Genomic DNA, 57671 nt, shown 5'->3' with positions numbered 1-57671 from the left:
ATCTTTACCATCGTGGGTACGAAGTGATTTGTCTTCAAAGAAATATTTGAAGTGCCAAAGTGAACCTGCTTCTTCTTTATCAGACTCAACTTCTAAGTCAGAAAGGGCAGTTTGTAATTTTGGATCCCAGTTGACGAGGCGTTTACCGCGGTAGATTAAGCCGTCTTCGTGTAATTTTACGAACACTTCTTTTACTGCGTTCGATAAACCGTCATCCATGGTAAAGCGTTCACGAGACCAGTCTACAGAAGAACCCAAGCGGCGGATTTGGCGTGTAATTGTGCCGCCCGATTGTTCTTTCCATTCCCAAACTTTTTCGATGAACTTCTCACGGCCCAAGTCATGACGGCTCACACCTTGAGCACCCAGCTGACGCTCTACAACCATTTGCGTTGCAATACCTGCGTGGTCCGTACCCGGCTGCCATAAGGTGTTTTTACCTGACATGCGGTTGTAGCGAGTCAAAGCATCCATGATGGCATTGTTGAAACCATGACCCATGTGCAAGCTACCGGTGACGTTTGGCGGCGGAATCATGATACAGAAAGACTCGCCTTTTTCAGACGGCTTGAAGTAACCGCGCTCTTCCCAAGTTTGGTACCATTTTTTCTCGATCTCGGTTGGATCGTACGTAGTAGCGATATTTTGCGCTGAATCAGTCATAGTTCGAACAATTCAAAAGTGGATAAAAAATTGCGTTCATTGTAGCAAAAAAAATGCGGTTTTAGGGATGTTGCAAGAATGTAAACTTTCGCCAATTGGCAGTACGAATCCTTAGCATTATGATAGGCTTAAGAAAAGAACGCGTAGAACGTCAAACACTATAAGAAGGAGGCCTGCAATGAGTTATACAATTTTCCTTAAAATTCAGCCAGAAACTCACCAGCGTTTTATGGGGATCTATCAAAAAATTAACGATAATAATCCTGATAGTGTAGCAAAGCCTTTAGGGGACACTTTGGCGGATATCGCCTGCGACATTATTGATCAAGTGTTTGGAAATATGGCAAAAATGTCCAGTTCTAATGATCATGAGTCTGAAAAAATTATTCAGCAAGTGACTGAAATGACCCGCAAATATATGCCGTGGTCTGTATCATTTTTTGGCAATGACCGTTTAAAGCCTATGGTGAACTACTTGTATGAAATGACAGTAGACCAAAATAGCGATACTTTTGTGACCTATCCTGTAGACAATGCCTTGATTGCAGAGCTGATGGGCTGTGTGGAACAAATGAAGCAGGGCAACAATCAGTATGTGCCGACTGCACTGAAAGCCTTTACAGAGGTGGTTGATCAAGGCGTGACACATTTGGTGCGCAAGCCTAAAAAAATGCTGAAGTTTAATGTGGTGGTCGATAAAACTTTAAATGGCGTGATTAACTTGACAACTCAATTGGGTTATAAGCGTTTTGATAAATTAGGTTCAATGTATGATGCTGCTCAAATCAGTCTGTATTTTGATCACTTTGTCGGTTTTATACAAAAGGGCCAGTCTCATGGCTGAGCCTGAAAAATCATGAATATGCGCAGCGAAGGAACAGGAAATGGCGAAATTAAATAGCTTGGATGGTAAAGTGGTTTGGATCACGGGCGCTTCATCTGGCTTAGGGAAGGCGCTGGCGCAGGAGTGCGCGCTGCAGGGGGCGCAGGTGATTTTAACCGCTCGGCGTTTTGAAGAGCTGGAAAATGTACGTGTGGGGCTGTTAAATCCAGATCAGCATTTGTCTATTGCGGCAGATATTACGGATGAAGCGCAGATTCGCCATGCGCATGAACAGGTTTTAAAATGCAAAGGACGTATTGATTGGCTGATCAATAATGCAGGTTTAAGTCAGCGCGCTTTAATTTCTGAAACCTCGATGCAAACTGAGCGCGCTATTTTAGAAGTTGATTATTTTTCACAGGTCTTTTTGACCAAAACGGTGCTGCCGACCTTGTTGGCGCAAAAATCAGGGCGCGTGGTTTTTGTCTCCAGTGTTGCTGGTCTTTTAGGTACGCAGTATCGGGCGTCATATTCTGCGGCTAAAGCCGCGATTCATATGTGGGCCAACAGTTTGCGTGCCGAGGTTGCCGATGACGGTGTTGATGTTTCCGTGATTTTCCCGGGTTTTGTCAAAACAAATGTGTCTATTAATGCCTTGAATGGTGAAGGCAAGGCGCAAGGTTTTGATAATGATGCGACGGCCAATGGTTTGGAAGCAGATGAGTTTGCTAAAATTTCGGTCAAAGCGCTGCTGAAAGGTGAAGAGTATATTGTGGTGGGCGGACGCAAAGAGCTGCTTGGCACTTGGGTTTCACGTCTGTCGCCAAGCACACTGTACAAAATGATTCGTAAGGCGAAGGTGAAGTGATCTACTTCACTAAGCCATGTATATGATAAAAGACGCTTATAAAATTGGCGTCTTTTTTATATTCAAATATTCAGCATATAAGAAGAAAATAACTCAATGAAAATAACACTTAAATTGATCCTTTTGCAGACGACCTTAATCACGGGTGCCTATGCACAAATTTGCGAAAATAAGCCACTTGTTCAAATGGTATTAAAACAAGCCAACATAAAAGCGTCTGAGAGCGATTTAATAGATTGTAAGCCTGATCCAGAGAATCCATCTGAAATGATTATGGCTTATGCTGTTTGGAGAGCAGATTATGAAGATGCAGGTATAGGAAGTTTTCGGCTGAAAATTTTAAAATTTACGCAAAATGGTTCAGTAGTGAAATTTATATTTGATGATGAAGATGAACTAAACTCGGATGCTGTAGCTTTAAAATCTATTCATTTAGATACTGCAAATTATCGAATAACTAAAGAGAATCGCGTGTTAGGAGTACGTTTTAGATATGCTGTCCAATCAAGTGTAAATCCTTCCACATTCAGTTTGTTGAACTTATACGATTTGAAAAATAAGCAAAAATTTTTAGATAGATTTATTGTAAGCCAATCCCAAGTCGAAATGGGTACGGGCTGTAATGCGGAAGTTAAATACCGTAAATCAACCTTAACTATGAAAAGTACACAGTCTAATCAAAGATTTGATATTTTTGTAAAAAGTGAAATTGAAAGCTATCAATCATATGGGATGATTGAAAATTGTGTAGATTCAAAACACCAGATTTCAGAGCAAAGATTTAATTTGAAATTTGATGGCTCGCAATACCAAATACCCAAAGCATACCGCAGTGAGTATCTGTATTGAAGATATTATTGGTAGAGTCAGTGGTTTTGAATCGCCGTGCCATACGCAAACACTTCAACCATGCCGCCGTCCATACCCATTTCGGTCGTGCTGAGGCGCAAACCCAATATTTCAGATGCGCCAATCTTTTCAGCTTCCAGCTTAAGGCGCACCACAGCCTCGCGTCTGGCGCGTTCAACCACCGTTTCATAGCTGCTGAGGTTGCCGCCAAAAAAGTTCTGAATATTCGCAATGACATATTTAAAATAATCGTGCGAAATCACCACATTGCTGGATACCAATTGCCCTGAATGTTCTGTGGTTTTAAAGCGGCTGCTGTCTAAACGGATGTAGGCGAGACGTTTTTCCTGTATTTCCAGCTCGGTGAGGTGCTTGCGTTCTGCATGGCGGCCAAAGCCCCAGCCCACGGCAAACAAAATCACAAAAATGGTGACTTTTAATAAAAAAGCATCCATGGCGTTTAACCTTGTGCAGGAAATGGGTCAGGCAGTTTTGGCTGGTTCGCTTCGACATGTACCGCAGTGCCGTAAACAAACAATTCAGATGCACCTTGGGCAATGTTAGACGTAGAAAAACGGATGCCCACAATAGCATTGGCGCCTAAGTTTTGCGCTTTTGCAATCATACGCTCCATGGCTTCTTGGCGGGATTCTTCCAGCAGCTCTGTGTAAGCAGTGAGTTCGCCGCCGACAATATTTTTCAGTCCAGCAAGCAAGTCACGGCCTGCATGTTTGCTGCGTACAGTGCTGCCATAAACAACATCCAGCTGCTGCGTAATGGTATGGCCCGGAACAGATTCAAGATTACTTAAAAGCATGATGCAAATATTTGACAATGAGATTGATATTGAAGATAGGTAAACTGCGTTGAAATTGCAATAAAAAAGCCCACCGAGGTGAGCTTTTTTAAAGTACCGGTTAAACCAGTACCTGCTGTTTCGTTTATTGCGCTGCTTTGCGTTCTGCAGAAGACTGCTGAATTTGTACAGCATCAGAGGTATTGGCTTTTAAGCCGCCGCCTAATGATTTGTACAGTTCCACTTGGTTGTTCAAGTTCGCTTGTTCAAGCAGAAGCAAGCCTTGTTCAGCGCCATAAGAAGTACGCTGTGCATCCAATACTGTTAAATAGCTGTCGATACCTGCGCGGAAGCGGGCATTAGAAAGCTTGTAAGTGGTATTGGTTGCATCGACTAAACGTTTCTGAGCTGCTAAGCGGTCACCAATATTTTGACGCACAGCTAAGGCATCATTCACTTCACTGAACGCAGTTTGAATTGATTTTTCATAATCAGATAAAGCAATTTCACGGTCAGTTTCTGAAATTTTGATGTTTGCTTTGCGTGTGCCCCAGTCCCAAAGCGGGATGTCTAGGCTTGGGCCTAATGACCATACAAATGCGCCAGATTTAAACAGGTCGCTTAAATCTGTCGATGCATAGCCCGCAGAGCCAGTTAGGCTGATGGTGGGGAACAAACGCGCTTTTGCTGCGCCAATGTTTGCGCCGGCTGCAGAAAGTTTGTATTCAGCTGCGCGTACATCTGGGCGGTTGTTCAGCAAGTCACTTGGAATGCCTGTGCCCATTGCATTGCTTGATGTAATGCGGGTAACACGCTGAGCAGGCAGCAGATTTGCTGGAACTTGCTGGCCTACCAGCAGATTCAGCATATTCTGTGCTTGAGCAACTTGTGTCTTATAGTTCGCTACATCATTGCGGGCTGTTTCAACTGAAATCTGCGCTTGGCGTACAGGAACTTCGCTGTCAATACCGACATCAAAACGCTTTTTGTTCAAGTTATAAGACTCAAGCTGCGTTTTAAGGGTTTGGTCAGCCAGTTTCAGATTGGCATTTGCAAATGAGTAGCTGAGCCATGCTTGAGCAACTTGGCCAACCAAAGCAATTTGCGTTGCATCACGTGCGCTTGCCGTTGCCAGATAGTTATCCAAAGCGTTGTCTTTCAGGCTGCGTACACGGCCCCAAAAATCCAGCTCATACGCAGTCACGCCTAAACCGACATTATAAGAAGTCATGGGCTTTTGAGAACTGAGCGTGTCCTGACGCAATACACCGCCGCTTGCGCCAATCGTTGGAAGCTGATTGTTCGAAGTGATTTGGTATTGCTGCTGCGCACGCTGAATATTCAGAGCGGCAGTGCGCAGGTCGCGGTTATTCGCCAAAGCTAAATCCAGCACTTGAACTAAACGCTGATCAGCAAAGAACTCTTTATAGCCTTGTTCTGCAGCAGATGAACCAGAAGCATAACTGCTGTAACCTTCTGGAATGTTCGCCTGAGCGGCAGGTTCTGGACCGCGCATGCTTTGGCAGGCAGCCAAAGCAAGCGCAAGTGAAGAAACCGCAATGCTACGACCTGCAATAGACCATATATTTTGCATCACGATGCGTGCTCCTGATTATTTTGTTGTTTTGGTTTGTATTTAAAGATGCTTCGAATCCATACGTAGAACACAGGGATAAAGAAGATGCCTAATAAGGTTGAACTGATTACGCCGCCCAGTACACCATAACCTACAGAGTGCTGGCTGCCTGCACCCGCGCCAGATGCTAACGCAAGCGGAAGTACACCAAAACCGAAGGCTAGAGTGGTCATAATGATTGGACGTAAACGCATTTTTGCAGCATGCATTGTTGCGTCAAACAGTTCTTCACCGCTTTCCTGAAGCTCTTTCGCAAATTCTACAATCAAAATCGCATTTTTGGCAGCCAAACCAATGACTGCAATGATTGCGACTTGGAAGTAAATGTTGTTAGAAAGGTTCGGATCTTTAAACAGAACCATACCAATGAAGGTTAATGCGACTGCACCAACAACACCTAGAGGTACAACCAAAAGGACAGAGAATGGAATTGACCAGCTTTCGTATAAAGCAGCCAGACACAGGAATACAATCAGTAAAGAAAGTGTGTAGATAATTGGCGCTTGAGCACCTGACTCACGTTCTTCCAGAGATAGGCCTGTCCATTCATAGTCATAGCCGCTAAGTCCCATAGATGGAAGTTTAGCAACGATTTCTTCCATGGCAGCCATGGCATCACCAGAGCTGACGCCTGGAGCAGGAGTACCTTGAATGTTCATCGATGAAATGCCGTTATAACGTTCAAGACGCGGAGAACCATAGGTCCATTGGCCAGTTGCGAATGCAGAGAACGGAACCATTGTGCCTTGGTTGTTGCGGACATACCATTTGTCTAAGTCTTCCGGCATCATGCGGGAATCCGCTTCGCCTTGCACATAAACCTTTTTCACACGGCCGCGGTCGACGAAGTCATTGATATACGAACCGCCCCAAGCCATACCCATCGTGGTATTGATCTCGGCGATGCTTACGCCCATGGCGCCAGCTTGCGCTTGGTCAACAATGATCTTGTACTGCGGTGTATCTTCCTGACCATTTGGACGCACGCCGACTAAGCGCTTGTCTTGAGCCGCCATGCCTAAAATGGCATTACGCGCATTCAGCAATTGATCGTGTCCGCTGCCGCTTGCATCTTTCAATTGCAAGTTAAAGCCAGCTGTTACACCTAATTCAGGCATTGCAGGAAGCTGTAAAGGCATGATATAGGACGCATCTTTTACAATCATGTTCAATGCCATGCCGCGCTGAATAATCGAACCGACTTTTGCTTCAGGCGTTGTGCGCTCTTCCCAGTCTTTCAGTTTAATGAACGCTAAGCCAGCATTTTGACCTACACCTGTAAATGAGAAGCCAGATACGCTGAATACAGATTCAACATAGTCTTTTTCTTTATTAAGGAAGTAGTCAGTCATGGTGCTGATGGTTTTATCAGTACGTTCCAATGTCGCATTTGGCGGCAATTGAACCAGTGTCATAACAACACCTTGGTCCTCATCTGGAAGGAACGATGACGGCAGCTTAGTGAACAGGAAGCCAAGAATTGCAATCACCACAAGATACAGCACGCCAGAAAACACTTTGGCATGCGTCATGCGGTTAACGCCGTTCTGGTATTTTCCAGCAACTTTGTCAAATGCTTGGTTAAACCAGCGGAAGAAACGGGCAAAGATATTATTGCTTGTTGCTTTGTTTGGATCATGCTGTTTCAGCATGGTCGCACATAAAGCTGGAGTAAAGGTTAATGCCACAATCAGTGACAAAATCATGGCGGTTACAAGCGTAATGGAGAACTGGCGGTAAATCACGCCTGTTGTGCCGCTCATAAATGCCATCGGTACGAATACCGCAGTTAATACAGAAGTAATACCAATCAATGCGCCAGAAATCTGCTTCATTGATTTTTCGGTAGCGCTCACAGGGTCGAGGTGTTCTTCGACCATGACACGTTCAACGTTTTCTACTACAACGATGGCGTCATCGACCAGAAGGCCAATAGCCAGTACCATGGCGAACATGGTTAATGTGTTGATTGAGAAACCGAAAACGTTAATAACTGCAAAGGTGCCTAATACAACAACAGGTACGGCCATTGTTGGAATCAATGTTGCGCGCCAGTTCTGCAAGAACAGGAACATGACAAGGAATACCAGAATAACAGCTTCAATCAGTGTATGTACTACAGATTCAATTGACAGTTTAATAAATGGCGTTGTATCAAACGCAAGCTTGTCCTGCATGCCTGCAGGGTAGTTTTTACGTAAATCAACAAGGCGCGCTTCTACAGCTTCTGCTGTATCAAGCGCGTTAGCGCCTGTTGCAAGTTTAATTGCAACACCGCCGGCAGGCTTGCCATTAAATTTAGAGTCGAACTGATAGTTATCTGCACCTAATTCAATACGGGCCACATCGCCTAAGCGTACTTGAGCGCCGCTCGCCGTATTTTTCAGGAAGATGTTTTGAAACTCTTCAGGTGTTGTCAGTAAGCTTTGCGCATTCACTGTTGCATTCAGCACTTGGCCTTCAATAGAGGGCGCACCGCCGAGCTGACCTACTGCAACCTGAGCGTTTTGTGTTCTTAATGCTGCAGCAATATCACTTGGAGTGACTTGCAGGCTTGCCATTTTAGATGGATCCATCCAAATACGCATTGCATATGAACCGCCAAACACCTGTACTTCACCCACACCGGCAACGCGGCTTAGAGGCTCAGAAATATTTGAGTTTACATAGTCTTTAATGTCATTTGCAGACAAACTGCCATCAGGAGAATAAAACGCTAAAACTTGCAGGAAGCTGGCGCCTGACTTGGTTACTTTTACCCCTTGACGCTGTACATCTTCAGGTAAAAGCGCAGTGGCAGACTGCAGTTTGTTTTGCACTTGAACTTGGGCGATATCTGGATCGATCCCTTGTTCAAAGTTTAATGAAATAGACGCTTGGCCGTTACCTGCGCTGTTTGACGAGATATAGCGCAAGCCGTCTAGACCATTCATTTGCTGTTCGATGATCTGCGTTACTGTATTTTCAACTGTAGCGGCAGATGCACCTGGATATGTTGCAGAAATCGTGACCGTTGGCGGAGCAATGGTCGGATACTGCGCGATAGGCATTTTGCTGAGCGTGAGAACACCCGCCAGCATAATGACTAATGCAATCACCCATGCAAAGATGGGGCGATGAATAAAGAATTGAGCCATTCAGTCTACCCCTTATGAATTTGAAGTAGATTTTTGTTCTGGTTTAGCTTCTGCTTCAGAAGCAGGTTTAGCTTGGCTTGCCGCGCTTGGTGCACCTTGAGGCACAGCTTTTGGCTGGTAAGGTTTAGCAGTAACTTGCTGTTCAGGTTTTACTTTTGCAATACCGTCAACAATGACTTTTTCACCCGGTTTCAAACCGTCTGTTACGATCCAGTCTTTACCTTGAACGCCTGCAGTAGTTACAGGACGAGGTTCAACAGCGCCTTTTTCATTGACCAGCATTGCCATTGCTTGGCCTGTCGGGGTGCGTGTAATTGCAGCTTGCGGGATCAAATAAGCGTTTGGAATTACGCCTTGTACGATTTTTGCATTTGCAAACATGCCCGGAAGCAGCAGGTGATTCGGGTTCGGGAATACTGCGCGCAAAGTAACTGTGCCTGTATCTGGGTTTACACTTGCATCAGAAAAAGCTAAACGGCCTTCTTGTGAGTATTCGCTGCCATCTTCAAGCTTTAACTTCACTTTCGTGTTGTTGCTGCTGTCGAGAGCGCCTTTGCTCAGCTGCTGACGCAAACGAAGCAATTCAGCGCTTGACTGGTTAATGTCAACATAGATTGGATCTAAGCGCTGAATAGTTACCAGCGGATCTGCCTGATTGGCGGTTACCAATGCGCCTGAAGTGACTGTAGAGCGGTTCGTTTGACCTGAAATTGGCGCACGGACAGTTGAATAACCTAGGTTGATTTCAGCATTTTTTAACGTAGCGCGGTTGGCGTTTAATGTTGCTTCAGCAAGTTTCACTTGTGCAGCAATGTCGTCATATTCTTGCTTAGAAATGGCGTTTGTGCCTACCAATTGGCGGTAGCGGCCTTCTTTAACGCGTAAAACGTTTAAGTTTGCTTCAGCGCTGGCAATAGACGCACGTGCGTTATCGACATTTGCACGGTTAGTGCTAGAGTCGATTTCATACAGTGCTTGGCCTTCGCGGACATAGCTGCCTTCAGCAAAAAGACGTTTCAGAACGACACCGCTGGCTTGCGGTCGCACTTCGGAAATTTCAAATGCTGTAGTACGGCCTGAAAGTTCTACAGACTGTTCCACGCTTTGCGGCTGAGCAACAATAATTCCAACTTCAGTTGGAGGCATTTGCTGAGCAGCGCCAGCTTGCTGTGCCTCCTTTGGATCTTTGCTGCAGCCTACAAGTGCAATACTTGTTGCTAATGCGCAAGCAGTCAGGGCCGGAGCCCAAAGCTTTGCAGACATCATTCTTCCACCTCAATTAGATTTTTATCAAAATTCATTATTTAGTTTACGCAGCTGCTGTTTATTCAATACCGCATATAAAAACGTGATCCAAATAAGGCTTATTCCCCAGCCGGAAAGTACATCGGAAGGATAATGAGCGCCTGCATATACTCTTGAAAAACCCATCAGCAGAACCCATGTACAAATAAACAGATAAATCAATTTACGCTGTGTATACTGCTGATAGATGTATAACCCTAAGCACCCCAATGCTGCGGCATAGAGGCTATGCCCACTTGGAAATGAATCTCCGTAGGTGTTCACCAGAAAATACATTTCAGGTGGGCGCGGCCGGGAGATAAGGTATTTCAAAAGCCATGTCAGGCTTATACTTCCTAAAATTCCTATACTGATAAAAGCAATAAGTGAATATTTTTTATACCATGCTGACTGTAAACACCATAGCGTGGTTATAAATAATACAAAAGGCATGCCTCCCGCGATGGAAAATCCTATGGCTGCAGTGTTGAATGCGGCATTGCGGTGCGCGTGCATCCAGTCCAAAACGGAAAGGTCAAACCTATTCAATGTTGGAAATATCAGCAATAAAATACTGAAAATTAACATGAAACAGCCGAGGAAAAGCAATCGCTTGGGCATGCTTGAATCCTTGTATCTTAACTGGAGCAAGTCCAATTAATTGATGGTTTAAAGTGTACTCATCAGTACACTTTATTTCAAGTGTGTGTAAATTATGCTAATTTCTTTTTGGTGTTTATGTAACATCCAATAAAGTAAATTAACAAATTAGTGGCTGTGTTTCTGTGCGTTATTTGCATCATTAACTTCTAGAGGTTCTTTCGGCGGCCAGAAAAAATCGCTTGGGCGGGTCAGCAAGTGGGTTAAAACCAGTTTTGCTAAAGGTTTCCACTGTTCAAAGCGTACACGCCGCGCTCGAAGAGCCACAATAATGGTCAGTGTAAAGCTGACAAATAAGTTAGTCAGGCCAATCAGCAGCACACCTAAAAAAGAAACAATAATCAGGCCAATATCTGGACTGTCATTGATATTAAGCAAACCTTGAATAAAGTTTGCAGAAGCAAAGGCAATATGGCGGATATCTAAAGGCAGACCTAAAATATAGCCGATGGTTCCCATGCTGCCGAGCATGATGCCAAAGATAAAGTTGCCCGCCAGTGCGCCAAGATTACGCTCTATATAAGCGGCAAACTTATTTAAACGCTCCTGACCCATCAGTGATCTAAGCTTTTTGTGCGCCTGCATGCGCGGGCCGACTTTCCGGTAGATGGCCATATTGTCAAAATAGCCTGCCAGCAAGCCGGATAAAAATAGGCAAATGCCGGCAATTGCTGCATGAGGAATAGCTAATGAGGTGAAAGGGTTCAGGTCATGCAAAGTTTTGGCTGCTTTAACATGATTCATCAGCGGTTCATGCAGCGTCATTTCCCAGCCGATTGTGATGAGAGCAGCAACAGGTATCGCAATTGAAATATTGCCTAAAATAGCAATAAATTGGGTGCGGATAATATTAATAATCAATGCGGCTAATTCTGCAATTTGTGCTGTTTTGGAGCCTTTGCGGTGCTGTACAGTTGAGGCTAAGGCGGCTGCAGTCATCGCAGGCTGTTTGGTGGCAACTGTAAAATGCAGCACATGAATCAGCATGAAACCCAATGAATAATTCATGCTGTAACTGAAGGCTTGCATGAGCGGCGCAAGGCTTGCGCGCATCATTAAGGTTTTCAGTGTCGCCATAATCGCAATAATAATGCCCGCGCCAGCTGCGGACTTATACATGGAAACAAAGCCTTTTTTATCTGTGCTTACATAATGCTCTCCAGTCTTGCTTGCATTTTCAGTAACCTGCAGCGCCATGAGTTCACTGTTGGTCGCAAGCAAAGAGCGCACGCTGCGTTCGCTGTATAGGGCATCGGTAATATCAACCAGCAAGGAGCCAAGCGAGCTGTAGCGGACATCGTCTTCTTCAACAATTAAGTTGAGTAAAATTTCGATGCGGTCTAAAGACTGTTCAAGCAGTGACAGTAAATAGGTCAAACTCACACTGACGCCAACACGCTTAGTTGCGCGGCGGATTTTCAGCACCACTTCACGGCACTGATCCAGCATGACTAAGGCTTGAGATGCATCAGGCGGAATGACGGCGCTCATTTGCTCTGCATTTTGGTGCAGAGTTTTATATTGCTGAATGAAATCATTGATTTCACGGTTCTGAACGAGGAAGGGTGACTCGTATTCAGTCAGTTCAGGCTGCGCATTAATAAATTCAGGATATAAACCAATGCCGCTGACACGGTAAGACAAAACAGTAATGGCTTTGATCAGCTCACTGCGGATTTGTTTTTTTTCGTCTTGGCTGCTGTGGCCTTGATTGAGCAGGCGGAACAGCTTTTGCCAATCTTGCTCGTCTATGCTGTCCAGCCAATATTTATCGCTGCGCTGATGAAAAACGCGGCGGACTAAATCTTGCAGCTGGCTTGTATCATCAATGAGCGGTAAGAAATGTGCGCCTAAACGTTGTGAAAGCTGCGCCCAAAAACCATCTAAAGATAAAATACCAGTGTCAGCATACAAACTGGTCTGCTTATAGCGGCTGATGATTTTTAAAGTAAAGCTTTGCAGCGTGCTGGCTGCATCTGGTGTCAGCAGCAGGGCTTGTAAAAGAGCTTGAAATTTTTGATGGATTTCATGGCTGTTTTTGCTGTCTAGCGGGCGTATGCGGTTGATCAGCTCTATGAGCAATTGCTCATCCAAAGCAGCTTGAGGCTGCTCAAGCTGCTGCTGCATGGTTAAAAATAAATCATTTAATTTTATATGCATAGGCAAGGGTATAGTTTTTAAGTGCTTATTGAATGCGGTGCAGCGCCAGCTTTGCCAAGTTGCGCAGCGCTTCACGGTACTGAGTATTTGGTAAAGCTTCAAGCGCCAGCAGCGCAGCATCTGTTTCTTCTGTTGCACGCTGTGAGCAATACTCTAAAGCGCCAGATGTTTGCACGATTTGAATTACACGTTCTAAATCCGCTGTGCCGCCTGTAGCGATACTTTTACGGATGATGCTGTGTTCTTCGCCTTGTGTATTTGCCAAAGCAGAGATTAACGGTAAAGTCGGTTTGCCTTCCATTAAATCATCACCAATATTTTTACCTAATGTTTCAGCATCAGAGGTGTAGTCTAAAATATCATCAATAATTTGGAAGGCATTGCCAAAGTGGCCAGCAAACTTGCGCAGCGGCTCACGGTACTGTTCTGTGCCAGTGATAATTGCTGCGCCTTCAGTTGCCAGTTCAAATAAGCGGGATGTTTTGCCGTGAATAATATCTAAATAAGTTTGTTCATTAGTATCTGGCTGATGCTGCGCCTGAAGCTGTAAAACTTCGCCTTCGGCAATTTCACACGTACCTGTTGAAAAATCTTTTAATAAAACCATATTGTCCAGATCGACAAGCAGGTCAAAAGCGCGCGAGATAAGAAAGTCGCCTACCAGTACTGCCGTTTGGTTATTCCATGTTGCGTTAGCCGTAGGGCGGCCGCGGCGTAAGCCAGACTCATCGACCACATCATCATGTACCAAAGTTGCGGTATGCAGCATTTCAATAATTGCAGCCAGCTTGCGGTGCTTTTCTAAATTTTCTGCGCCGCAGGCTTTAGCCGCCAATAAGCACATGATCGGGCGCATGCGTTTTCCGCCAGCTTCTACGACATGTTTGCTGACGGCCATCACTAAAGCAACTTTAGAAGTAATCCCTTCATTAATGAATGTGTCCATCGCGGCAAAGTCTGAAGCAACAGGTGCGAGAATGTCTTGCTTAAAGTCGATGGTCATGTGAAGAAAAACCTCAATTTATCTGGAGTTGGCTGTGGCTAGTGTAACAATTTGCGCTGAGAAATGCAGATAGAAAGCCAAGTGATTGATTTAAAGTTGAGTGAAAAAATCAGACAACTCTCTATTTCTAATCTTTCAGTGCGAATCTGTAATGCTGTTATATTGGCAAACCTTATATTTGCCTTTGTTTATGCTGTCTATAGTAGCGAATAGATTTTAAAAATCTATGTCATTTTTTATCCTGCACATTACCTTAGATAAAAAATGATCAGCTGATAAGCCGCTGTTTATTAAATAATCGTTAAATATGGCTATTAATTTGTGCAAATGACTTGTTGTTTGGCGGATTATCACTTAAAATCCTTGCCCTTGTACAACCCCAGTGGCGGTCGTCTTAAGATCGGTATATTCCTTTACCGGCACGTCGACACGGGCATGTTTGGAGTACGTTATGTACGCAGTTATCCAAAGCGGTGGTAAACAGCACCGTGTTGTTGAGGGTGAAACCCTTAAAGTAGAATTATTGAAAGCTGAAACTGGCTCAACAATTACGTTTGATGACGTGTTGATGCTTGTTAACGGTGACAGCGTTCAAATTGGTGCACCAGTTGTAGCTGGCGCTAAAGTAACTGCTGAAGTAGTTAGCCATGGTCGTCACGACAAAATCCGCATTATCAAAATGCGTCGTCGTAAACACTATCGTAAACAGCAAGGTCACCGTCAATGGTTCACTGAGTTGAAAATTACAGCTATTTCAGGCTAATTACGAGGAGTAAAGAGACATGGCATCTAAAAAAGCCGGTGGTTCGACTAAGAACGGTCGTGATTCGAACCCTAAAATGCTTGGTGTTAAAGTTTACGGTGGTCAAACTGTAACTGCTGGTAACATCATCGTTCGTCAACGTGGTACTGAATTCCACGCTGGTGTTAACGTAGGTATGGGTCGTGACCATACACTATTTGCTACTGCTGACGGCGTAGTAAAATTCGAAGTGAAAGGTCAATTTGGCCGTCGCTACGTATCTGTTGACGCGTAATAGCTGAGATAGAAAAAACCCGCATTTTATGCGGGTTTTTTTATGCCAATTAAATATTATTTAAAATAATTTGCTTAAAACAATAAATTAAATTTCATTAAAAGAATAAAGTATTCATTAGAAATATTTAATAATAATTGAGTCTCAAATATGCAATTTAATGTTATTTACATCACATTATTAAGAGAGTCTAATGAAACTCTAGATGATAAAAAGGACAAGGGCATGAACATGATATTAAAAAGTCTATTCACTCAAGCCTGTTCTAAAAGTAAAAAGCTTTCTGATAAGGAATCTGAAAGACGCGTAACGGTAAATTGCTCTGCAATGTCAAAAAATACTGAATATTTGTCTGGTTTTTCTGCTCGCAAAGTGACACGAGGCTTACACCATATGCCAGAACTATTGCTGCTAAGCAGTATGCTGGCCTTTAGTGGAGGCGCTTGGGCAACACTTGGTGAGGATGCTCACCATTCCAATGGTGCTGAGAATGGACAAGGACATGAAGAACACGGCAATGGTAATGGTAATGGTCATGAAGAGCATTCAGGACCGAAAGGGCCAAAAGGTGAACAAGGACCAGTAGGACCAGCAGGGCCACAAGGGCCAGAATGACCGCAAGGTGAACCAGGATCGGCAGGACCAGCAGGGCCACAAGGGCCAGCAGGACCGCAAGGTGAACCAGGATCGGCAGGACCAGCAGGACTACAAGGTCCAGCAGGACTGCAAGGTGTTGCAGGTGAGAAAGGTGAACAAGGTGTTACTGGATTAAGCGCATATGAAGTTGCAGCGAACAATGGCTTTGAAGGAAGCCAAGCAGAATGGCTGCTTAGTCTGAGAGGACCATCAGGACGTGATGGAGTTGATAGCTTAAATGAGTCAAAACGTTATACCGATAACCGGGTTGCTGAGTTAAACCGCAGGGTGGACCATCTAGAAGATGGATTGCATGCAGCGGTTGCATCGAGTATCGCCATCGCATCCTTGCCGCAACCGACGGAAGCAGGCTTGAGCATGCTGAGTGCAGGTGTAGGAACATGGGAAAGTGAACAGGGTTTTGCAGTTGGCTTTAGCGGCGTTTCGGACAATAATAAATATGTCTATAAACTAGCAGCGACTGCAAATACTGAAGGAGATTTCGGTGCAGGCCTTTCTATAGGCTGGCAGTGGAAATAGCCGAATTAATTTAATACTGCAAAAAAGCTTCTGTTTTTACAGGGGCTTTTTTATGGTATTTATCTCCATCATGATGAATAAAAACAGCCATTTTGCATAAATAAGACTACAAAACGTCTTATTTTCTATCATTTTAGCTATTCAAATTGGTTTAAGATAATTTCATACATTAAATTGCTCTAACTAGAAAAAGGTGAATTATGAATATGCTTCGTAAAACCGTATGTGCAATCGCATTGGGTTCAGCGCTGACTGTGCCGATGATGAGTACAACTGTGTTGGCTGCTCCAGTTGCAGCATCGGAGCAGCAGGCGACTGCAGGTTTAGTGAAGCAGCTCAGCGGCATCCGCAGTTTAAGCGCGAATTTTGAACAGACATCTAAGGTTACGGGCGGCAGTAAGCCTGTGAAAAAACAAGGCTTGTCTGCACAGCATATGAACCAGACCTTTAAAGGTGTCATGAACGTTGAGCGTCCAGGCAAATTCTACTGGGAAACAACCAGTCCAGCGAAACAGACTATTGTGACTTCAGGTAAAACAGTATGGATTTATGATCCAGACTTGCAGCAGGCTGTACGCCAAAGTTTAGATGAGCAAGTGGCAAATACGCCTGCATTGCTGCTCTCTGGCAATACCAGCCAAATCATGAGCTCATACCGTGTAACACAGCCAGATAAAACAAAAACCTATTACACACTCTATCCAAAACAAAAAGATGGCGTGTTTCAAAGCTTAACCATTAGTTTTGGCGCAAATAAAGCGCCGACCTTGATGATTCTTGCTGATTCTTTGGGTCAAACGACTTATGTGCGTTTTAATAATGTCAAAGTGAATGCCTCTATCCCAGCATCTACGTTTAATTTTGCGCCGCCTAAAGGGACAGACATCATTGATCAATAAGCGGATGACACATTTTAAAAAGCAGGCTTAGGCCTGCTTTTTGTATTTTTGCGCTGCAGTTTTGAGCAATAGAGATTAAAAGGCTATTTTAGATACACTTTGTAAATTGAGCTGAGCTGTGCACTTAGTAAAATGTGAAAAATCATTGAACTAAATAATGAAGTTGCTATGGAAGATCTGATGAAACCAGCACAATTTAAATTTGGACTGCTGGCGGCAGCAGTGCTGGGAGCAGCAGTTTTAACTGGCTGTCAGCCGCGTGAAGTGCCGGCAGAGCCGCAAGCGGAGGCATCTGCCCCAGCCGCAGCGTCCATTCAGTTGCTGCAAGTGCAGGCTGTGCCTATGGAAGGCTTTAATAAAAATGTATGTGAAAAAGAGGGCTGTACTCAATTTGACCTGCAAACGGTAAAAAGTAATGCAGCATGGATTGATGAATATTTTGCAGACCGTATCCGTAAGGCTGAACCAGTCGCTTTTTCTGAAATTCAGCCGCAGGCCGCTGAAGAAACGGATCCGGCAAAGCTGAATCAGCAAAGCATCAGTGTCCGTTATATGGGGCAGCAGTATGATATTGCGACTTTTGCGATGGCCAGCTATAGCTATAGTTCAGGAGCTGCGCATGGTTTGTACCATATTGAATATGTCAATTTTGATTTAAAAAATCAGAAGCGTTTGGCGCTGCATGATATTTTAAATCAGGGCGCAGAGCAAAAAGTTCTAGAAGCGTTGTATGAGGCAAATACCAATTGGCTGTATAACCGTCAGATTGAAAAATCGCAGCTGAAATTAAGCGATAATTACTATTATGGCGCCAATGGTATTGTATTTGTTTATCCGCTCTATGAATTGGCAAGTTATGCAGAAGGCATGACGGAGCTGAAACTGCCGTATGAGTCAGCAGCGGCTTTGATTCAGTCAAAATATTTGCCAAGTCTGCCTAAAAATTCAAAATAAGGCTGTGCAGCAGGATTTGAAGCGAATCCTGCTGATATTGCTTTAATAAGGCGCAGGCATGATCAGCTTGACTGTATTTTTTATTGTGAAGAGCTTACACTATAGCCAGTTTTTTTCTTTCCAAAAGATTGGCTATGATCGACCCGAAATTACTCAGAAATAATATTGAGGCTGTAAATTTAGCCTTGGCGAAACGTGGTGTACAGCTTAACGTTGAAGAATGGGCATCATTAGAAGCCCGCCGTAAAGAAATTCAGTCTAAAACAGAATCCTTGCAGGCAGAACGTAATGCGGGTGCAAAGCAAGTTGGCCAGCTTAAAAAAGCCGGTGAAGATGCTTCTGAAATCATGGCGCGCATGTCTGCGATTGGCGATGAAATTAAAGCGGCAGAAGTCGCTTTGGCTGAATTGCAGGCAGAGCTTGAAGAAAAATCATTATCTATTCCAAACTTGCCTGATGATTCTGTGCCAGAAGGCAAAGACGAATCTGACAATGTTGAAGTTTTAAAATGGGGCACGCCTCGTACTTTTGATTTTGACATCAAAGACCATACTGACCTAGGCGAAATGATGGGCGGTTTGGAGTTTGAAACAGCAACAAAATTAACTGGCTCTCGTTTCAGCGTATTAAAAGGCCCATTGGCTCGCTTACAGCGTGCAATTACGCAGTTCATGCTGAATACGCATACTGACCAAAATGGCTATACAGAAGCGTATGTACCTTACCTTGTAAATGCGGACTCACTGCGCGGTACAGGCCAGCTGCCTAAATTTGAAGAAGACTTGTTCAAGCTTCAAGGCGAAAAAGAATTCTATTTAATTCCAACTGCAGAAGTGCCGGTAACGAACTTTGTACGTGACGAAATTATTGATGCCGACCGTCTGCCACTGAAATATGCTGCGCATACGCCATGTTTCCGCAGTGAAGCAGGTTCTTATGGCCGCGATACGCGCGGTTTGATCCGTCAGCACCAGTTTGACAAAGTTGAGATGGTTCAAATTGTAAAACCTGAAACGTCAATGCAGGCGCTGGAAGATTTGACTGGCCATGCGGAAGGTATTTTGCAAGCATTAGGTCTGCCATACCGCAAGATTATTCTGTGCGGCGGCGACATGGGCTTTGGCGCAGCCAAAACTTATGACTTAGAAGTATGGGTCCCGAGCCAAAATACATATCGTGAAATTTCTTCATGCTCAAACATGGGGGATTTCCAAGCGCGCCGTATGAAAGCGCGTTACCGTGCAGACCAAAAGAAAACTGAATTCGTGCATACACTGAACGGTTCAGGTTTAGCTGTAGGCCGTACATTGCTTGCTGTAATGGAAAACTATCAGCGTGCTGACGGTTCGATTGAAATTCCAGCAGTGCTGCGTCCATATATGGGCGGTGCTGAATACATCGACTAATCAGATGTGCAGGAGGGCTAGCGTATGCTAGCCCTCTGACCATCAGCACTATAGTTTTGAGGTTTGTGTGGATATTTTTCCAATTTCACTGAAGCTGCAAAAGCAGCTTTGTTTGATTGTGGGCGGCGGCCATATTGCATACCGTAAGGCTGTGCTTCTGGCAAAAGCAGGTGCAGTCATTGATGTTATTTCACCTGAAATTGATGCAGGCCTGCTGGGTCTTGTGCAGCAGAGCGGCGGTCAATTTGTTCAGGCGCAATATAGTCAGCATATCGCGCTGCGTAAATACCGTTTAGTCATTGCAGCGACAGATGAAGCTGCTGTAAATCAAACTGTATTTGCAGATTGTGAAGCTGAAAATGTGCTGGTCAATAGTGTCGATGATCCTCCGCATTGCCGTTTTATGGTGCCTGCAATTATTGACCGTTCACCGCTGGTGGTATCTATTGCGACCAATGGCGCATCTCCAGTCCTTGCACGTCAGATCCGTACACAGTTAGAAGCAGCCATTCCGCAAGGGATGGGCGCATTGGCTGAATTTTCGGGCAAATGGCGCAGTGCAGTGAAAGAAAAAATTGAAAATCCAGACAAGCGCCGCATCTTTTGGGAAGACTTGTATGCAAGTCCGCTGAAAGAGCAGGTCTTTAATGGCAATTTGGCTGAAGCTGACCGTTTGATTGAACAGGCATTGCAGCAATGGCCTGAGCCGAAAGGCGAGGTCTATCTGGTGGGGGCTGGTCCGGGTGATCCTGAACTGCTCACATTGAAAGCGCTGCGTTTAATGCAGCAGGCGGATGTGGTGATTTATGACCGTTTAGTATCACCTGCAATTATGGATTTATGCCGCCGTGATGCGGAAAAAATTTATGTCGGCAAGGCGCGCTCAAACCATGCCGTACCGCAAGAAAGCATCAATGCTTTATTGGTGAAGTATGCGCAAGAAGGTAAGCGAGTTTGCCGTTTAAAAGGCGGAGATCCGTTTATCTTTGGCCGCGGCGGAGAAGAAATTCAGGAACTCTTTGCGGCAGGCGTTGCCTTCCAAGTCGTTCCAGGAATTACAGCTGCATCTGGCTGTTCAGCTTATGCCGGTATTCCTTTAACGCATCGTGATTATGCGCAAAGTGTACGATTCCTGACGGGTCATCTCAAAGAAGGCTCGCCTGAGCTGCCTTGGCGTGAACTGGTTTATCAAAATCAAACACTGGTGCTGTATATGGGCTTGGTCGGTCTAGAAAAAATTTGTGAGAAACTCATCGCGCATGGGCAGCGTCCAGACATGCCTGTCGCATTAGTTTCTAAAGGGACGACGCCTGAACAAAAAGTCGTGGTCGGGACATTGGCAGATATTGCATCTAAAGTCAGTGAATACCAAATTCAGGCGCCTACATTGACGATTATTGGTGATGTGGTGAGTCTGCGTGAACAGCTTCAATGGCTGGATTGATGGATGGCCTATTATTTTGCTGGCTATTATTTGTTGCAGCTTAAACAGCATGCATTATTGAACAGGGCTAATCAATTTATTCGTACTTGCAGTTCTTGCATTAATGATCATTTGATTAGCAATTGGTCTTATTCATGCGTTAAAAATGCTCATTTTAAAATAGAAGATGTACAAAGCCAGTTTAATTTGTCTAATTTGCAATTGAGTAACTTGCGGAAGTGGGCTGATCAACATAGTTTGCAAGATCAGGTTGGTTGGATCAGCCTCTTTTACGATATTGAAACTGCTTTAGAATATAAGCATAAATTCTTTGAGCATTGTCAAAATGTTCACTTATTATCAATGTATATTGATGAAGAATATAGACAGGATATTCTTGAAATTTATAAACCTGCTTTTCCTAATATAGGAGAGGTCGGCCTTTATGCATGTTTGAAGAAGGTAATTGTTGAACCTGAAGATACAAATGAATTACTTTTAGGCTATGACTATATTGGTATAGAACCTTGTGGAGATTTTCACAGTTTTCATTGTCACCATCTTGCAGATAGGCTTTGTGAGAAATTCAATTTAGAACTTAATTACAATAATTTATTTGATGATTCTTCAAGACAGTCTGAAATTGAAGATTTTCTAAATGATGAATCGTCAGGACTTGAAGCAGTCCCATGGGGGATTGCAAAAGTGAAGTTGGTCAAATCTTGGTAAATATGTATTTATCAAACAATTTAATATAGAGAAAATACGTGATACATGTTGTTTTATACGAGCCAGAAATTCCTGCAAATACAGGGAATATCATTCGTTTATGTGCCAATACCGGAGCGCAGTTACACTTGGTCAAACCATTAGGTTTTGAGCTGGATGATAAAAAATTGCGCCGTGCCGGTTTGGACTATCATGAATGGGCGCATATGAAGGTCTGGGAAAACTTTGCAGAATGCCTGACGCATTTGGAAAGCCAAGGCGTGATGAATGATGCCATTTATCCTTTAACAACAAAAGGTACAGAAACGCCGCATACTTCTGATTTAAACCGTTCTGTAGCGCTGCTGATGGGGCCTGAAACCCGCGGTTTACCAGAAGATGTGCGTCTAATGTTCCCGCAAAAGCATTGGATCCGCTTGCCGATGGCGCCGAATTCACGCAGTTTGAATTTGTCGAATGCAACTGCTGTGATTTTATATGAAGCATGGCGTCAGCAGGGCTTTCAAATACTGACTTAAGTGTTTTATAGCATTTCATTAAAGGCCATCTTTTAAGATGGCTTTTTTATGTGATGCGCAAAGATAAATAAAAAAATTGTAATGTTATTTTGTACAGGGTTTAGCCGCGCTGTGCTTTTGTATATAAAGTACACATGATGTTTGAGAGATATTGAGCTTGTTAAAAATATTGAAGATTAGTTTTGGGGTTTTCTTTGGCGCATTCATCGTCAGCTCAGTGGTGATGGCTGCTGAACTTGATCAAACTCAGCCTTTAACTGCCGATGAAATTCACAACGGCATACAAAACATGAAAGCAGATTTAAGCAGCCGGATTGAGGCGTGGGGAGCAACGCTGAAGCCAGAGGATTTTGAGCGCAGCTGGACTGGACGCAGTTTAAATAAGCAAAAAAGACAAGAAGTTTGCGGGATTTTCCAAACCGTGGTGGATGATACCTATCAATTAGCCGTGGAGAATAAAAGCAGATTGAGTGAGGCTGATCAGAAACAGATAGATGATCGAAATTTATTTATCCAGAGCTTGGGCTATAAAAATAATATTGTAGATACCCAGATGGGTTTCAATTGCCGTTTAAGATAATATGGAAAAGCCTCTGTTTTTTATCAAACAGAGGCTTTTAGCTTGGAGCTAAGCAAGCGGATCTTTAATCAATTAAATTGAAATCGCTTAGATCTGTTTGCAGTGATTTTGGATTTGTTGCGTACATCGACTGACCATTGGTAAACAGCCAGCCTAGTGTACCTTGCTGATTTAAACGCTGTGCCAATACATCATTAAAAGTTAAATTGCGGAAAACTTTCTCACTAAAGACTTTGAATTCTCCGACATTGGTGTTTTCACTGTCTTTCATAAACAGTAAGCCATTTTTATTGGTTGAACTCATATCTAAAGACATGCTGACCAAGCGGTAGCCTTCTTTGGCTTGCTCATCGAGCATGGTTTGAAGGGCAGTGGTGCTTGATGGGTTTGCTTTATAACGGTAGCTGTATGTTCCATTATGTGCACTGCTGTTTACACAAGTGGCAATCTTAGGCTGGTTGACTTTGCCATCTAAAATTTCAGGATGGTTGCCTGTGAAATAGCTTTTAAACTCGATGATACGGCAGCCCTGAGTTCCAAGACTGTTGAGCATAGTTTCTAGTGCAGTCGGATCGACAGCTCCGGCAACATAGCCGCTGTCATAGGTATAAGAAGCCGTATCATTCTCTTTTTTAATAAAATAATCAATGTACTTCATCTCTGTCGTTGGACGGATGGTATGGAGGTGCTGATAGCCAGTTTTACCTTTCTCATTGAGCTGAGCGCGCCAGCTGAAGTAATTGTCAGCAACAACTGTATTTGTGCGGTTTTCGGCGATATGGCTGAATTTAGCGCTGTCATTCGCCAATTTCATATAAGTGTTAACAATGCCGCTGTCTTTCGTTGGCGTATCATAGCCTATGAATTTATAGCCATTTTGACCCATTAAATTCAGTTGAGTTAAAAAGTCTGCACTGTTGAGAGAGTTACGGAATGCTGCTGTTTTAAAGTCCGCAGTTGTAATTTTTGCTTTTGGCGCCAGATTGCTAAAAAACACCGTGCTGCTTTTGGTATAGCAGCGCCTGTCTTTGAGCGGATCTTTAATCAGGCCGCGTTCCATGATGATGTAGTTAGGATTGGAGATCGTACTGTTAATAATACAGAAGCTATTGTTATTTAAAAAAGTCAGTACACGGTTACTCGGCGTGTTGCCTCGCTCAGGCTGAAATTTAATTGCATGATATTGGAAGTTGCTGAGCGTCGCTGCAGGCTGTATATCGCTGATGACCAGATCATGCAGTAATTGATAGCGTTTAGAAATCAGCTCACCGCTGCAGCTTTTTTCTGTAGTATTGTGAGCAGCATATGCGGCTTCTTCGTTGACTGCTTGGACTGAATTGGCTGTATTTTTGGTGATGGTAATCTGAGGTAAATTACAATTGGTACTTCCAAGACTATTATTGCCCTGAATCCAATCGCCAACAAATTGATCGGCAACTGTCGTTGGAGTCGGAGTTGGAGTTGGAGTTGGAGTTGGAGTTGGAGTTGGAGTTGGAGTTGGAGTTGGAGTTGGAGTCGGAGTTGGAGTTGGAGTCGGAGTCGGAGTCGGGGTCGGGGTCGGGGTTGGGGTCGGGGTCGGAGTAGGTGTTGGTGTCGGAGTAGGTGTTGGTGTTGAATCCGTACCTTTATCATCAGAGCTGGAGCCGCCGCATCCGCTTAGACCAATCAGCATGAGCAGGGCAAGACTGCTTTTTGTCATGGTATTCATTCTTTTTTCCTCTTCTTATTTTTTAGCGCACTACGGATCGTTGTTAACAGCGCGCAAGAGTGAGGAAGTCTTATGCGCTGGCAGTGGGGAGCAGCAGCGCATAAGACCTCAGGTGATAATTATGTATTTCTAAATATTTCAAAGACTTATCATTGAACTAAATGTGATTCAATCCAGCCATTGCCATATTCAGTGCTCACTTCAATCAATCCGTTTTTATTCATATTTCCAGCAAAGACCACATCTGTATTTTTAGACAGTTTGCTGACCACAGGGCTAGACTTATTTGGACTTTGGTAAAGTGCTAGATTATTGATTTTTGGGTAAAGGCGCTGTCCTGCTGTATATGAAGCATTAGCGTTTGAGCTGTTGGCGCCGCTGCCGAAACCGCTGACTTCTTTGGCTGTACCGCTCAGTTCTTTTGTTGTCTCGGTGATCTGGTTTAGAGTTCCGCGCAATTCGCGCATTGTGTCTGCAAAGCCCGCATGTGCGGCAGGTGTTAACGCGGTCATTGCTGAAAGTATTAGAAGCGAAAGTTTGTTCATGATAGCCACTCCTTTTAGGGCTTAAATGATTTATTTGGTGTTGTGTGTCTGCCGTAACATGCGCTGCAAATTTAAGGTTTTTTTGACCTTTTAATAAAATGCGAAAATTTAGCATTTTTAAGATAGATCATTTATACTCCAGTTGTAAAGAGGGAGATTGATTAAAATGAATCATCAGCAAATGCTTAAACTGGAACAGGCAGGTCAAGTTTGGCTGCAGCAGCTGCCTCAAGATTGGCAAATATGGCTGGAACAAAACCTGCAGCGCGGCTGCAGCGAAGAGCAGCTGATGGCTGTGCTTAAACAGCATGGCCTAGCGCCCAGTCAGGTTTTTGAACCGGGTGATATTGATATCGATCAATCACTTCGTGAATTTGTGCTGGAGCGCAGCCTCGCGGGAGATGGTGGCGCTGAAATTATTGCTGACGGCATGGCAAAAGGTTGGCCAGCAGCGCAAATAGAAGAAACGTATTTAGACCTGACCGTTGATCCTGTATTTCGTAAACTGCTGCAAACACAGCAGAAATTAAATAAATGCAGCTGGATGATGCGGACACAGGATCGGCTGCGTCAGCTGCAGCCGAATTATGCAGCTCAGATAGAACGTAAGTCTGTCCCAGGTTTTTCTGAATTTGTACAGCAGCATTATAGTTTGCAAGTACCTGTTATTTTGCTTCATGGTATTGAGCATTGGCCGGCCCGTCATCAATGGAGTCCTGAATATTTTGCTGCGCACTTTCCAGAGCAAATGATTGAAGTGCAGATGCATAGGCAAAGTGATCCAAATTTTGAGCGCAATTCTCCGCAGCTGAAAAGGCTGACACTGATGCGGGATTTTATTTCTAAGCTAATGGCGGTGCAGTACAGCAATGATATGTATTTGACTGCAAATAATGCAGCGCAAAATAAACTGCTGATGCAGGCGCTGCAAAAAGATATTGCAGACTTTGGTACAGGTTATTGTGATCTAACTCAATCTGAGCGCCAGTTTTTATGGATGGGGCCAGCTGGGACTTTTACACCGCTTCATTATGATTTAACCAATAATATGCTGGTCCAGCTGTATGGACGCAAAAAAGTTACTTTAATTCCAGCCTTGCAAATGCCTGATATGTATAATCATTGCTGGGTGTTTAGTGAACTGAATTGTTTAGATAATGCAGATTTAAAACAATATCCGCAGCTGCAGCATGTCACGCCTTTAGAGTGCGTACTGGAACCTGGCGAAGCGCTATTTATTCCGATTGGCTGGTGGCATAGTGTGGAAAGTCTGGATGTTTCGATTAGTTTATCCTTTACAAATTTCAATCAGATGAATCAATTTTATAATGAATATCCATCGGACTTAATCAAATAAAAATTGTGAAGCAGGTCAAATAATGCGAAAATTTCACTTATAAAGTGCTCTTTACTCTGGCTGGCTATATGCATGAACAAACTTCCGCTGAATGATGCTCAATTCAATTTGCAGCAAGTATTGCTGTTAATGAATTATTTGACTGAATGGCTTATCCGTTCAGGGGTGGGCTACACGGAATTTACGGCGGCATTAAAGCCTATTTTTTATGAACAAGCATTGCAGGAATTGCAGCGCATAGAGCAAAAACCAACCATTTCTGCAATTAGCCTGCTTTCGGGGCTGCACCGAAAGGATGTGACGGCTTATAAGCAAACTGTTGAAGAGGGTAAAGCGCTGACAGAGGCTGCAATTTCTGAGCCGATCAGTGTGCCTTCGCGTGTGATTGGTTTATGGCTGGCAGAAGGCTGGAAAGAATCTTTAGCTTTTTACAGTGAAACTGAAAACAGTTTTGAGCATTTAGTAAAGCGGGTTTCAACTGAGCGTCATCCGCGGTCAGTGCTGAATGAGCTGATTCGTCTAGGCGTAGTAACAGAAGATGAAGAAAATGTTGTGCTGCAAAAAGGCCCATTTATTCCAGACCCTTCTTTACTGGAAGCCCGAAAAATTCTAACCAATAATTTAACTGCCCATTTGGCAGCAGGGTTACATAATTTGTTTCAAAATAATGGAGCAACTTATCTGGAACAGGCGATTTGTGCGGATGAGTTAACTGAAAAATCAATTAATATATTGCATGATGAAAGCCTTAAATTATGGCAAGAATATTCTTTACGCTTATTAAAACTGGCATCAGAAAGATGCGCTTTAGATGAAGGGAAGCCAGAAGCAACCCAAACCTTCAGATTTGGAGTTTATCAGCATGACGGTGAATAATCCGCTTAAGCTGTTTAGTGTCTGTATGCTGTGTACAGTGATGTCTGCATGCGGTGACTTATTTGGCGCAGGGGGCGCCAGTTTGGAAGGGACTGGAAATGGCAGGCCATCACCGCCTGGTTTAGGTAATGCCGGCGATGGTGATGAAACGGACAAAGAGTTTGATGAAGCTTTTCCGCTGCTGCTGTCTTTGAATGAACCCGCATACGATCATTGCAGCTTAGTGATTCGCGAGCTGCAGTTTATTGATCCTGTGGAAAACACTCCCGTACTGAAAAAGACTGTGCTGCATGTAAATTTTAATAAAGATCATGCTGTTCCGCTAACTGTGCAGCTGACTTTAGAAAATGCTAATGCAGTGCCTGTACAGATTGAATATCCGCAATGCGATGTGCCTGTGAGGCTGCAAGATATTAAAAATGCTGTTCAGATTTTCCCAGCTGATGATTGCCGCGAAATAAAGACTGAAGTGCTGCAGCCAGATGAAATCCGCACTTACCGTTTGAATTATAATTTAGATCGGGTTGTGGATGGGCAATGGGATGTGCATAGCAAGATGAAGCTGATTGTGCCAGATTCATTAGAAGATGCGTGTCAGCCTTTGCCGCTGCATATGGGTTTGAATTATAAAGAGGATACTCAGGAGCCGAAGATGACGGGCTGGCGAGATTTATCCATGAAACATAAATAAATAGAGTAATAAAAAAGGCGCATGAAGCGCCTTTTTTATTTGAGCTGCCGTACAGAGATTATCTGTCATCAAACTCGTTATGCTGCGGAGCAGGGTGTTTGAAGCCTTTAGTTTTATAACCGAGGTACAAGATACCGAACATTGCCCACCATAAGCCGTATTTTAGCGCTGTCTCTTCAATTTCAAGCCACATTGCGAAAATACTGATGAAACCGCACAGCGGAATAACGACATAGTTAAAAATGTCTTTGGCATTTTTAGTACGGCCGTCACGCAGCGCATAGCGTGAAATCACAGACAGGTTTACGAAAGTGAAGGCAGTTAAAGCGCCAAAACTGATCATCGAAATAACAATGTCCAAATCCATAAAGCCAGCTGTTAACGCAACTGCGCCCACGATCAGTATGTTATACGATGGCGTGAAGTTCTTTGGACTGATATGGCCAAAGATTTTCTTGTTAATTACACCGTCGCGGCCCATCACATACATTAAGCGTGAAACGCCTGCATGCGCTGAAATACCCGAAGCCATAACCGTTACAATCGCAAAATAAAGCACGATTGTTTTGAAGGCTGCGCCGCCAACAGCTTGCAAGATATCAGGCTGAGTCGCTGCCACATCTTCAAAGTATGTTTTTGGGTCATTCGGGAAGTAAATTTGCATGAAGTATGTGCTGATAATAAAGATTACGCCTGCAAATAAAGCGGTAAAGAAGATCGCTTTAGGCAGGGTTTTTTCCGTATTCTTCGTTTCTTCTGCAAGTGAACTCAGTGAGTCGAAGCCTGTAAAAGAGAAACACAGCAGTGTTGCGCCAGTAATAAGCGCGCCGACACTTGTCAGTTCATTCCAGAACGGCTCTAGACTCCATAGCTGGTATTTTGCATCGACTAATGTGCCGTCAGCATTTACACCGCCAGAAAGCAGGCTGTAAACCATCCATGTGAAGTAAGCGATGACGCCCAATTGAACAAATACAATCAGACCATTGAAGTTGGCAACAAAACGAGCGCCGCGCAAGTTCACAGCAGTCATAAATGCTGTTAGGCCAATCACCCATACCCAGTGGTTCACCTCAGGGAATAAGGCTTCAAGATAAATAACGGCGAGAATAATATTGACCATAGGAGACAATAAATAATCCAGCCATGACGACCAGCCCACCATGAAACCGACGTTCGGGTGAATTGATTTTTGTGCATAGGTATATGCAGAACCTGAAGAAGGGTAACGGCGAATCATGTGGCCATAACTAAGAGACGTAAATAAAATTGCAATCAATGCAATGATATATGACGTAGGCACATGGAAATGACTTTCTTCTGATACTAAACCGAAAGTATCAAATAATGTCATGGGTTGAATATAAGCTAAACCAATAATGATAATGTGCCAGAAACCTAGCGTTTTTTGTAATTTAGCTGCTGATTGAGTCCCAGAAAAATTCGTCAACGGCGTATCCTCATAATAATCGTTGATCAAGGATCATTCATGTTCATATAGGATCGTTTGAGACGAACGATCCCCCCTACGTTTTGAAACAAAAGTGCGCCAATCTACTCTAATATGCCGCTTTTTGCCAGTGATTTTTGTGTTTTAAGCTGCAGGAAATATGCCAGCTTCTTTCATTTTATTTGAGTTTAGAGGTATTTCCTGCCGCATAGATAAAAGCCTGATGTTTAAAAAACATCAGGCTGAATTTGCGCTATATTCGCTGATTTTTCAACAATTACCAAGCTTTTTCTAAGATAGTTTTTAAATCCTGCAGTGTTGCTTCTTTTGGGTTGTAAATGATTGAGCCGTCATTCAGCGCTTTCTCTGCAACTTCGTCCAGCTGCGCCTCAGTCACTTTGCCTGTTTCACGCAGTGTACGCGGCAGTTTGGTCAGTGTATGAATACGGTCACGCATTGCTAAAATGCTTGAAATGGTTTTATCTGCCCGTAAATGCGCAGGGGTTTGCGCATAAATGTCAGCGCCTGCCAGCGGCAGCAGCAAGTCTGCTATTTTATCTGCATTCACTTCTTTGTTGTATTCAAGCACATATGGCAAGAACAGGTTCATGCACAGTCCATGGGGCAGGTGTGCAACTGCACCTAATGCGTGGCCAAGCGAATGAATTAGGCCAACCATAGAGTTTGAAAATGCAATGCCGGCCATAGTAGAGGCTTGAGCCAACTCTAAACGGCCTTGGGCATCGGCAGGATTGTCTAAAACATTGAATAAATGTTCGCTGATTTTTTTAACGGCAGCAGTTGCATAGGCATCTGAAATTGGGTTGGCAGCAAGGCAAGTATAGGCTTCAACGGCATGTGTCATCGCATCCATGGCGGTCATAGCCGTTAAGTGCGGCGGCAGCGTTTGCGTCATGCGCGGGTCTAAAATGGCAGCATGCGGCATCAGGTAGTAAGATGCGAACGGCATTTTGACATTTTTCTGGTTGTCAGAAACAACCGCAACCATGGTGACTTCTGAGCCTGTGCCTGAAGTCGTTGGAATCACAAAAAATGGCTTCAGCGGTTTAGGCAGATTATGTGCGCCTGAATATTTCAGCAGGTCATCGCCGCCCTCAGAGACTAAAATATTGGTGGCTTTAGATGTATCAATGACTGAGCCGCCGCCAACCGCAATAATGGCGTCACAGTTGTTTTCACGGTAGAGCTGAGCAGCTTTGCGCACAGTTTCTAAGCTCGAATCTGGCGGCACATCATCAAAAATATGACCAATCACCGTTTCAGTCGATTCAAAAGCGGCTTCAATTGGCGCAAGCAAGTGATTGCTGCGTACACCTTTGTCAGTAATGATCAGCGGGCGTTTTGCGCCAAGAGCGGCAAGTTCAAACGGAATGTGTTCTAAAGCAGCATGGCCTGCAATCACTTTAACTGGGCAGAAAAATTCATAATAAGGCTTAGCCATGGTTTAGGCACTCCGTGTGAAATATGATTGAGCTACTTTCAAATAAATATTTGCAGCTCCAGTAAGTTTTTCTTTTAGGCTTAAATTGCTCGGGTATTCTTTGACTGCAAGCTCTGCAACCAGTTTCGGCAGAATAAGGGATTCCATTTTATTTAAGCAGCGCACAAGGCGGATAGCATAAGAAATATCGCCATTTGCAATCATGCGGTCATTGGCAAAAGCCTGAGCAGTGCTTTCCTGAAAAGAAAATACCAAAAAGGCATGATGCAAATGCTTAAAGGTAATGGTTAAGTCAGGCTTTTTGCTGTAATTGTTCAGCAATTCGAGTTTATGGTCCGCAGTCACACGTGCGACAAAGGCAGGCCCATTTGGAAAAACATTCATTGAAAGGCTGAAGCCAGCAGGAAATTTTGATACTTCCTGTTTTACTTCATCATCAACCTGACTCGCCATCACAAGGCCTCTGCCAATCACATCCATCATGAGTTTGACATAAGCAAGCTGGAGGGCGGGTTTTACGGATTTAACTGCAATCACGTGATCATCCCTATATTCAGATTTTATTTTTAGAGTAAATACTCTAATTTATTTTAATGGTTAAAGCAAAGTTTTTATCTGTGTTCTACAGTCACTTGATTAAAGTAACCGCTGTTTTTTAATGTTTCAATGATATCCGCGCAGAAGTTTTCAAATTTAGGGTAGTTTTCGACTAAATCTTGTACGCGGACCATTTCTAGGCCTGCATAGCCACATGGGTTGATAGTGTGAAAACCAAACAGGTCGCAGTCAATATTTAAAGATAATCCATGGTATGAGCGGCCTTTACGGATTTTAAAGCCCAAAGAGCCAATTTTACGTTCTGCAACATAAACACCTGGAGCGTCTGGTTTGGCATAGGCTTCAATGCCGTATTTGTTCAGCAGCTCAATCATCAGACTTTCTGCATACGATACCAGTGTGCGTACATGCCAGTTGAGGCGGTTCAGGTCAAACATAAAATAGGCAACCAATTGGCCTGGCCCATGCCAAGTCACTTGGCCGCCGCGGTCTGTTTGCACGACAGGAATACTGCTGCTCATTAAAATATGCTCAGGCTTGCCTGCTTGGCCCTGCGTCAGTACATCATGATGCTGCAAAATCCACAATTCATCAGGTGTTGTTTCATCACGCTGCTCTGTAAAGTTTTTCATTTCCCAAAAGCGCTCTTCATATGAAGTCAGCTGTGTGTAATGACGAATAATGAGCTGCGGTTTGGCTTCAGTCTCCACGCGTGTGTCCTGTTTAATTGGTTGAGATATCGATGATCTATTATAGGGAAATTGGCGGGGAATGGCAGGGTGTCTGTCTGAGTTTGAATAGCGCTTAGGCATAAAAAACACGCCCGAAAGCGTGTTTTTATTACAGTGCTGTTTTGATCAGCGGGCAAGCTGCAAGGTCAGCGTAGACTGCATGAACTTGCTCTAGCTCTTCAAAGCGAAGCTGCGCTGTAATTGAATGGTATTTGCCTGTACGTGAAGGCGTTACCAGCATTGCTGCGCCGTCAAATTCAGGAAAATGCTTGACAAAAATTGCGTTCACCGCCTGAAAAAGTTCTTCGCCGGCATTGCCAATCAATTTAATAGGATAGTCCATCGGGAAGACCCAAAGATGCTCTTGCAATTCACGAGAAGGAGCGCGATTAGTCATGTCAGTCATGGGATACCTCTGTATTTGAAAATACCTGCACGTTTGCAGGTATTTAGAATCATTTGCTGCATGATCATAATATGGGGCGGGAAGCCCCATATTCAACCCTGCATTGTCCTAGTTATAGGTTAGTCATTCTCAAGGAATGAACGCAAATGCTCTGAACGTGATGGATGGCGAAGTTTACGCAATGCTTTCGCTTCAATCTGACGGATACGCTCACGGGTAACATCAAACTGTTTGCCTACTTCTTCCAAAGTATGATCTGTTGGCATGTCAATACCGAAACGCATTTTCAAGACTTTCGCTTCACGTTCAGTCAAGTTCTCAAGCACTTCGCGTGTTGCTTCTTTCAGGCCTTCTGAAGTTGCAGCATCAACTGGTGAGGTGATGTTGCTGTCTTCAATAAAGTCGCCAAGATGCGAATCTTCATCATCACCAATCGGCGTTTCCATAGAAATCGGCTCTTTGGCAATTTTAAGCACTTTACGAACTTTGACTTCATCCATTTCTAAACGTTCACCCAATTCTTCAGGTGTCGGTTCACGGCCCATTTCTTGAAGCAATTGACGAGATACGCGGTTGATCTTGTTAATTGTTTCAATCATGTGCACAGGAATACGAATGGTGCGCGCTTGGTCTGCAATTGAACGTGTAATAGCCTGACGGATCCACCAAGTTGCATACGTTGAGAACTTGTAACCGCGGCGGTATTCAAACTTGTCTACGGCTTTCATCAAGCCGATGTTGCCTTCTTGAATCAAATCGAGGAATTGTAAACCGCGGTTGGTGTACTTTTTCGCGATTGAAATTACAAGACGCAGGTTGGCTTCAACCATTTCCTTTTTCGCGCGGCGCGCTTTCGCTTCGCCTACAGCCATACGCTTAGAAATTTCTTTAATTTCTTTTACGCTTAAGCTGAGCTCAGTTTCAATATCGGCAATTTTTTGCTGGAACGCGAGAACGTCTGGGCGAACTTTTTCTAAGTAGCCTTTCATTTCTGCAGGCGCTTTGGCCATTTGTTCATCCAGCCAAGCTGGATTTGATTCTTGGCCAGGGAATGATGTACGGAATTGAGTACGGTCCATACGGCCGCGGCGTACTGCATAACGCATGACTTCACGTTCAGATGAACGGATTGAATCATGTGTGCCGCGGATCATTTCAGAAATGATGTCAAACAGGCGAGGCGTAAATTTAAACATCATAAACACGGCAGCGAGGTTTTCTAGCGCAGCTGCGCCTTCTGCACTGTTGCGGCCATGCTTTTCAATGACAGTTTTGGTATTTTTCCAAGCTGCTTCCAGTTCATCAAAACGCGCTTTAGCAATTTCAGGGTCTGGGCCAGAGTCACCTTCAGAATCATCATCGCCTTCAGACTCTTCTTCCTCTTCGTCATCATCCAATTTTACATCTTTGGTTGATTTGCTTGATGAGCTGTCTTCGTCGTCAGCTTCAATTTCAGATTCTTCTTCCAGAACTTCTGGAATGTCTTCATTGGTTTCCGGATCTAGATAACCTGAAAGAATGTCAGCCAGACGGCGTTCACCAGCTTCGTAATCTTTGTATTCTTTTAAAACAACTTCAACCGCATTCGGCCAGTAAGCAATTGAGTTCAGAACATCGCGAATACCTTCTTCGATACGTTTCGCAATGCTGATTTCGCCTTCACGCGTTAACAGTTCAACTGTGCCCATTTCGCGCATATACATGCGTACAGGGTCAGTTGTGCGGCCTGGCTCATTTTCCACAGAGGCTAGTACAGCGGCAGCTTCTTCTTCTGCAACTTCATCAGCTGCATCGCTTCCGCCTTCAAACATGGTGTCGTCAGTTTCTGGCGCACGGTCGTGCACAGGAATACCGACGTCATTCAGCATTTGAATGATGTCTTCAATCTGTTCGCTTTCTGTGATCGAGTCCGGGAGATGATCGTTAACCTCAGCGAAAGTTAAGTAACCTTGTTCTTTGCCTCGGCTAATCAGCGCCGCTACCTGTGAAGTAGGGGAATTTATATCGCTCATCTTTGCTCACTCATCGTTGAATTTGTGACAGTAAAAAATCGCACAGCTCAGCTGCGCGGTTTATCTCATTAAAATTTGTGAATAGCTTGCTTATTTCATCAGGTCTTTACAGCCATTTCTGGCGGCCTGATAAAAGCTTTAAAAATTAAATTCAGTAAAATAGGTGGGGCTGAAATTGTAGTTTTCAAGTTCATCCCGTGCGCAGTTCATCGGTTTTAAGCCATGAGAATGGTCATAAAACTGAAAGACGCAGGGTGGATTATATCATTGCATAAATTAAACAAAGAAAAAAGCCTAAAATGTGTGTTTATAACGGAAAAATACAAATAAAACTTGACAAGATTTTAGAAGCGATATAAATAGCGCCTAGACCCTTTAAATTTTTTCATTATGAGGTAGTTTCAGTGTCTTCGACAGATTTTGAACTAGATGATAACTACGGTGATGATGATGTTAACTTCGATGAGGCCAGCGGAAAGATCAGCGCTAAGGAATCGCTTGAAAAACGTCGCCTGATTGATGAGCTGCTTGCACAGCGCCGTTTGGAGCGTGAATTGAAAGATTTCGATTACGACTTTGATGATGATGACGATTTTAATGACGAAGAAGACTAAAATCCGTTTTGGCTTAGCCCTTTAAAATGCTATGCTTGGACTTTAAGATTCTATGTTTGTGGATGTGAAATGAGTGCTTTAGATTTAGACCTGTTAAGCGAATACCTAGACGGTGATCAGAATGAGTATGGTCTGGATTTTGCAGCGACTCATGGTTTCCTGTGCGCAATTGCGGTTGGTCCAGCATTTGATAAATGGCTGAATGAGCTGTTTGAAGGCAATCAAAAGAAAGTGCCTGCAGAAATGATTGCACAAATCCAAGCTTGGCTGGACTCAATCCGTCAAAACCTTGCAAATGAAGAGGGGATTACTTTCCCTTTTGAAATTGAAGAAGCTGACGTTGAATCAAGTTTAGGTGACTGGAGTGTCGGTTTTGTTGATGCAATGTTCTTAAATGAAGACGCATGGTTTGCGCCTGAGTACGAAGAGCAATTGGTTGATTTGACTTTGCCGATCATGGTATTCAGCGGTGTGGATGAAGAAGATCCGCAAATGGAAACTTTCCGCCGCAACGGTCAGCTGATGGATGAGCTGGCTGAGGAAATTCCAGAAAACTTAAATGAATTGTATTTGATGTATCACACACCAGAATAATTCAGCGCCTATAAAAAAAGCACCTTTTGAGGTGCTTTTTTTATGCCTGCATGCTTATGGCTGGGTTAGCAGATTCTGATGCAGTTTTATGATTTGCGTTTGTTCCGTTTTTGCAGGCCTTTCAGGCAGCTGTTTGCGTACCAGCCAAAACTCATAGCCAAAATAAAATAATGAATCAGCACAGTGAAGGCAATGGCTAGAACTATGATCCAGAGCGGTACTGCGCTAAGCATGCTGAGAAAGGAAAGAGATTGAAATGCGATGAGCAAAAAGATGATAGAAACGCAGATGCTGATTGCAATAGAGGCCCCTAAACAGCCCCAAATAAGCTGTTTCTTTTCTTGAGCATCGGGCACACGTTCATGATCCTGTACAAATTTGCCGGCTGCTGCATAGCCTGCGGCCAATAGGCATGCGACAGAAGTACTGCTCGGCAGGTCAAAGTAGCTGATAATGACAGCAAGAACAGCCATGACGATGAGGTACACGATCGAAAAATAAGTAATGTATTTTTTCATAAGGATTCAGATTTCGATTGTTGTCAGTGATTAATATTAAGATGTTTAGTAAAGGCTTTATATTTTTGATATTTAGGATAAAAGCTTGCCTCTTTATTATTCTAGATGATAAAAGCGGGCGCAGCATTAAAATTTAATCGATTTTATGATCTTGGCCTGCGCGGCGCTTGCGCTGCTGGCGGCGGTATAGTGCCCAAAGGATGACTGCAATGACAATTGCAATGATGACATAACCGACTTGGCTGAAAATTTGATGCATGAGCGCTTGATTTTCGCCAAAATAAAATCCGACACAGGCCAGAAAAGTCGTCCAAATAACCGTACCTAGACCGCTATAAAGCATAAACTTCCAAAAAGGCATGCGGCTCATGCCTGCTGGAATACTGATGAGCGAGCGCACAGCAGGAATCATGCGGCCAAAAAATACAATCCTGTGTCCATATTGTTCAAACCAGTGAAGCGATTTTTTGACATCTTCAGATTTGATAAATAAATATTTTCCATATTTGTCTACACAGCGGAAGATGCTGTCATGATTGAACTTGTAGCCAATCCAGTAAAGTACCGCCGCAGCCAGCAGTGAGCCAATGCTGCCGGCAATGATGACACCAAGCAGCTGCAGCTGGCCTTGAGATGCCGCATAGCCCGCTGAAGGCATAATAATTTCTGATGGAATAGGCGGAAAGACATTGTCTAAAAACATCAGCAGGGCAATGCCAAAATAACCCAGCTGCTCCATGATGGATAGGATCCATTCTGTTAAGTTCATTCGGTGCTCAGCAAGGTAGTGCAGAGAAGGGGTTTGATGCTAATGCGGAATCAGCTGGAGGTAAAGCAAGCTTAATATCTGTTACAAAATTTACAGCGCTAAAGACTGTATTTTCAATTGTCTAGGGTATTGAGCGTGAGTCATTGATCCTGATTTTCCGGCATAAAAAAAAGCCTGCGGAGCGGTACTCCTGCAAGCTTTTTTATTTATGCAGAGTTCATTTGGATGAGCTCTGTATTTAAAATTATAGACGTTTACGTTTTGCCGCTAAAATTTGCGATTGGCGCATGCGGAAGCCTTCTTTTTGTTTCTCTGTTGTGTTGTCAATGCAATATACGCAAGACACGCCATGCTCATAGCTAGGCAATTCGACTTCTGCAGGAAGCAGCGGCCAGCCGCAAGCGTGACACTTAATATTCGCGCCTTCTTCCATGCCGTGAGTTACCGCTGTACGGCCGTCAAATACGAAACATTCACCTTCCCACATGCTTTGGTCAGCAGGTGTTTCTTCCAAGTACTTAAGAATGCCGCCTTTGAGGTGATAAACTTCATTAAAACCTTCTTGAAGCAATAAAGAAGTTGATTTTTCACAGCGGATACCGCCCGTACAGAACATTGCGATTTTTTTATCTTTATGCTGTTCCAGCTCTTTTTTTACGTAGTCTGGAAATTCACGGAAGCTTTCAGTTTTCGGGTCAATCGCGCCTTTAAATGTACCGGCTTTGTATTCGTAGTCATTACGCGTATCAATTAAAATCACGTCATCACGCGCAATTAAGTCGTTCCATTCTTTAGGGTCTAAGTAGTGGCCCACTAAATCACGCGGCTTCACTTCTACGCCTAGTGTTACGATTTCTTTTTTCAGTTTAATTTTCATTTTACGGAAAGGTTTTTCCGAACTGTACGATTCTTTATATTCCATAGACGTAAAGCCTTCGTCTAAGAGAAACTGATGTACAGCATCCACTGCTGCGCGGTCGCCCGCTACAGTACCGTTAATACCTTCATCCGCAACAATCAGAGTACCGCACAAATTGATCGAGCCGACTAAATCTAATAGGCGTTCTTTTAACGCAGCTGCGTCTTGAACTTCTTTAAATTGATATAGCGCGGCAACAACCCAACCAGAGGTCGCTTGCTGTTCTACAGGTGCAAGCTGTTCTACAGTAGCGTTCATGGAGTACTCCAAATAGAAAATAAAAATAGGAATTTTGAAAGGCGCATATTTTAACGCGTATTGTTTGAATAAGCGAGTAAAACAACAGGGCTTGATGGCTTCTATTCGGCTTAAAGTGCGTGTATATTCTTCGCCTACCTGCTGAAGCTGCGTCTGGGCTTCAGTTCAGCCGATGCAGGAGCCTGTTTTGAATAATGACCGTCGAATTGCTTCATTAACGCCATGTGCAGGGCGCTGTTCTACGGTGTTTGGTGACTCGGTCTGCCGGGGCTGCCGCCGTTTTAACCACGAAGTTATTAACTGGAATACTTATACAGCAGCACAGCACAGTGCTGTTTGGCGCCGTCTAGATGCGCAGCTGGATCAGATTTTGGTGCCGATGCTGCCTTTTGCTGATTTGCATCATGTTGAAATTTTTGTACTGTCGAAGCGGGTGCGTTTGCGTCCTGATGCCTCAAAAGGCCGTAAGCTTTATCATGCCTTGAAGTTATGTGAAAAAAACCGCCATTTTACCGATGACAGCGGTCTGGGTATTCATTACAAACAAGTGCGGCCGCTTTGGCAAGAGTTTGAGCGCCGTGTATTGGCTTTGGCGACAGCCAGTTATGATTTAGCTTTTTTAAGAGCGGACAGCATCAGCAGCCGTTTGATTCAAATGAGTGAAGAGGACTGAAAGTCCTCTTTTTTATTTCTATTTTTTAGATGCTGCAGGAGCGTGAAGAGCGTGAGCGTTCTGGGAAGGCTGCTGTAGTTATTATGATTGCAACACCGGTCCTGTCATGCTGCTGTGGTCAGTGCAGGGTTAAATGGCGGCTATAAGGGGGCTGCAAACGATATTGGGTACTAAATTTGGCTTCATTGGTGCTGATATTGCTTTCAGTATTGATGCTGAAGGGTGTATTGAAGGTAAATGATCAGTGGCCTCGATCTGATCAAAATATTTGGCTGTGTTTATATTGGCTATATTGGGCTGCAAATTTGAAAAGAAGCTGCTCAGGCAGCGCCGATGTCAGCAGTTTTCAGTGCTGTTAAAGGCGGCTTTAAACAAGGGTTTTTGGTTGGTATTTCAAATCCTAAAGATATCTTTTCTTTGTATCGTTCTTTCCGCAGTTTACAGGAATTAAAGCTGATTTGGATATCAGTCTTCTTATACTAATGCTTTTATGCAAAATTACTTGTAGTTTGCGGTGCGGTTTTATTGTTGGTTGCAGCATATGGCATTTATACGGTTTAAGTTTAAAGTTTGAAATGATGCGAGATAATAAATAGAATCAACTATTTATGGCTATTGAACATCATTAGGGTAAGATAAATCATAAATATTATGTAAATCAATAGATTGTATTTTTTTAAATCTTTTTGGAAGCTTTTTCAAAAAATACAGCCCCGAATGTGCTGCATAAGGGGCTGTATTAAATGCAGATTCTAAATCTGATTAACCTAAAGTATTTTAAATACCATGTGTTTGACGATATTGCACAATTTCCTCAATCGTAAGCACGGTTAAATGATGCGTTTGCGCATAAGCCAGTACCTGAATGCCCGAGGCCATTGTGCCGTCAGGATTGGTCAGTTCACATAAAACACCAGCTGGTTTTAATCCAGCTAAACGTGCTAAATCAATTGTGCCCTCGGTGTGGCCGCGGCGGGTTAATACACCGCCTGTTCTGGCGCGCAGCGGAAAAACATGGCCGGGGCGGTTTAGGTCACTGGCTGCAGCGCCATCCTTAATGGCGGCTTGAACAGTTGTGGTGCGGTCTTGAGCTGAGACACCAGTTGTTACGCCTTCAGCAGCTTCAATGGTAATGGTGAACGCAGTTTTAAATTGACTGGAGTTGTCTTGCACCATAGGCGGAAGCTCAAGGTGGTCAGCCAGCTCATCTGTAAGGCATAGGCAGACAATCCCTGAACCGTCACGGATCATGCGCGCCATGGTTTCTACAGTGAGTGTTTCGGCAGCAACAATAAGATCTGCTTCATTTTCACGGTCAAAATCATCCATGACCAAAACAGGTTTGCCTTGGCGGATGTCTTTAAGCGCTTGTTTGATGCGCTGTTCAGCTGGCGCGAGTGCGGAAAAGAAAATTTCGGGTTGTATTAAGCTAGACATTGAAACGCTCTCGTAAAAAAGACATACGGTTGAACATTTCAGGACATGAGAAATAGGGGGCGTAACTGAATATCCCAAATATTGAGATAAAAAACGGTGACGTCGTCTTCTTTCATCCGGACTATACCGTCGGCTTTGGCATTTCACCAAATCTGCTCATTACAAAGAATGTAATGAGCTCGTGGGCTGTTGGATCTTAAACGTCAGTCCAAATTACCACCGGTGGGGAATTGCACCCCGCCCTGAAGCGATGTGGCTTTAGTATAGACTTTAATACATAAAAAAAACAGGATCATCATTAGAAGCTTCAGTTCTATAAATAGAATAAACAATGCAAAGCATTATATTTTTGATTAAAAAATATTCATTATGAGGCTGTGTTTTTAAATGGCTCATACCGATAAAATGGTGACAAAAGCATTTAAGAAAAATGACAATAAATTTATAGAGGCATAATTTTCCATGAGTGAAAATATTTTAAATCAGCCTGCTTACCGCCGGCATTTATACAGTGTCGGCTTGGCTTTGATTGCGGTGAGTGTACTGTATTTGCTTGCTGCTAATTGGTGGATGCTGCCTAAGGAGATTCAGCTTGCTGTTCCGCAGCTGTTTTTACTTCTGTCTGCTTCTGCAAGCATATTTTTTGTACAGTCACAGGCGGCGGTTCAAACTTTGCATACGGTTTACGGCTTAATGCTTGGTTTAAGTTTGGCTGTAATTGGACAGGTGTATCAAGCTGGCACGGACAGTTATTTGCTTTTTTTGCTTTGGAGCTTACTGTTGCTGCCTTGGCTATACCGCAAAAATACAGGAATAATCATACTGTTGAGTATTACGGGCTTTTTAAGTCTGATGCTGCTAAATACTCAGCTTGGTTTCAGTGAATGGCAGTTAAACATTTCGGTTTATGTATGGCTGTTATTGCTTTGGCTGTATGCAAAGCGGTTCTATATTCATCTCAATAAATATTTTACGCTTTGGATTTGCTTTTGGTCCATTGTCAGTATGGTCCAATATGTTGCAGAGAATGAATATTCTTTTGTTTTTTTTATTGCTGCATTTTTGCCGCTGATGGCGGTAACTGCTTATGAATATTGGCAGAAAAATGCTTTAACCGTCAGTATGCTTAGTGCGGCGGCTGGCATTAATCTGCTGATTTGGATTGCTTATGGTGTGCTTGATCATCTCAATTTAGCGTCATTTGGCTTATTGCTGCTGGTGGTCATGAGTCTGGGTATTTTTGGCGTATTGACCAAAATAATTCTAAGTTTATTTCCAGCATCAAATTTTGGCTATATTCCGCTGTTTATTGGCGCGTGGCTGTCTGGCTTGCTGTTGGCTGCATTTGTCATAGGTATTTTCCGCTCTGCAGAAGGGGTATTTGTTTCAGGGCTATTGGCCTTCCCATTCGCGCTATATCTTCTTAAGCGCAATGATTATGGCTATTTCATGAAGCAGCTGTATTACTGTATTTTGATTTTTGCACAGCTAGGATTGTATGGCGGGCTTTTGGGCATGTTTGAAAACCCTGTTGCCGCTATGCTGGTCATGCTGCCGCTGATTATCTCTTGCTATCTGTATAAGTTATCTCCGTGGCTGCTGTTTTTACAGTTTTTATCTGCATATGGCATGCTGCTGCTGAGCCTATTTTACGCTGTCCATGAGTGGGGGCTGAGTCGGGACGGATTTAGCTGGTTATGGAGCATCGGGCATTATTTTCTATATGCAGTGATTTTATTTGTACTGCAATGGATTGATTTTAAATATAGAACGGCGCTGCTTTTGTCGAGCCTATTTATGATTCTTATTGGGCAAGGCTCGCTTATGCTGCTGCTTGATGCTTTTTCAACACACTCCGCCAGTGCTGCGGTTATCCCTGTATGGGGGACGGGATTGCTGTTTATCTTTTGGTGGGCCAGCTTTTATAAGGTTTATGCACATATTCTTCCGCTAACACAATTGCTGCTTTGGTTTGCTTTTTCTGCAGTCTTATGTGTTTTTGGCTATTTTGAGATCTTTCTTGGTTTACTTGTACTGGCATGGGCGCTTTTTTATAAGCATGCGTTTATCTATGTGCTTAGCATAGTGGCTCTATGTTTAATGCTTTGGCTGCTGTATTACAGTTTAGATATGACATTTTTGCATAAAAGTATCACGATTTTTGGTTCAGGACTTGCGGTTCTCGGTTTAGCTGGATGGCTGAAGAAATTAAGTTCGCAGGAGGCGAAGGTATGCAAAAGTTAGTTAAGAGGATGCCTGTGCTGCTGGTGATATTGTCAATTGGGTTATTTAACTTATTGATTCTGAGTAATGAGAATACGCTTCAGCGCGGTCAAAGTGTATTTGTTTCTTTACAGCCTGTAGATCCGCGTTCACTATTGCAAGGCGACTATATGGCTTTGCGTTATGAGATGCATATTCGCGGCCCAATACCAGATGCTAAACGTTCAAAAGCATATGTGAAGTTAAATGAGCTGAATATTGTTTCAGAAACCCGCTTTCATGTGGCTGATCGTGCGGATGCAAAGGAGTGGGTGCCAATCTTGTTAAAGCATCTGCCGCATAGCAGCAGCTTTTATCCAGTAACAACCAGTTATTTATTTGCTGAAGGGTTAGCGGACTGTTATAGCCATGCCAAATTTGCGGAGTTTAAAGTTATAGATACTGGACAAGCGATTTTGTATCGATTAACTGATACTCAATTGAAAAGCTTGAATTGTGAAACACAGCAGCGTTGGCAGGATGGAAATCCAGCTTTTAAATAGATTGGTTTGACTGAAAAATTGGCGCATAAAAAAACCCGCATGCTGCGGGTTTCTTTTTGACTGCAATTAAGCCACTTGAACTGGAATGCAGTTCGCTGTGTGGTTTACAGTGTTATTTGGGTTTGCATATACAAGGCGCGGCTTGTGGGCATTGGCTTCAGCTTCAGTGAAGTCGCCAAATGTAGCAATAATCATCAGGTCGCCAACATCAGCTTGAAGGGCAGCGCCGCCATTGACAGAAATAATGCCTGAACCTTCTTCACCGCGGATTGCATACGTTGTAAAACGCTTGCCGTTAGTCACGTTCCACATATGAATTTCTTCATATTCGCGGATACCTGCTAAATCCAAAAGAATGCCGTCAATTGCACAAGAACCTTCATAATGTAATTCTGCTTGTGTAACAACACAACGGTGGATTTTTGCTTTTAATAAACGAGATAGCATGACTAGCGTCTCCTTAGTGGACCTAAGAGTTTAATCTTATGGTTGAATCAACGAGTTACTTGCTGGATCAACAGTCAAGCATGCGCATTTTGCTCTGAAATACGCAGCATGGCAAGAAGCATTGTTCAACAATTTATGGGTTTATCAGTTCTATTTGTAAGCATTGATTTGGTTCATGGCTTGCTGTATATCGCCGTTCACCAGTAATTTAGTGCGCGCAATAGCATGAGCGATAGCATCATCCATTAAACCTTGCTCACTGCTTGGCGCTTTGCCCAATACATGTCCAGATACACGGTCTTTAGAACCTGGGTGACCAATGCCGATACGCAAACGATGGAAATTGGGGCCAGTATGAGGAACAATATCACGCAAACCGTTATGACCGCCGTGACCGCCGCCTGTTTTTAAGCGGATGACGCCGGGATTCATATCCAGTTCATCATGTGCGATGAGCATTGCTTCAGGAGCAACTTGATAGAATTTTGCGAAGGGGACAACACTTTTACCGGAAAGGTTCATAAAGGTTGTTGGCAATAGCAGACGAACGTCTTGACCTTCAATATTGCCGCGACCGCTGATTCCATTGAACTTCGGGTCTGCTTTTAGGGAAATGCCATATGCTTCGGCAATGCGTTCTACGAACCAAAAGCCTGCATTATGGCGGGTTTGGGCATACTCTTTACCAGGGTTGCCCAAACCTACAATCAGTGAAATGTTTGACACTAATTTACACCATTAACACTTATGCGCGTTTGAAGTCAGCGTGCATTGGCGTGTTTTTAGCTGGGTGACGCTGTAAAGCTTGGATTTTAACGCTTTCAACTTTACCATCGATGTTGATTTCAACAACTTCTTCGAAGAATGCGTTGTTTTCAAGCGCCTTAACAAGTTGACGAAGCTCTAAAGTAACCGCTACTGGAGCAGCTTCGCCGCCGTAGATGATTGCTGGAACTTTAGCTTGAAGACGAAGGCGGCGGCTCGCACCTTTCCCTTGAACTGCTTCTTCACGTGCTGCTGCGTTTAATACGAAGTTTGCCATGATAGACATCCTATTTAAGTTTTAAATGAACTAGACTTGCGACCAGTCTAGTGAGTAAAAGCCCCGCCAAATGGCAGGGCTTTGGAAATTCAGCGCTATATTATAGATAAGAATCGAACATTGCGCTAATAGATTCTTCGTTGTTAATACGACGAATTGTTTCAGCAACCATACTTGCTACTGAAACTTGGCGAATCTTGCCAAGAGCTAGAGCTTCTTCTGAAAGAGGAATGGTGTCGGTAACAACCAATTCATCAATGACAGAATTTTTAAGGTTCTCAAGCGCCTTGCCTGATAATACTGGGTGAGTTGCATATGCAACAACTTTGCGCGCACCAAAAGTTTTCAGTGCATCAGCAGCTTTGCATAGCGTACCAGCAGTATCAACCATATCATCGACGATGACACAGTCACGGCCTTTAACATCGCCAATCAAATGCATCACTTGTGATTCATTTGCTTTTTGACGGCGTTTATCAATGATTGCAAGGTCAATATCACCCATTTGTTTTGCAACCGCACGTGCGCGAACCACACCGCCAACGTCTGGCGAAACAACCATTAGGTTGTCGTGTGATTGTTGACGTAAGTCAGCAAGCAAAGCAGGGGTACCGTAGATATTGTCTACAGGGATATCGAAGAAACCTTGGATTTGGTCAGCATGAAGGTCGATCATTACAACGCGGTCGATACCGACAGTTGTCAGCATATCTGCGACAACTTTTGCAGTAATAGGTACACGGGTTGAACGAGGGCGACGGTCTTGACGAGCATAGCCAAAGTAAGGAATCACGGCGGTGATACGGCCAGCACTTGCACGACGCAAAGCATCAGCCATTACCAAGATTTCCATCAGGTTATCATTGGTAGGGGCACAAGTAGGCTGTACGATAAATACGTCTTTACCACGCACATTTTCGGTAATTTCGACAGTGATTTCACCGTCAGAAAATTTACCTACAGCTGCAGCTCCCAGAGGGATGTGCAAATGGCTAACGACTTTTTGGGCGAATTGTGGATGCGCTGTTCCACTAAAAACGACAAGATTGGGCATGAAGCACCCTTGGCGGTTGGCAGATTTGAAATTAGATGGCAGGGGTAGCTGGATTCGAACCAACGGATGCCGAGATCAAAACCCGGTGCCTTACCACTTGGCGATACCCCTAATGCGGCAGAACTTTAATATTTTTACGTTAATTTGTCAATCTTATTTAACAAATGTTGACGTAAACATTGCTCTGTCTTTTTTGAGAAAATGGCAGGGGTAGCTGGATTCGAACCAACGGATGCCGAGATCAAAACCCGGTGCCTTACCACTTGGCGATACCCCTAGCGAGATGAGACTGTAAAATGGCAGGGGTAGCTGGATTCGAACCAACGGATGCCGAGATCAAAACCCGGTGCCTTACCACTTGGCGATACCCCTAATACAGTACATCTGTTACAGGTGAGTTAATGGCAGGGGTAGCTGGATTCGAACCAACGGATGCCGAGATCAAAACCCGGTGCCTTACCACTTGGCGATACCCCTATCAAACTTTGATATGATTCAGCGGAGATTCATTCAAGCTATTTACCAAGTAGGAACTACATGGCGACCCGCTTAAAATGTCTTTCACATTCATATCAGAAGTCACTTCAACAAACACACAAGCACCTGTACCCGTAAGCTTTGCAGTACCGAATTGATCTAAGTACTTCATTGCTTCATCTACTTCTGGATATAAGCTTCTAGCGAGTGGCTCAAAGTTGTTTCCAAAATTGGATGGCGTTAGCTGATAGGCGCAAAATTTAGTAGGCTTCGTGTCTCTTGTCAACGTTTTTTGTGAAAAAAGCAGTTGAGTGCTGATAAAACAGTCAGGTTTTAGCACAATGAACTGTTTTTGAGCTAAATCTATGAATGTTAAGTGTTCACCAATACCTTCTGCCCATGCATTTCTGCCATGAATAAAGATAGGAACATCGGCGCCAAGCTGTACACCAAGCTTGGCTAGCTGCTCATTATTTAAACCGCATTGCCAAAGCTGATTTAAAATCAGCAGGGCTGTGGCTGCATTTGATGAGCCGCCGCCAAGGCCGGCACCCATGGGAATATTTTTTTCAATGCGTATAGTTAAGCCGGTTGATGCAGTTTTGGCATAGGGTTTAAGCTTTTCTGCAGCTTTAAAAATCAGGTTCTGTTCTAAATCGACTGTCTCAATGCCTTCAATTTGTATTTGATTTGAATCTGTTTGGCTGAATTCCAGCCAGTCGTACAAATCAATCAGCTGAAAAATGCTTTGCAATTCGTGGTAGCCGTTTGTGCGGCGGCCAGTAATATGCAAAAACAGGTTTAATTTGGCAGGGGACGGGACACGAATCATATGCATTATAAGTTAGCGGTTTTGAATAACCATTGTAATACGGTTTTCCGCGCTATTTTCAAGCGCTTGTTTTAAAATCAGCTTGTTTGGCAGTTTGGCTTGCTCTGCATAGCTGAGCTGGACATTCCACTCATCTTCTAAAATTTGTACGGGGCGGCCTGACTCATCTTGGCTGATCTGGGCTTTGGCAGTTGCTGGCTTAGCTTGAACCCATTGGACAAGATGGGTGATTGGCGCATTCCATCCCGTTGCTCTTTTTAATAGTTCTTCGGGGGTGGCTGCTGTGATCTCCCCTGTTTTAGCGCTGTTTAGCGTAACTTGACCGGGACGGCCTGTAATTTGGGTTTTACCGACACCTAAAATACCGCTAAGTTCGATGTCGAATTCGTCTTGCTCTTGCTGCCATGTAAAAAATGCGCTGCCAGATTGCTGCGGCGTGCGCACGCCAATTTTACCCTGTAAGGCAAATTGATTAATTTCTTCAGGTGCTGTTTGCATTGGGCTTGGCGGCAGCTGCGGTTTGCTGAATTGCTGGCAGCCAGTGAGCGCTAAGCTGCTTAAAGCTAATAATGAAAGACTGAATTTGGAGATCTGACGCATCATGCGGAATTAACTCTTTTTGAAATGCTGCGGTAATAATAGCGAATTGAGCTGTTCCAATTGAGGATCATTTGGATGTTTTTCTTTAAGCTGCTGTAACACTTGGTTGAATTTAGATAAATCGCCTTGCATAAATACGGCCTTTGCATAGCGGGTGCCGATATTGGCGCTGCTGCTTAAAGCATATGCTTTTTCAAGCACTTGAGCAGACATGGCAAAATCATTTTGTAAGAAACAAATATAGCCTAGAGTGTCTAAAATAGAGGCTTGTTCTGGGGCATATTCTAAAGCGTGCTCTACATAGCTTCGCGCTTCATCTAAGCGCCTGTTTTGCATGGCCAGTGTATAAGCATAAGCATTTAGATAAGTCGGACTGTTTGGCTCTAAGTTCAGCAGCTGTTTCAGCAGGCGGTCCAGTTTGTCTCGGTCCTGATAGGGGTCTAGCAGCAGAACTTCGGCATAAATCAGTTCTGGGTCGTCAGGCAGGTTTTTAGTGGCTTCATCCAAGAGGCGGATTGCGGCTTTATGATTATTCATGCGCTTTAAAATATCGGACTGCGCCAAATATAAGAAGCTGGCGTGCTGCGGATAATTGACCCGTTCTTGTGTTAAGAACCGCAGAGCATCAGGCAATTTATCCTGCTGCGCAAAAATACTGATCATATTGCGTCTAGACACGGTATACAGGCTGCCGTCTACCAAACGGTAATATGCTTTAGCTGTCTCAAAATGCTGTTTTCGTTCGGCATTGACGGCCAGATAATAGTAAGCTTCGTTTTGGTATTGTGATGAATAGCGCAGTTCCACCAAATAGCGTTCAGCACGTTCGTATTGTTCTAAGTCAATACTGGTCAGCCCTGCGATAAAAAGCGCTTCTTCAGCCTTTGGCCATTTATGCAAAATATCTTCAAGTTTGTCTAAAGCTTGTTCTGACTCATTGATTTTAATTAAATATTTTACTTCAGCCAAACGGATTTCTAAGTTGCTGCGGTGTTTTTTACTTGATTTGGCATACCATTTTGCCGTGGCTTCATTATCGCCTAGCGCATTCAGCAAATTGGCTTTCATTAAAATGTAGCCCGTGGTTTTTGGACGTTTTTTAAGTGCTTTTCCTATGGTTTCCAGTGCGCTGTTCAGCTGGTTATTCTGCGCTTCCAGACCTGCAATGAGCACTAAAATAGACGGGTTTTGACTTTCTTTACTGGCGCGCAGTGTACTGATAAGGAAGTCTCTGTCTTCTGGCGATTCAGGGGAAATGCCTGCCAAGATTTGCTCAAAATCTGCATTCGGGTCAATGTTTAAAATTTTATCCAGTGTTTCTGCAGCTAAATCATATTCATGGGTTTTGAGCGCAATATGCGCTAAATAGAACATTGCCGGCACATCTTCAGGCTCTTGAACGACCCAAAATGTCGCAATATCAAGGGCAGAGCGCATGTCATCATGTTCGATGGCAACATTTAAAGCCCTTTGTTTGACTGCTGTTGATTTGCTTTTAATGGCGAGCACTGTGTAGTTGTGCAAGGCCGTAGGGATGTCATCATAAGCCAAAGCAAACTCTGCAATCATGCTTTGTTTTATTGCATCATAATTTGAACTGGCGTGATAAACTTCCCCAGCTGCCCGCAGATGTGCGCTAGAAGTTATGCTACCGAGCAGCAAGAATGTGGTAGAATACTGCTTTATTGTCGCGCCGCTGATTCGGCTATTTGTTTGACGCAATTTTTCTTGATCCAAGTAATGCTTTTTATGACACCGTTGTTGCACAATAGCATAAATTTAGTGAAATGATGATCTGATATGTCTTTCTTTGCATTGGGTGTCAACCATCAAACCGCTTCTGTAGAACTGCGCGAGCAAATTGCATTTAACCCTGAAAAGTTAAGCGCGCTGCTTGCTCAGCAAAGCCATGCCGCCAATTTGAATGACATGGTGGTGGTTTCTACATGCAATCGAACAGAAGTCTATGCGATGTCTGAAAATTCAGACATGGTATTGGACTGGCTCGCCCGATCAAATCATATTTCTCCTCAGCAGCTTTCAAATCATATCTACCGTTATGAAGATGCGCAGGCAGTGACGCATTTGATGCGGGTTGCCAGCGGCCTAGACTCTTTAATGCTGGGCGAGCCTCAGATTTTGGGGCAGGTTAAAACAGCGTTGTCCTTAGCGAAAGAGGCTGAAACAGTTTCACCCGATTTAAACCGAATTTTTGAATATGCCTTTTATGCAGCCAAGCGGGTGCGCTCGGAAACTGCAGTCGGCAGCCATGCGGTGTCTATGGGCTATGCTGTTGCTCAGCTGGCGCTGCAAGTATTCAGTAAACCTGAGCAGCTGACGGTTATGATTGTCGCTGCAGGTGAGATGAATAGCTTGGTGGCAAAGCATTTAGCGGAAATGGGTGTCGGCAAAATTATTATTTGCAACCGTACCCGCAGCCGTGCAGAAGCGCTGGCGCAAGAAATTGCACACCGTGCAGACGTTGAAATTATTGACTTTGATCAGCTGGCGGATCATTTACACCGTGCTGATGTCATTTCCAGCTGTACGGGCAGCTTGCATCAAGTCATTCATTTTGCAGATGTAAAAACGGCTTTGAAAAAACGCCGCTATAAGCAGATGCTATTGGTGGACTTGGCTGTGCCGCGTGACATTGAAGCCAAAGTCGAAAGTCTGGATGGCGTATATTTATATGGCGTCGATGACCTGCAAACGGTGATTGATGAAAATCTTGCACAGCGCCGTCAAGCTGCCGTTGAAGCTGAAATTATGGTGAACCAGCTTGCCACTGAATTGGTGACACAGCAAAAAGTCAATTTGGCAGGTAAAACCATTCATGCTTACCGTGAACAGGGTGAAGAGCTGAGACAGCAAGAATTGGCTTTGGCGCTGCAGCAAGTGCAAAAGGGCGGTGATGCTGCCAAAATTTTGCAGGAAATGTCACATCGTTTAACACAAAAATTATTGCACCCAACATCAGTGCTGCTGCGTCAAGCTGCGGCAGCAGAAGATCCTGCATACTTTGAAATGATGCAGGAAAGTCTTGCTGAAACAGCGCTGAAACGCCGTAAAGCCAAACGTTAATACGGGTTTAAATTTTTAATATTAAACAATATTGCAGATTTTGCTGAATCACGAATTTTTTATTTCTTAATCATCTAATAGCGTCATAGAGCGTTTTTTATCAATTTCATAAATTTGATGTTTTAAATTACGCATTTCTTCAATACTGCCGAATTTTTTTGATTTCAGCTTTAGCTTGAGGAAGTGATAGCTCAATTTGGTTGCGTAGTCTGATGCCAATTTATCGGCTTGTTCAGGGGAAGATGTGTAATCACTGACATTGGCTTGCTGCAGAATTTGCGCAAGTTCATGGTGATGCGCTGCACAGGCGCCGAGCGCATAGTAACTGGACAGCTCTGGATCATCTGGCAAATCATCAAAAATTACATTAAAAATATTCAGTACTTTAAACAGCAGCTGATCTTGCGGTACGAGCGCGCGCAGCGGTTCAAAGTGAATATATAAGTAAGGGTGATTCATCAAAATCGCAATGACATATTCCTCAGCATCAATTTTAGTGCTGAAACTGAGGGAGGCATCGGTATTGACTTGAGGCTGCCATTTACGGTTAAAACCTAATTTTTCACGGAAATATTGCTGCAATAAATAGCGGTATGAGCCTTTTGGCGGCAGTAATTCGGTGAGCTGGCGCAGCTCACCCATAACCTGACTTTTGCCTTCTGGTGAAGCAATATCTTGTTCACGGGTCAGCTGGGCAAAGACAAATTCAGACAGCAGCGGCGAGGTATCCAGCAGGCGTCTAAAATTTTCAATCCCTTCGCGGCGGATCAGTGAGTCTGGGTCATGGTCATTGGGCAGAACAAAGAATTTCAGTTCACGGCCATCAGTTAATAGCGGCAGCGCAATTTCTAAGGTTCTGCGGGCTGCTTTTTGACCTGCAGCATCGCCGTCAAAGGCCAGAGTAATGCGGTTATTTTTTTTATCGTTTTGATTAAACAGAATATTGAGATGTTCGGTATTACTGGCAGTGCCTAAAGTTGCTACTGCACCTGCGACGCCATATTGCTGCAGCGCAATGACGTCCATATAGCCTTCAACCATCAGCCAGTCATTGGCTTTCTGCTTACGGCCTTCATATAAACCATACAGCTGCTGGTTTTTATGGAACACTTCAGAATCAGGCGAGTTGATATATTTGGGCTTGATTTCATCGTTTAAAGCACGGCCGCCAAAACCGACGACACGGCCTTTGGCATCACGGATCGGGAAAATCACGCGGTCACGCAGCAGATCAAAACTGCGGCCTTTGTCATTGGTGCGGATCAGCCCGAGCAGCTTGATGCCTTCAATATCTTGCGGAAAGGCTTTTTCCAAATGCTGCCAGTCTTCGGGTGCGTAGCCTAAGCGCCAATAGGCGACAGTTTCTGCGGTTAAGCCCCGCTGCTTAAAATATTGCTGCGCAGTTTGGCTATGCGGCAGCTGATGTTCATAAAATTGGGCTATATTTTCCAGCAAATCATATAAATTGCCGTCTTGCGCGACTTCTTCAGGCGCAGTGTACTGCTCAAATCCTGAAAATGGGTCACTGCCGTAAAAGGCATCTTCTTGCGGATAAAATTCTGCAAAAGGATCAAAGTCCGCCGTGTGCGGCATTGTTTGTGTATTGGTGTTTTCTGCATTGGCAGCAGGCTGTTGTTTAGCTGCTTCTTTAGGCTGAGCAGGTGCTGGCGCAGGTTTTGCTGCAGGGGCTTGACGTTTATATTTCAGTTTATTGGAGTCGTGGTTGTCCTTAGGCAGTTCAATGCCTGTTTGGCTGGACAAATCTTTCATGACTTCGACAAAGTTGCGGCTGCCGATATCCATTAAAAAGCGGATCGCATTGCCATTGGCCTGACAGCCAAAACAGTGAAAATACTGTTTGTCGCGGTAAACGTGAAAAGACGGTGACTTTTCTTGATGGAAAGGGCAGCAGCCTGAATAAGTGCGGCCAGTCTTTTTCAATTTCACGAATTGACCAATCACATCGACAATATCGGTGCGATCTAGGATTTGATCAATCGTGTGTTGAGGAATAGCCATGCGGTTGCCGATGTAATCTTAAAAATTGTCTTATGAACTGAAAGTTAAAGCATTTGTTTGACTGCAGTTGCTATGAGCCTTGTTAAAAATTGCAGGCGCATATCTTTTATACAGTGTGATGCGCGTTCAAATCAAGCTGTTAAATACTTCAGCCTGAACATGCAAAAAGGGCAAGTATGATAACTTGCCCTTTGGAAAAAATCGACCTAAACAGGCGCTTTTATTCAGTTGGCTGCGGAATCTCTGCAGATTCAGTCTTTGGACGGTCTAATAAGCCAAAACTCAAGCGGTTGGTCAGGCTGCGTTCTTCTGAATCAGAAGATTCGGTTTTCACATCTTGCTCAGAGTGAGTGCGGGCTTCTGTACCGAAAATACCTAAAGTCGCGCGGTTCAGGAAGCTGCCGTCACTGCGGGCAGCGCGCATATTTACGGTGCCGTCAGATTTTACCAGTTCAGGATAGTTCAGCTTTAAGATGCCGATATATTGCTGTGACGTTGCTTTGTCGCCTAGCTTGTCATAGCCATAAGCGGCAGTTGCCAGCGCTTCTGGAATTTGCGGTGTTTGCGGATAGTGTTCAATAACCCAAAGCGAACGTTCAACGGCAGCTAAGTATGCTTTACGTTTGATGTTGAAGCGGGCAGCATTCATTTCACTTTCAGCAAGTTCTTGACCAATAAACTTCATGCGCTGCGCTGCATCTACTGCATATTCGCTTGACGGGTAGCGGCGGATGAAATCGACAAAGTTCTGATAAGCAACTTTCAGATAGCTGACATCACGGTGAGACTGCTTCAATGAGGTATAGCGCAGCAAACCGTTGTAATTTTGTTCCATATTGGAAACACCGCGCACATAGTATGCATAGTCAGCATTTGGGTGCTGCGGGTTTAAACGGATAAAACGGTCAGCCAGCGCAATAGCGCCTTCAAAGTCTTTTTGCTGAAATTTTACATACAGCAATTCCAGCTGCGCTTGCGTTGCATGGCTGCTGGTCGGGTAATAAGTTTCTAATGCTTCCAAGTGCTTAGATGCGTCTGTATATTGATGGCGCTCTAGCGCTTTTTGTGCTTTTTCTATATAAACTTGCTCACTCGATTGAGGGCCTGTATCTACGACTTCTTTTTTTGGATTGCTGCTGCAGCCTACCATTGCCGATGCAATGCCAATCGTTAGCGCAAGCATTGTCATTTTATAATGTGGTAGCGACATAAAAATTCCTCTGTTAATACGGGCAATGAGCTACAATTGCACTATTAAATCACTTTTGTCTGAATGAGCAAATGAGTCAAGCACAATCTTCCAATTCTACTGTCCCTGAAACTGATTTCAATTTACTTGAAGATTCTGAGGATGCAGATAACCATACTTCAGACTCAACTGCAACACGTTTATCGTTGCAATTTCAATTGGATGAAAGCTATCTGGGACAGCGTATCGACCAAGTCGCCGCAGCTGTCTGGACTGAGTTTTCACGTGAGAAGCTGAAACAGTGGATCAAAGATGGAAATTTACTGGTAGACGGCGCTGCAGTGAAGCCTAAATTTAAATGTGAAGGCACAGAATCACTGAGCTTAGACGTTGAATTAGAGGCGCAAACCCGCAGTTTGCCAGAAAATATTCCGCTCAATATTATCTATGAAGATGATGATATTGTTGTCATTAATAAGCCAGTCGGCATGGTTGTGCATCCAGGTGCGGGCAACGTGACGGGCACTTTAGTCAATGCGCTGCTGTTCCATTATCCAAAGTCAGTTGAGCTGGCGCGTGCAGGTCTTGTTCACCGTATCGATAAAGACACTTCTGGCTTGCTGGTTGTGGCTAAAAATTTGGAAACACAGTTCGCTTTAAGCAAACAGCTGGAGAAAAAAAGTGTTTACCGTGTTTACGATTTAGTCGTATACGGCAACATTATTGCTGGCGGCACAGTCGATCAGCCGATTAAGCGCCATCCAGTTGACCGTGTGAAAATGGCTGTGCTTCCGGGCGGTAAAGACGCGGTAACACACTATAATGTGAAAGAGCGCTTCCAAAACTTTACCCGTGTGCAGGCGCGTTTGGAAACTGGCCGCACCCATCAGATCCGTGTGCATTTTAACTATATCGGTCATGGTTTGATCGGTGATCAGGTGTACGTGCCGCGTGTACGTTTGCCCGCGGGCGCATCTGTATTGTTAGAAGATACATTGCGCGGCTTTAGACGTCAGGCGCTGCATGCTGCCAAGCTGGGCCTTGTGCATCCGCGCACTAAAGAAGAAATGCTGTTTGAAGCGCCATGGCCAGAAGATTTTACAAATTTGGTTGAAGTGCTTCGTACAGAAAACAAAGCGTACTAAGTTTTTCATTTCACACTCTGTGCATGGGCAGCGTAGTGCTGCCCTATGCATATAAATGATGTTCGCTGTTACAGTTCTATGATTGAAGGGAAATGACATGCAATTTGTTCAGGGATTGCCTAAAGGTGTTTATGCAGGTCAAACACGGGTTCAGCATGAACAGGCCTTGCCTGCGCAAAATGATGCGCTGCAAGGTTTTAATTTGGCATTGCATGTCAATGATGAGGCTTCGCGTGTGCAGCGGCACCGTATGGCATTGCTGCAGGAGTTTTCATCTTATGGTGTTGATAAAATCACATGGATGACACAGACCCACAGCACCATTTGCCACACCATGAATGCAGAAATGCCATTTACAGCACCAGAAGGTGACGGGCTGGTGACACAGCGTCAAGGCCATGCTTTGATGATGATGACTGCTGATTGCTTGCCTGTCGTGTTGGGTGATGCAGCGGGTACGGAAGTGGCCAACTTGCATGCGGGATGGCGCGGCCTTGCCAATGGCATTATTGAAAATACGGTTGCTGCGATGCAGAATCCGCCTGCATGGGCGTGGCTGGGTGCCGCCATCAGTCAGCGTTGCTTTGAAATTGGCGCTGAAGTAAAAGATGCTTTTTGCAGTAAATATCCTGCACTGGAAAGTGCATTTAAGGCCGGTGAAAAAGAAGGCAAACATTATGCTGACCTGTATGCAATTGCCCGTTATATATTGCGTGAGCAGGGTGTAGAAGTCGTGACTGGCGGTGATCAATGTTCTTACAGCCAGCCAGAAGCGTATTTTTCATACCGCCGTAATGCGCAAACTGGACGTATGGCGACATTCGTGTTTATTGCTTGAAAATGTTAAACTTCACTGAATCTACTGGCTTCTCTTTGTTATGACTTTGTCTCATCAATCTCTCGCTATCGTTTATCACAGCCCTTATGGACACACCGCTAAGGTTGCGGATTGCATTGCTCAGGGGGCGAAAAAAACAGGTGTGCAAGTCCATCTTATGGATATTGATCATCTGGATTGGGATGCCTTAGATGCCGCAGATGCCATCGTATTTGGCTGTCCAACATACATGGGAAATCTGACTTCTGGTTTGAAGCTGTTTATGGAGCAGTCTTCAAAGCGCTGGCTGGCGCGTACATGGCAGGGTAAATTGGCTGCTGCATTTACCAATGGCGGCGGTTTAAGCGGTGATAAGCTGGCAGTTTTGCAGCAGATTAATTTATTTGCAATGCAGCACGGCATGCTTTGGACGGGTTTGCCGTTAATGCCGACAGGACGTACTGCTGCTGATTTAAACCGTATGTCCAGTTTCTTGGGTTTAATGACACAGTCTGATAATGCGCCTGTAGAGCAAACGCCGCCTGACGGTGATTTGCAGACGGCAATTTGGTTTGGCCAGCATATTGCGGAATTGCTGGGTAAAATGAAATAAAGCGCTGCAATTTACAAAAATGTTAGTTTATATTTCATATATAAATTATTGAAAAGCCAAAAGAATTGATATTCCTTTGGCTTTTTTTATTGCTTAAAATGGCATTTTTAGCCAATAAATAGAGAATCATGTCACAAAAAGATATTTTAATTTGAGTGATTGCTTGCTTTAATTTTCTCATTAATCCGCTTAGGAAAGCGGTACATAAGAATAGATAAGGATAAGCCAGAATGAATAAAACGGCGCTTGCAGTCGCTCTTGCTATTTGTACCTTCACTTCTGTACAGGCGGCAGAGGGCTTGACCCAAATAGAAGAGCAAGAACTTTCAAATATCAATGGACAAGCTTTATTAAACTTAACGGTTACCGATCCTTCGCAAACCAATGCACAAATGAAAGCTGAAAATATCGGTTTTTATAAATTAGGCATGAATGCTGAAATGGATATGAATATTAATGTGAAAAGCTTAAAGCTGGGCTGCGGCGGTGCAAATGGCGCAGGCGGCTGTGATATTGATATTGATAATCTCAGTTTGAGCGGTCAAAGCGCAACTGCGGATGGCCGTGCATCTTCTTCTGCAAAATTGACCAATCCTTTTATTGAATTTGCTGTGAAAAATCCGAATAGCGCTTCAACGCGGGAAGTCGTCGGTTTTCGCTTAAGTGCTGATAAAGTTAAAGGTTTACTGACAACGGGGACAGAAAACTCCTCTAAACCCAATGGCATCAACAGCCTGTCTGGCTACATGAAGGTTCAGTCTGACAGCAGCGGCACAATTAAGGGCTTAGCGAGTACAGCAGGGACTCGCTATAATTTATATGGCACAAATCAATATGGCAATTTGTCTGTAAATGGCCGATTGCAGGCGTTGGGTTTAGGCGGTTTGGCGGAAGTTGATTTTAAGACCACAGCTGGCGGTTTTAATATACCTGATATTAACAATAATCCGTTTACCACGCCTGCGATTGTTGTGAACGGTACACGTATGAAGCAAGTCACCTTAGTTTCAAGGGTAAATGTGCCGGATATTTTGCTGGGCGATGATAAAAGCAATTATCCAGGTGCAGGCCAAGTTACCTATGATCCTGTAACAGGTTATCCGACTGGAGTTATTGCGCTGGGCGGTAAAGTCACTGCTACTGTGACAGATTGCAGTTTGTTTGCATGCTTGCTTGCGCCAACGGGCTCTAAATTTGAAAACGTTTATATGAGCGGTAAAATCAAAGGCATTACTGCTGATCTTACCTTAAATCAATCATTGGGCTTAATCCATAACTTGCCAATTGATTCTGCTATGTCATTAAGTTTGCAAAAGCAGGCAATTAAATGGCTGGGCAGCAATGATGATGATATTGCACAAAAAGGCTGGTGGCTGTCAGCTAAAGATCCTGTGAATATTGGTGATGT

The 57671-nt window shown here is 43.9% G+C and carries 58 protein-coding genes, 4 tRNA genes, 1 pseudogene and 1 riboswitch (1 of these 64 running past the window's edge); of the genes and pseudogenes, 29 read left to right on the top strand and 34 right to left on the bottom strand.

Annotated features, from left to right (window positions below; translation table 11 throughout):
- On the bottom strand, positions 1-663 hold the start of the coding sequence (locus D7V32_RS04930) for a valine--tRNA ligase (RefSeq protein ID WP_120401795.1). It extends 2232 nt beyond the left edge of the window; the window shows 663 of its 2895 coding nt (coding positions 1-663); it begins with the start codon at positions 661-663; its stop codon lies beyond the left edge, outside the window.
- 178 nt (positions 664-841) lie between these two features.
- On the opposite strand from D7V32_RS04930, the gene D7V32_RS04925 reads away from it, so the two are divergent.
- The 3 genes from D7V32_RS04925 to D7V32_RS04915 all read left to right on the top strand — a co-directional run bounded on the left by D7V32_RS04925 (position 842) and on the right by D7V32_RS04915 (position 3203).
- Complete coding sequence (locus D7V32_RS04925; RefSeq protein WP_120401794.1) at positions 842-1507, top strand: hypothetical protein; 666 nt, start codon at positions 842-844, stop codon at positions 1505-1507.
- 40 nt (positions 1508-1547) lie between these two features.
- Positions 1548-2354, top strand: coding sequence for an SDR family NAD(P)-dependent oxidoreductase (locus D7V32_RS04920; protein ID WP_120401793.1), 807 nt, complete (start codon positions 1548-1550; stop codon positions 2352-2354).
- A gap of 96 nt (positions 2355-2450) precedes the next feature.
- Positions 2451-3203, top strand: a complete 753-nt coding sequence (locus tag D7V32_RS04915; protein ID WP_120401792.1) for a PA3715 family protein — start codon at positions 2451-2453, stop codon at positions 3201-3203.
- A gap of 17 nt (positions 3204-3220) precedes the next feature.
- Here D7V32_RS04915 and D7V32_RS04910 read toward each other — a convergent pair whose 3' ends face one another.
- The 8 genes from D7V32_RS04910 to sdsA form a co-directional block, all read right to left on the bottom strand.
- Positions 3221-3658 carry a YbjQ family protein gene (locus D7V32_RS04910; RefSeq protein WP_120401791.1) on the bottom strand — a complete coding sequence of 146 codons (438 nt, stop codon included), beginning with the start codon at positions 3656-3658 and terminating at the stop codon, positions 3221-3223.
- 5 nt (positions 3659-3663) lie between these two features.
- Positions 3664-4020: a YbjQ family protein gene (locus D7V32_RS04905; RefSeq protein ID WP_120401790.1), complete on the bottom strand. Its 357-nt coding sequence runs from the start codon at positions 4018-4020 to the stop codon at positions 3664-3666.
- 124 nt (positions 4021-4144) lie between these two features.
- Positions 4145-5593 carry a multidrug efflux RND transporter AdeIJK outer membrane channel subunit AdeK gene (gene adeK, locus D7V32_RS04900; RefSeq protein WP_120401789.1) on the bottom strand — a complete coding sequence of 483 codons (1449 nt, stop codon included), beginning with the start codon at positions 5591-5593 and terminating at the stop codon, positions 4145-4147.
- Positions 5593-8772 (bottom strand): efflux RND transporter permease subunit, encoded by a 3180-nt coding sequence (locus D7V32_RS04895; protein WP_120401788.1) that lies wholly within the window; start codon positions 8770-8772, stop codon positions 5593-5595. The genes adeK and D7V32_RS04895 overlap by 1 nt, the downstream gene beginning before the upstream one ends.
- A gap of 12 nt (positions 8773-8784) precedes the next feature.
- Entirely contained in the window at positions 8785-10038 is a 1254-nt protein-coding gene (locus D7V32_RS04890) for an efflux RND transporter periplasmic adaptor subunit (protein ID WP_120401787.1), read from the bottom strand.
- A 24-nt stretch (positions 10039-10062) separates the two neighbouring features.
- The gene (locus D7V32_RS04885) at positions 10063-10677 is read right to left on the bottom strand and encodes a phosphatase PAP2 family protein (protein ID WP_120401786.1); all 615 of its coding nucleotides are present in this window, start codon (positions 10675-10677) and stop codon (positions 10063-10065) included.
- A 147-nt stretch (positions 10678-10824) separates the two neighbouring features.
- Positions 10825-12876 (bottom strand): site-specific recombinase, encoded by a 2052-nt coding sequence (locus D7V32_RS04880; protein ID WP_120401785.1) that lies wholly within the window; start codon positions 12874-12876, stop codon positions 10825-10827.
- A 25-nt stretch (positions 12877-12901) separates the two neighbouring features.
- A complete protein-coding gene (gene sdsA, locus D7V32_RS04875) occupies positions 12902-13879 on the bottom strand; it encodes an All-trans-nonaprenyl-diphosphate synthase (protein ID WP_120401784.1) in 978 nt (325 codons plus the stop codon).
- 451 nt (positions 13880-14330) lie between these two features.
- On the opposite strand from sdsA, the gene rplU reads away from it, so the two are divergent.
- The 12 genes from rplU (at position 14331) to D7V32_RS04820 (ending at position 22601) form a co-directional block, all read left to right on the top strand.
- A complete protein-coding gene (rplU, locus tag D7V32_RS04870) occupies positions 14331-14642 on the top strand; it encodes a 50S ribosomal protein L21 (RefSeq protein ID WP_120401783.1) in 312 nt (103 codons plus the stop codon).
- Positions 14643-14661: 19 nt separating this feature from the next.
- Positions 14662-14916 (top strand): 50S ribosomal protein L27, encoded by a 255-nt coding sequence (gene rpmA / locus D7V32_RS04865; protein ID WP_120401782.1) that lies wholly within the window; start codon positions 14662-14664, stop codon positions 14914-14916.
- A gap of 150 nt (positions 14917-15066) precedes the next feature.
- On the top strand, positions 15067-15531 hold the full coding sequence (locus D7V32_RS04860; protein ID WP_120401781.1) for a collagen-like protein: 465 nt from the start codon (positions 15067-15069) through the stop codon (positions 15529-15531).
- A 7-nt stretch (positions 15532-15538) separates the two neighbouring features.
- Positions 15539-15688 carry a hypothetical protein gene (locus D7V32_RS17235; RefSeq protein ID WP_213072541.1) on the top strand — a complete coding sequence of 50 codons (150 nt, stop codon included), beginning with the start codon at positions 15539-15541 and terminating at the stop codon, positions 15686-15688.
- Between the two features lie 152 nt (positions 15689-15840).
- Positions 15841-16092, top strand: a complete 252-nt coding sequence (locus D7V32_RS17230) for a YadA C-terminal domain-containing protein (RefSeq protein WP_171407581.1) — start codon at positions 15841-15843, stop codon at positions 16090-16092.
- A 200-nt stretch (positions 16093-16292) separates the two neighbouring features.
- Complete coding sequence (gene lolA / locus D7V32_RS04850; protein WP_120401779.1) at positions 16293-16991, top strand: outer membrane lipoprotein chaperone LolA; 699 nt, start codon at positions 16293-16295, stop codon at positions 16989-16991.
- 180 nt (positions 16992-17171) lie between these two features.
- Positions 17172-17945, top strand: a complete 774-nt coding sequence (locus D7V32_RS04845) for an RsiV family protein (RefSeq protein WP_120401832.1) — start codon at positions 17172-17174, stop codon at positions 17943-17945.
- A 134-nt stretch (positions 17946-18079) separates the two neighbouring features.
- Positions 18080-19351 carry a serine--tRNA ligase gene (gene serS, locus D7V32_RS04840; protein ID WP_120401778.1) on the top strand — a complete coding sequence of 424 codons (1272 nt, stop codon included), beginning with the start codon at positions 18080-18082 and terminating at the stop codon, positions 19349-19351.
- Between the two features lie 67 nt (positions 19352-19418).
- Complete coding sequence (cysG, locus tag D7V32_RS04835) at positions 19419-20795, top strand: siroheme synthase CysG (RefSeq protein ID WP_120401777.1); 1377 nt, start codon at positions 19419-19421, stop codon at positions 20793-20795.
- A 3-nt stretch (positions 20796-20798) separates the two neighbouring features.
- A complete protein-coding gene (locus D7V32_RS04830) occupies positions 20799-21503 on the top strand; it encodes a hypothetical protein (protein WP_120401776.1) in 705 nt (234 codons plus the stop codon).
- Between the two features lie 38 nt (positions 21504-21541).
- Positions 21542-22021, top strand: coding sequence for a tRNA (cytidine(34)-2'-O)-methyltransferase (locus tag D7V32_RS04825; protein WP_120401775.1), 480 nt, complete (start codon positions 21542-21544; stop codon positions 22019-22021).
- Positions 22022-22172: 151 nt separating this feature from the next.
- Positions 22173-22601, top strand: coding sequence for a hypothetical protein (locus D7V32_RS04820; protein ID WP_228200172.1), 429 nt, complete (start codon positions 22173-22175; stop codon positions 22599-22601).
- 64 nt (positions 22602-22665) lie between these two features.
- Here the strand turns inward: D7V32_RS04820 and D7V32_RS17450 are convergent, their stop codons facing one another.
- Complete coding sequence (locus D7V32_RS17450) at positions 22666-24309, bottom strand: PT dipeptide repeat lipoprotein (protein ID WP_213072540.1); 1644 nt, start codon at positions 24307-24309, stop codon at positions 22666-22668.
- A gap of 149 nt (positions 24310-24458) precedes the next feature.
- On the bottom strand, positions 24459-24854 hold the full coding sequence (locus D7V32_RS04810; RefSeq protein ID WP_147394209.1) for a hypothetical protein: 396 nt from the start codon (positions 24852-24854) through the stop codon (positions 24459-24461).
- Positions 24855-25020: 166 nt separating this feature from the next.
- Here D7V32_RS04810 and D7V32_RS04805 point away from each other — a divergent pair, with 166 nt between their 5' ends.
- The 3 genes from D7V32_RS04805 to D7V32_RS04795 all read left to right on the top strand — a co-directional run bounded on the left by D7V32_RS04805 (position 25021) and on the right by D7V32_RS04795 (position 27778).
- Complete coding sequence (locus D7V32_RS04805; RefSeq protein WP_228200171.1) at positions 25021-26211, top strand: cupin-like domain-containing protein; 1191 nt, start codon at positions 25021-25023, stop codon at positions 26209-26211.
- Between the two features lie 72 nt (positions 26212-26283).
- The gene (locus tag D7V32_RS04800; protein ID WP_120401771.1) at positions 26284-27087 is read left to right on the top strand and encodes a DUF6502 family protein; all 804 of its coding nucleotides are present in this window, start codon (positions 26284-26286) and stop codon (positions 27085-27087) included.
- Positions 27074-27778, top strand: coding sequence for a hypothetical protein (locus D7V32_RS04795; RefSeq protein ID WP_120401770.1), 705 nt, complete (start codon positions 27074-27076; stop codon positions 27776-27778). The genes D7V32_RS04800 and D7V32_RS04795 overlap by 14 nt, the downstream gene beginning before the upstream one ends.
- A gap of 58 nt (positions 27779-27836) precedes the next feature.
- Here D7V32_RS04795 and D7V32_RS04790 read toward each other — a convergent pair whose 3' ends face one another.
- The 6 genes from D7V32_RS04790 to rpoD all read right to left on the bottom strand — a co-directional run bounded on the left by D7V32_RS04790 (position 27837) and on the right by rpoD (position 34397).
- Positions 27837-29228 carry an APC family permease gene (locus tag D7V32_RS04790; RefSeq protein ID WP_120401769.1) on the bottom strand — a complete coding sequence of 464 codons (1392 nt, stop codon included), beginning with the start codon at positions 29226-29228 and terminating at the stop codon, positions 27837-27839.
- Positions 29229-29505: 277 nt separating this feature from the next.
- Entirely contained in the window at positions 29506-30690 is a 1185-nt protein-coding gene (locus D7V32_RS04785) for an iron-containing alcohol dehydrogenase (protein ID WP_120401768.1), read from the bottom strand.
- A gap of 3 nt (positions 30691-30693) precedes the next feature.
- Entirely contained in the window at positions 30694-31227 is a 534-nt protein-coding gene (locus D7V32_RS04780; RefSeq protein ID WP_120401767.1) for a hypothetical protein, read from the bottom strand.
- Positions 31228-31301: 74 nt separating this feature from the next.
- Positions 31302-31958, bottom strand: a complete 657-nt coding sequence (lipB, locus tag D7V32_RS04775; protein ID WP_228200170.1) for a lipoyl(octanoyl) transferase LipB — start codon at positions 31956-31958, stop codon at positions 31302-31304.
- Positions 31959-32088: 130 nt separating this feature from the next.
- On the bottom strand, positions 32089-32376 hold the full coding sequence (locus tag D7V32_RS04770) for a YbeD family protein (RefSeq protein WP_120401830.1): 288 nt from the start codon (positions 32374-32376) through the stop codon (positions 32089-32091).
- Between the two features lie 128 nt (positions 32377-32504).
- A complete protein-coding gene (gene rpoD / locus D7V32_RS04765) occupies positions 32505-34397 on the bottom strand; it encodes an RNA polymerase sigma factor RpoD (RefSeq protein ID WP_120401765.1) in 1893 nt (630 codons plus the stop codon).
- Positions 34398-34801: 404 nt separating this feature from the next.
- Here rpoD and D7V32_RS04760 point away from each other — a divergent pair, with 404 nt between their 5' ends.
- Together D7V32_RS04760 and D7V32_RS04755 are read left to right on the top strand one after the other, a co-directional pair.
- Positions 34802-35011: a PA3496 family putative envelope integrity protein gene (locus D7V32_RS04760; RefSeq protein ID WP_120401764.1), complete on the top strand. Its 210-nt coding sequence runs from the start codon at positions 34802-34804 to the stop codon at positions 35009-35011.
- Between the two features lie 69 nt (positions 35012-35080).
- Complete coding sequence (locus D7V32_RS04755) at positions 35081-35605, top strand: YecA/YgfB family protein (protein WP_120401763.1); 525 nt, start codon at positions 35081-35083, stop codon at positions 35603-35605.
- Between the two features lie 86 nt (positions 35606-35691).
- On the opposite strand, the gene D7V32_RS04750 is transcribed toward D7V32_RS04755, so the two are convergent.
- The 3 genes from D7V32_RS04750 to trhO form a co-directional block, all read right to left on the bottom strand.
- Positions 35692-36123 (bottom strand): ABZJ_00895 family protein, encoded by a 432-nt coding sequence (locus D7V32_RS04750; RefSeq protein ID WP_120401762.1) that lies wholly within the window; start codon positions 36121-36123, stop codon positions 35692-35694.
- 133 nt (positions 36124-36256) lie between these two features.
- Complete coding sequence (locus D7V32_RS04745; RefSeq protein WP_120401761.1) at positions 36257-36892, bottom strand: DedA family protein; 636 nt, start codon at positions 36890-36892, stop codon at positions 36257-36259.
- A 244-nt stretch (positions 36893-37136) separates the two neighbouring features.
- Entirely contained in the window at positions 37137-38069 is a 933-nt protein-coding gene (trhO, locus tag D7V32_RS04740) for an oxygen-dependent tRNA uridine(34) hydroxylase TrhO (protein ID WP_120401760.1), read from the bottom strand.
- Between the two features lie 187 nt (positions 38070-38256).
- On the opposite strand from trhO, the gene D7V32_RS04735 reads away from it, so the two are divergent.
- Together D7V32_RS04735 and D7V32_RS04730 are read left to right on the top strand one after the other, a co-directional pair.
- Positions 38257-38742 (top strand): DUF1289 domain-containing protein, encoded by a 486-nt coding sequence (locus D7V32_RS04735; protein WP_120401829.1) that lies wholly within the window; start codon positions 38257-38259, stop codon positions 38740-38742.
- A gap of 29 nt (positions 38743-38771) precedes the next feature.
- A pseudogene (locus D7V32_RS04730) lies at positions 38772-39303 on the top strand (LysE family translocator).
- A gap of 216 nt (positions 39304-39519) precedes the next feature.
- Here the strand turns inward: D7V32_RS04730 and ribB are convergent.
- Complete coding sequence (ribB, locus tag D7V32_RS04725; protein ID WP_120401759.1) at positions 39520-40179, bottom strand: 3,4-dihydroxy-2-butanone-4-phosphate synthase; 660 nt, start codon at positions 40177-40179, stop codon at positions 39520-39522.
- Between the two features lie 100 nt (positions 40180-40279).
- Positions 40280-40432: riboswitch (FMN riboswitch) on the bottom strand.
- A 209-nt stretch (positions 40433-40641) separates the two neighbouring features.
- Here ribB and D7V32_RS04720 point away from each other — a divergent pair.
- Entirely contained in the window at positions 40642-42423 is a 1782-nt protein-coding gene (locus tag D7V32_RS04720; protein ID WP_120401758.1) for a DUF2157 domain-containing protein, read from the top strand.
- Positions 42411-42944: a GDYXXLXY domain-containing protein gene (locus D7V32_RS04715; protein WP_171407580.1), complete on the top strand. Its 534-nt coding sequence runs from the start codon at positions 42411-42413 to the stop codon at positions 42942-42944. Before D7V32_RS04720 ends, D7V32_RS04715 begins: the two co-directional genes overlap by 13 nt.
- 66 nt (positions 42945-43010) lie before the next feature.
- Here D7V32_RS04715 and panD read toward each other — a convergent pair whose 3' ends face one another.
- The 11 genes from panD to D7V32_RS04660 form a co-directional block, all read right to left on the bottom strand.
- A complete protein-coding gene (gene panD, locus D7V32_RS04710; RefSeq protein WP_067668515.1) occupies positions 43011-43391 on the bottom strand; it encodes an aspartate 1-decarboxylase in 381 nt (126 codons plus the stop codon).
- A 150-nt stretch (positions 43392-43541) separates the two neighbouring features.
- Positions 43542-44117 (bottom strand): aminoacyl-tRNA hydrolase, encoded by a 576-nt coding sequence (gene pth / locus D7V32_RS04705; RefSeq protein WP_120401756.1) that lies wholly within the window; start codon positions 44115-44117, stop codon positions 43542-43544.
- Positions 44118-44136: 19 nt separating this feature from the next.
- Positions 44137-44433 carry a 50S ribosomal protein L25 gene (gene rplY / locus D7V32_RS04700; protein ID WP_120401755.1) on the bottom strand — a complete coding sequence of 99 codons (297 nt, stop codon included), beginning with the start codon at positions 44431-44433 and terminating at the stop codon, positions 44137-44139.
- Between the two features lie 100 nt (positions 44434-44533).
- A complete protein-coding gene (locus D7V32_RS04695) occupies positions 44534-45487 on the bottom strand; it encodes a ribose-phosphate pyrophosphokinase (protein WP_120401754.1) in 954 nt (317 codons plus the stop codon).
- Between the two features lie 36 nt (positions 45488-45523).
- A tRNA-Gln gene (locus D7V32_RS04690) sits at positions 45524-45598 on the bottom strand.
- 91 nt (positions 45599-45689) lie between these two features.
- Positions 45690-45764 (bottom strand) — tRNA-Gln (locus D7V32_RS04685).
- Between the two features lie 20 nt (positions 45765-45784).
- Positions 45785-45859 (bottom strand) — tRNA-Gln (locus D7V32_RS04680).
- A 30-nt stretch (positions 45860-45889) separates the two neighbouring features.
- Positions 45890-45964, bottom strand: a tRNA-Gln gene (locus D7V32_RS04675).
- Between the two features lies 1 nt (position 45965).
- A complete protein-coding gene (ispE, locus tag D7V32_RS04670; protein ID WP_120401828.1) occupies positions 45966-46796 on the bottom strand; it encodes a 4-(cytidine 5'-diphospho)-2-C-methyl-D-erythritol kinase in 831 nt (276 codons plus the stop codon).
- Between the two features lie 12 nt (positions 46797-46808).
- A complete protein-coding gene (gene lolB / locus D7V32_RS04665; RefSeq protein WP_120401827.1) occupies positions 46809-47396 on the bottom strand; it encodes a lipoprotein insertase outer membrane protein LolB in 588 nt (195 codons plus the stop codon).
- A 9-nt stretch (positions 47397-47405) separates the two neighbouring features.
- Entirely contained in the window at positions 47406-49118 is a 1713-nt protein-coding gene (locus tag D7V32_RS04660) for a tetratricopeptide repeat protein (protein WP_120401826.1), read from the bottom strand.
- Between the two features lie 78 nt (positions 49119-49196).
- Here D7V32_RS04660 and hemA point away from each other — a divergent pair, with 78 nt between their 5' ends.
- Positions 49197-50480, top strand: coding sequence for a glutamyl-tRNA reductase (gene hemA / locus D7V32_RS04655; protein WP_120401753.1), 1284 nt, complete (start codon positions 49197-49199; stop codon positions 50478-50480).
- A gap of 66 nt (positions 50481-50546) precedes the next feature.
- Here the strand turns inward: hemA and D7V32_RS04650 are convergent, their stop codons facing one another.
- Both D7V32_RS04650 and D7V32_RS04645 read right to left on the bottom strand, forming a co-directional pair.
- A complete protein-coding gene (locus D7V32_RS04650) occupies positions 50547-52499 on the bottom strand; it encodes a DNA primase (RefSeq protein WP_120401752.1) in 1953 nt (650 codons plus the stop codon).
- Between the two features lie 220 nt (positions 52500-52719).
- Positions 52720-53709, bottom strand: coding sequence for an outer membrane protein assembly factor BamD (locus D7V32_RS04645; RefSeq protein WP_120401751.1), 990 nt, complete (start codon positions 53707-53709; stop codon positions 52720-52722).
- Between the two features lie 71 nt (positions 53710-53780).
- On the opposite strand from D7V32_RS04645, the gene rluD reads away from it, so the two are divergent.
- The 4 genes from rluD to D7V32_RS04625 all read left to right on the top strand — a co-directional run.
- Positions 53781-54833, top strand: a complete 1053-nt coding sequence (gene rluD, locus D7V32_RS04640) for a 23S rRNA pseudouridine(1911/1915/1917) synthase RluD (protein ID WP_120401750.1) — start codon at positions 53781-53783, stop codon at positions 54831-54833.
- Positions 54834-54930: 97 nt separating this feature from the next.
- The gene (gene pgeF / locus D7V32_RS04635) at positions 54931-55671 is read left to right on the top strand and encodes a peptidoglycan editing factor PgeF (protein ID WP_120401749.1); all 741 of its coding nucleotides are present in this window, start codon (positions 54931-54933) and stop codon (positions 55669-55671) included.
- Positions 55672-55711: 40 nt separating this feature from the next.
- Complete coding sequence (locus D7V32_RS04630; RefSeq protein WP_120401748.1) at positions 55712-56263, top strand: flavodoxin family protein; 552 nt, start codon at positions 55712-55714, stop codon at positions 56261-56263.
- A gap of 230 nt (positions 56264-56493) precedes the next feature.
- Positions 56494-57671 (top strand): hypothetical protein (locus D7V32_RS04625; protein ID WP_120401747.1); only part of this gene is annotated, 1178 nt, incomplete at its 3' end.

The sequence above is a fragment of the Acinetobacter tianfuensis genome, assembly GCF_003611465.1.
In the GTDB taxonomy this organism is placed as follows: domain Bacteria; phylum Pseudomonadota; class Gammaproteobacteria; order Pseudomonadales; family Moraxellaceae; genus Acinetobacter; species Acinetobacter tianfuensis.
The sequence above is the reverse complement of the archived record's forward strand: the minus strand, read 5'-3'. Positions and strand labels throughout refer to the sequence as shown.

Excerpts from the sequence above, each read along its gene's own strand:
- pgeF (WP_120401749.1), top strand. The coding sequence starts at position 54,931 with ATGCAATTTGTTCAGGGATTGCCTAAAGGTGTTTATGCAGGTCAAACA.
- D7V32_RS04805 (WP_228200171.1), top strand. The coding sequence starts at position 25,021 with ATGAATCATCAGCAAATGCTTAAACTGGAACAGGCAGGTCAAGTTTGG.
- ribB (WP_120401759.1), bottom strand. The coding sequence starts at position 40,179 with ATGTCTAGCTTAATACAACCCGAAATTTTCTTTTCCGCACTCGCGCCA.
- D7V32_RS04695 (WP_120401754.1), bottom strand. The coding sequence starts at position 45,487 with ATGCCCAATCTTGTCGTTTTTAGTGGAACAGCGCATCCACAATTCGCC.
- ispE (WP_120401828.1), bottom strand. The coding sequence starts at position 46,796 with ATGATTCGTGTCCCGTCCCCTGCCAAATTAAACCTGTTTTTGCATATT.
- D7V32_RS04885 (WP_120401786.1), bottom strand. The coding sequence starts at position 10,677 with ATGCCCAAGCGATTGCTTTTCCTCGGCTGTTTCATGTTAATTTTCAGT.
- D7V32_RS04915 (WP_120401792.1), top strand. The coding sequence starts at position 2,451 with ATGAAAATAACACTTAAATTGATCCTTTTGCAGACGACCTTAATCACG.
- rplU (WP_120401783.1), top strand. The coding sequence starts at position 14,331 with ATGTACGCAGTTATCCAAAGCGGTGGTAAACAGCACCGTGTTGTTGAG.
- D7V32_RS04630 (WP_120401748.1), top strand. The coding sequence starts at position 55,712 with ATGACTTTGTCTCATCAATCTCTCGCTATCGTTTATCACAGCCCTTAT.
- D7V32_RS04830 (WP_120401776.1), top strand. The coding sequence starts at position 20,799 with ATGGCCTATTATTTTGCTGGCTATTATTTGTTGCAGCTTAAACAGCAT.
- rplY (WP_120401755.1), bottom strand. The coding sequence starts at position 44,433 with ATGGCAAACTTCGTATTAAACGCAGCAGCACGTGAAGAAGCAGTTCAA.
- D7V32_RS04890 (WP_120401787.1), bottom strand. The coding sequence starts at position 10,038 with ATGATGTCTGCAAAGCTTTGGGCTCCGGCCCTGACTGCTTGCGCATTA.
- D7V32_RS04650 (WP_120401752.1), bottom strand. The coding sequence starts at position 52,499 with ATGGCTATTCCTCAACACACGATTGATCAAATCCTAGATCGCACCGAT.
- lolB (WP_120401827.1), bottom strand. The coding sequence starts at position 47,396 with ATGCGTCAGATCTCCAAATTCAGTCTTTCATTATTAGCTTTAAGCAGC.
- rpmA (WP_120401782.1), top strand. The coding sequence starts at position 14,662 with ATGGCATCTAAAAAAGCCGGTGGTTCGACTAAGAACGGTCGTGATTCG.
- D7V32_RS04755 (WP_120401763.1), top strand. The coding sequence starts at position 35,081 with ATGAGTGCTTTAGATTTAGACCTGTTAAGCGAATACCTAGACGGTGAT.
- D7V32_RS04860 (WP_120401781.1), top strand. The coding sequence starts at position 15,067 with ATGCAATTTAATGTTATTTACATCACATTATTAAGAGAGTCTAATGAA.
- D7V32_RS04795 (WP_120401770.1), top strand. The coding sequence starts at position 27,074 with ATGACGGTGAATAATCCGCTTAAGCTGTTTAGTGTCTGTATGCTGTGT.
- serS (WP_120401778.1), top strand. The coding sequence starts at position 18,080 with ATGATCGACCCGAAATTACTCAGAAATAATATTGAGGCTGTAAATTTA.
- D7V32_RS04645 (WP_120401751.1), bottom strand. The coding sequence starts at position 53,709 with ATGTCGCTACCACATTATAAAATGACAATGCTTGCGCTAACGATTGGC.
- lolA (WP_120401779.1), top strand. The coding sequence starts at position 16,293 with ATGAATATGCTTCGTAAAACCGTATGTGCAATCGCATTGGGTTCAGCG.
- panD (WP_067668515.1), bottom strand. The coding sequence starts at position 43,391 with ATGCTATCTCGTTTATTAAAAGCAAAAATCCACCGTTGTGTTGTTACA.
- D7V32_RS04720 (WP_120401758.1), top strand. The coding sequence starts at position 40,642 with ATGAGTGAAAATATTTTAAATCAGCCTGCTTACCGCCGGCATTTATAC.
- D7V32_RS04770 (WP_120401830.1), bottom strand. The coding sequence starts at position 32,376 with ATGACTAATCGCGCTCCTTCTCGTGAATTGCAAGAGCATCTTTGGGTC.
- D7V32_RS04745 (WP_120401761.1), bottom strand. The coding sequence starts at position 36,892 with ATGAACTTAACAGAATGGATCCTATCCATCATGGAGCAGCTGGGTTAT.
- D7V32_RS04920 (WP_120401793.1), top strand. The coding sequence starts at position 1,548 with ATGGCGAAATTAAATAGCTTGGATGGTAAAGTGGTTTGGATCACGGGC.
- D7V32_RS04925 (WP_120401794.1), top strand. The coding sequence starts at position 842 with ATGAGTTATACAATTTTCCTTAAAATTCAGCCAGAAACTCACCAGCGT.
- rluD (WP_120401750.1), top strand. The coding sequence starts at position 53,781 with ATGAGTCAAGCACAATCTTCCAATTCTACTGTCCCTGAAACTGATTTC.
- hemA (WP_120401753.1), top strand. The coding sequence starts at position 49,197 with ATGTCTTTCTTTGCATTGGGTGTCAACCATCAAACCGCTTCTGTAGAA.
- D7V32_RS04880 (WP_120401785.1), bottom strand. The coding sequence starts at position 12,876 with ATGCATATAAAATTAAATGATTTATTTTTAACCATGCAGCAGCAGCTT.
- D7V32_RS04800 (WP_120401771.1), top strand. The coding sequence starts at position 26,284 with ATGAACAAACTTCCGCTGAATGATGCTCAATTCAATTTGCAGCAAGTA.
- D7V32_RS04845 (WP_120401832.1), top strand. The coding sequence starts at position 17,172 with ATGAAACCAGCACAATTTAAATTTGGACTGCTGGCGGCAGCAGTGCTG.
- D7V32_RS04910 (WP_120401791.1), bottom strand. The coding sequence starts at position 3,658 with ATGGATGCTTTTTTATTAAAAGTCACCATTTTTGTGATTTTGTTTGCC.
- sdsA (WP_120401784.1), bottom strand. The coding sequence starts at position 13,879 with ATGACCATCGACTTTAAGCAAGACATTCTCGCACCTGTTGCTTCAGAC.
- rpoD (WP_120401765.1), bottom strand. The coding sequence starts at position 34,397 with ATGAGCGATATAAATTCCCCTACTTCACAGGTAGCGGCGCTGATTAGC.
- D7V32_RS04810 (WP_147394209.1), bottom strand. The coding sequence starts at position 24,854 with ATGAACAAACTTTCGCTTCTAATACTTTCAGCAATGACCGCGTTAACA.
- D7V32_RS04895 (WP_120401788.1), bottom strand. The coding sequence starts at position 8,772 with ATGGCTCAATTCTTTATTCATCGCCCCATCTTTGCATGGGTGATTGCA.
- D7V32_RS04905 (WP_120401790.1), bottom strand. The coding sequence starts at position 4,020 with ATGCTTTTAAGTAATCTTGAATCTGTTCCGGGCCATACCATTACGCAG.
- D7V32_RS04785 (WP_120401768.1), bottom strand. The coding sequence starts at position 30,690 with ATGGCTAAGCCTTATTATGAATTTTTCTGCCCAGTTAAAGTGATTGCA.
- D7V32_RS04715 (WP_171407580.1), top strand. The coding sequence starts at position 42,411 with ATGCAAAAGTTAGTTAAGAGGATGCCTGTGCTGCTGGTGATATTGTCA.
- D7V32_RS04750 (WP_120401762.1), bottom strand. The coding sequence starts at position 36,123 with ATGAAAAAATACATTACTTATTTTTCGATCGTGTACCTCATCGTCATG.
- D7V32_RS17450 (WP_213072540.1), bottom strand. The coding sequence starts at position 24,309 with ATGAATACCATGACAAAAAGCAGTCTTGCCCTGCTCATGCTGATTGGT.
- adeK (WP_120401789.1), bottom strand. The coding sequence starts at position 5,593 with ATGCAAAATATATGGTCTATTGCAGGTCGTAGCATTGCGGTTTCTTCA.
- trhO (WP_120401760.1), bottom strand. The coding sequence starts at position 38,069 with ATGAACGCTACTGTAGAACAGCTTGCACCTGTAGAACAGCAAGCGACC.